The sequence below is a fragment of the Rhodococcus sp. MH15 genome (assembly GCF_019266045.1).
GTDB lineage: Bacteria > Actinomycetota > Actinomycetes > Mycobacteriales > Mycobacteriaceae > Rhodococcus_F > Rhodococcus_F qingshengii.
On sequence record NZ_LPNP01000080.1, the window covers coordinates 340,389 to 397,335 of the forward strand.

Annotated in this window: 55 protein-coding genes and 1 pseudogene (2 of these 56 only partly in view); 20 read left to right on the forward strand and 36 right to left on the reverse strand. The window is 61.5% G+C overall.

Features of this window, described 5'->3' with window-relative positions; genetic code table 11:
• On the reverse strand, positions 1-681 hold the 5' portion of the coding sequence (locus tag ATN37_RS24400) for a TetR/AcrR family transcriptional regulator (RefSeq protein WP_218695714.1). 24 nt of this gene lie to the left of the window's left edge; only the first 681 of its 705 coding nucleotides appear in the window; it begins with the start codon at positions 679-681; the stop codon falls past the left edge of the window.
• Positions 682-854: 173 nt separating this feature from the next.
• On the opposite strand from ATN37_RS24400, the gene ATN37_RS24405 reads away from it, so the two are divergent.
• Positions 855-1,628 (forward strand): DUF4190 domain-containing protein, encoded by a 774-nt coding sequence (locus ATN37_RS24405; protein WP_218695715.1) that lies wholly within the window; start codon positions 855-857, stop codon positions 1,626-1,628.
• Between the two features lie 13 nt (positions 1,629-1,641).
• Here ATN37_RS24405 and ATN37_RS24410 read toward each other — a convergent pair whose 3' ends face one another.
• The 4 genes from ATN37_RS24410 to ATN37_RS24425 all read right to left on the reverse strand — a co-directional run bounded on the left by ATN37_RS24410 (position 1,642) and on the right by ATN37_RS24425 (position 5,453).
• Positions 1,642-2,190: an SMI1/KNR4 family protein gene (locus ATN37_RS24410; protein ID WP_228401412.1), complete on the reverse strand. Its 549-nt coding sequence runs from the start codon at positions 2,188-2,190 to the stop codon at positions 1,642-1,644.
• A 99-nt stretch (positions 2,191-2,289) separates the two neighbouring features.
• A complete protein-coding gene (locus ATN37_RS24415; RefSeq protein ID WP_218695716.1) occupies positions 2,290-3,651 on the reverse strand; it encodes an HNH endonuclease signature motif containing protein in 1,362 nt (453 codons plus the stop codon).
• Positions 3,652-3,770: 119 nt separating this feature from the next.
• On the reverse strand, positions 3,771-4,682 hold the full coding sequence (locus ATN37_RS24420) for a cation transporter (protein ID WP_116057607.1): 912 nt from the start codon (positions 4,680-4,682) through the stop codon (positions 3,771-3,773).
• Positions 4,683-4,754: 72 nt separating this feature from the next.
• A complete protein-coding gene (locus ATN37_RS24425; RefSeq protein WP_007735269.1) occupies positions 4,755-5,453 on the reverse strand; it encodes a haloacid dehalogenase type II in 699 nt (232 codons plus the stop codon).
• A 110-nt stretch (positions 5,454-5,563) separates the two neighbouring features.
• On the opposite strand from ATN37_RS24425, the gene ATN37_RS24430 reads away from it, so the two are divergent.
• The 3 genes from ATN37_RS24430 to ATN37_RS32785 all read left to right on the forward strand — a co-directional run bounded on the left by ATN37_RS24430 (position 5,564) and on the right by ATN37_RS32785 (position 11,797).
• Complete coding sequence (locus tag ATN37_RS24430; RefSeq protein ID WP_042449890.1) at positions 5,564-6,901, forward strand: amylo-alpha-1,6-glucosidase; 1,338 nt, start codon at positions 5,564-5,566, stop codon at positions 6,899-6,901.
• A gap of 107 nt (positions 6,902-7,008) precedes the next feature.
• A complete protein-coding gene (locus ATN37_RS24435; RefSeq protein ID WP_371714689.1) occupies positions 7,009-7,704 on the forward strand; it encodes a glycoside hydrolase family 25 protein in 696 nt (231 codons plus the stop codon).
• Between the two features lie 2,659 nt (positions 7,705-10,363).
• On the forward strand, positions 10,364-11,797 hold the full coding sequence (locus ATN37_RS32785; RefSeq protein WP_256933518.1) for an isopeptide-forming domain-containing fimbrial protein: 1,434 nt from the start codon (positions 10,364-10,366) through the stop codon (positions 11,795-11,797).
• Here the strand turns inward: ATN37_RS32785 and ATN37_RS32790 are convergent.
• From ATN37_RS32790 to ATN37_RS24460, 5 genes and pseudogenes are all read right to left on the reverse strand, one after another.
• Positions 11,722-11,880 (reverse strand): annotated as a pseudogene (locus ATN37_RS32790) (HNH endonuclease); the annotation flags it as partial. The gene ATN37_RS32785 and the pseudogene ATN37_RS32790 overlap by 76 nt on opposite strands.
• Positions 11,881-11,999: 119 nt before the next feature.
• Positions 12,000-12,428, reverse strand: coding sequence for a hypothetical protein (locus ATN37_RS24445; protein WP_225320164.1), 429 nt, complete (start codon positions 12,426-12,428; stop codon positions 12,000-12,002).
• 21 nt (positions 12,429-12,449) lie between these two features.
• Entirely contained in the window at positions 12,450-13,118 is a 669-nt protein-coding gene (locus tag ATN37_RS24450) for a FadR/GntR family transcriptional regulator (protein ID WP_007729798.1), read from the reverse strand.
• Positions 13,119-13,220: 102 nt separating this feature from the next.
• Complete coding sequence (locus tag ATN37_RS24455) at positions 13,221-14,426, reverse strand: MFS transporter (protein WP_042447245.1); 1,206 nt, start codon at positions 14,424-14,426, stop codon at positions 13,221-13,223.
• Between the two features lie 122 nt (positions 14,427-14,548).
• A complete protein-coding gene (locus ATN37_RS24460; RefSeq protein ID WP_007729795.1) occupies positions 14,549-15,520 on the reverse strand; it encodes a YafY family protein in 972 nt (323 codons plus the stop codon).
• Between the two features lie 102 nt (positions 15,521-15,622).
• Here ATN37_RS24460 and ATN37_RS24465 point away from each other — a divergent pair, with 102 nt between their 5' ends.
• Complete coding sequence (locus ATN37_RS24465) at positions 15,623-16,090, forward strand: VOC family protein (protein ID WP_007729793.1); 468 nt, start codon at positions 15,623-15,625, stop codon at positions 16,088-16,090.
• A gap of 247 nt (positions 16,091-16,337) precedes the next feature.
• Here ATN37_RS24465 and ATN37_RS33235 read toward each other — a convergent pair whose 3' ends face one another.
• The 11 genes from ATN37_RS33235 to ATN37_RS24520 form a co-directional block, all read right to left on the reverse strand.
• Positions 16,338-16,943: a GNAT family N-acetyltransferase gene (locus ATN37_RS33235; protein WP_374103525.1), complete on the reverse strand. Its 606-nt coding sequence runs from the start codon at positions 16,941-16,943 to the stop codon at positions 16,338-16,340.
• 532 nt (positions 16,944-17,475) lie between these two features.
• Positions 17,476-18,723, reverse strand: coding sequence for a zinc metallochaperone AztD (gene aztD, locus ATN37_RS24475; RefSeq protein ID WP_007729787.1), 1,248 nt, complete (start codon positions 18,721-18,723; stop codon positions 17,476-17,478).
• A gap of 62 nt (positions 18,724-18,785) precedes the next feature.
• Positions 18,786-20,030 (reverse strand): benzoate/H(+) symporter BenE family transporter, encoded by a 1,245-nt coding sequence (locus tag ATN37_RS24480; RefSeq protein ID WP_218695718.1) that lies wholly within the window; start codon positions 20,028-20,030, stop codon positions 18,786-18,788.
• Positions 20,031-20,034: 4 nt separating this feature from the next.
• A complete protein-coding gene (locus tag ATN37_RS24485) occupies positions 20,035-22,737 on the reverse strand; it encodes a helix-turn-helix transcriptional regulator (RefSeq protein WP_063315589.1) in 2,703 nt (900 codons plus the stop codon).
• Positions 22,734-24,119, reverse strand: a complete 1,386-nt coding sequence (locus ATN37_RS24490; protein ID WP_047271892.1) for an aromatic acid/H+ symport family MFS transporter — start codon at positions 24,117-24,119, stop codon at positions 22,734-22,736. Before ATN37_RS24490 ends, ATN37_RS24485 begins: the two co-directional genes overlap by 4 nt.
• Before the next feature lie 44 nt (positions 24,120-24,163).
• Complete coding sequence (locus ATN37_RS24495) at positions 24,164-24,946, reverse strand: 1,6-dihydroxycyclohexa-2,4-diene-1-carboxylate dehydrogenase (protein ID WP_007729779.1); 783 nt, start codon at positions 24,944-24,946, stop codon at positions 24,164-24,166.
• Complete coding sequence (gene benC / locus ATN37_RS24500; RefSeq protein WP_063315590.1) at positions 24,943-26,496, reverse strand: benzoate 1,2-dioxygenase electron transfer component BenC; 1,554 nt, start codon at positions 26,494-26,496, stop codon at positions 24,943-24,945. Before benC ends, ATN37_RS24495 begins: the two co-directional genes overlap by 4 nt.
• A gap of 31 nt (positions 26,497-26,527) precedes the next feature.
• Complete coding sequence (benB, locus tag ATN37_RS24505) at positions 26,528-27,037, reverse strand: benzoate 1,2-dioxygenase small subunit (protein ID WP_003939939.1); 510 nt, start codon at positions 27,035-27,037, stop codon at positions 26,528-26,530.
• 11 nt (positions 27,038-27,048) lie between these two features.
• Positions 27,049-28,446, reverse strand: a complete 1,398-nt coding sequence (benA, locus tag ATN37_RS24510) for a benzoate 1,2-dioxygenase large subunit (RefSeq protein WP_042447174.1) — start codon at positions 28,444-28,446, stop codon at positions 27,049-27,051.
• A 260-nt stretch (positions 28,447-28,706) separates the two neighbouring features.
• A complete protein-coding gene (locus tag ATN37_RS24515; protein ID WP_003939685.1) occupies positions 28,707-30,335 on the reverse strand; it encodes a 4-hydroxyphenylacetate 3-hydroxylase family protein in 1,629 nt (542 codons plus the stop codon).
• 11 nt (positions 30,336-30,346) lie between these two features.
• A complete protein-coding gene (locus ATN37_RS24520; protein ID WP_218695719.1) occupies positions 30,347-30,916 on the reverse strand; it encodes a flavin reductase family protein in 570 nt (189 codons plus the stop codon).
• Between the two features lie 273 nt (positions 30,917-31,189).
• On the opposite strand from ATN37_RS24520, the gene ATN37_RS24525 reads away from it, so the two are divergent.
• Positions 31,190-32,128 carry an AraC family transcriptional regulator gene (locus tag ATN37_RS24525; RefSeq protein ID WP_042447172.1) on the forward strand — a complete coding sequence of 313 codons (939 nt, stop codon included), beginning with the start codon at positions 31,190-31,192 and terminating at the stop codon, positions 32,126-32,128.
• Here the strand turns inward: ATN37_RS24525 and ATN37_RS24530 are convergent.
• Positions 32,125-32,895, reverse strand: a complete 771-nt coding sequence (locus ATN37_RS24530; RefSeq protein ID WP_003939932.1) for an IclR family transcriptional regulator — start codon at positions 32,893-32,895, stop codon at positions 32,125-32,127. The genes ATN37_RS24525 and ATN37_RS24530 overlap by 4 nt on opposite strands.
• Positions 32,896-33,094: 199 nt before the next feature.
• Here ATN37_RS24530 and catA point away from each other — a divergent pair, with 199 nt between their 5' ends.
• The 6 genes from catA to ATN37_RS24560 all read left to right on the forward strand — a co-directional run bounded on the left by catA (position 33,095) and on the right by ATN37_RS24560 (position 38,335).
• The gene (catA, locus tag ATN37_RS24535; RefSeq protein ID WP_003940427.1) at positions 33,095-33,934 is read left to right on the forward strand and encodes a catechol 1,2-dioxygenase; all 840 of its coding nucleotides are present in this window, start codon (positions 33,095-33,097) and stop codon (positions 33,932-33,934) included.
• Positions 33,935-33,963: 29 nt separating this feature from the next.
• Positions 33,964-35,085: a muconate/chloromuconate family cycloisomerase gene (locus ATN37_RS24540; RefSeq protein WP_081558522.1), complete on the forward strand. Its 1,122-nt coding sequence runs from the start codon at positions 33,964-33,966 to the stop codon at positions 35,083-35,085.
• Positions 35,086-35,098: 13 nt separating this feature from the next.
• On the forward strand, positions 35,099-35,380 hold the full coding sequence (gene catC / locus ATN37_RS24545) for a muconolactone Delta-isomerase (RefSeq protein WP_003940264.1): 282 nt from the start codon (positions 35,099-35,101) through the stop codon (positions 35,378-35,380).
• Positions 35,381-35,386: 6 nt separating this feature from the next.
• Entirely contained in the window at positions 35,387-36,334 is a 948-nt protein-coding gene (locus tag ATN37_RS24550) for a helix-turn-helix domain-containing protein (RefSeq protein WP_003940292.1), read from the forward strand.
• A 154-nt stretch (positions 36,335-36,488) separates the two neighbouring features.
• Positions 36,489-37,952: a benzaldehyde dehydrogenase gene (locus tag ATN37_RS24555; protein WP_065351504.1), complete on the forward strand. Its 1,464-nt coding sequence runs from the start codon at positions 36,489-36,491 to the stop codon at positions 37,950-37,952.
• Between the two features lie 17 nt (positions 37,953-37,969).
• Positions 37,970-38,335, forward strand: a complete 366-nt coding sequence (locus ATN37_RS24560; protein ID WP_003939951.1) for a hypothetical protein — start codon at positions 37,970-37,972, stop codon at positions 38,333-38,335.
• A gap of 21 nt (positions 38,336-38,356) precedes the next feature.
• Here the strand turns inward: ATN37_RS24560 and ATN37_RS24565 are convergent, their stop codons facing one another.
• On the reverse strand, positions 38,357-38,986 hold the full coding sequence (locus tag ATN37_RS24565) for a response regulator transcription factor (RefSeq protein WP_058038293.1): 630 nt from the start codon (positions 38,984-38,986) through the stop codon (positions 38,357-38,359).
• A complete protein-coding gene (locus ATN37_RS24570; protein WP_081558521.1) occupies positions 38,983-40,152 on the reverse strand; it encodes a sensor histidine kinase in 1,170 nt (389 codons plus the stop codon). Before ATN37_RS24570 ends, ATN37_RS24565 begins: the two co-directional genes overlap by 4 nt.
• Positions 40,153-40,336: 184 nt before the next feature.
• Between ATN37_RS24570 and ATN37_RS24575 the strand changes: the two genes are divergently transcribed.
• Both ATN37_RS24575 and ATN37_RS24580 read left to right on the forward strand, forming a co-directional pair.
• On the forward strand, positions 40,337-40,927 hold the full coding sequence (locus ATN37_RS24575) for a heme-binding protein (protein WP_003940245.1): 591 nt from the start codon (positions 40,337-40,339) through the stop codon (positions 40,925-40,927).
• Between the two features lie 246 nt (positions 40,928-41,173).
• Positions 41,174-42,124 (forward strand): alpha/beta hydrolase family protein, encoded by a 951-nt coding sequence (locus ATN37_RS24580; RefSeq protein ID WP_003940156.1) that lies wholly within the window; start codon positions 41,174-41,176, stop codon positions 42,122-42,124.
• Between the two features lie 58 nt (positions 42,125-42,182).
• Here the strand turns inward: ATN37_RS24580 and ATN37_RS24585 are convergent, their stop codons facing one another.
• The 3 genes from ATN37_RS24585 to ATN37_RS24595 form a co-directional block, all read right to left on the reverse strand.
• Entirely contained in the window at positions 42,183-43,298 is a 1,116-nt protein-coding gene (locus ATN37_RS24585; RefSeq protein ID WP_054188464.1) for an NDMA-dependent alcohol dehydrogenase, read from the reverse strand.
• A gap of 79 nt (positions 43,299-43,377) precedes the next feature.
• Entirely contained in the window at positions 43,378-45,018 is a 1,641-nt protein-coding gene (locus ATN37_RS24590) for a CdaR family transcriptional regulator (protein WP_030536470.1), read from the reverse strand.
• A 164-nt stretch (positions 45,019-45,182) separates the two neighbouring features.
• Positions 45,183-46,592, reverse strand: a complete 1,410-nt coding sequence (locus tag ATN37_RS24595) for an AarF/ABC1/UbiB kinase family protein (RefSeq protein ID WP_019745620.1) — start codon at positions 46,590-46,592, stop codon at positions 45,183-45,185.
• A 132-nt stretch (positions 46,593-46,724) separates the two neighbouring features.
• Here ATN37_RS24595 and ATN37_RS24600 point away from each other — a divergent pair, with 132 nt between their 5' ends.
• From ATN37_RS24600 to ATN37_RS24620, 5 genes are read left to right on the forward strand one after another with little or no spacing between them, the layout of a single operon-like run.
• Positions 46,725-47,144 carry a MerR family transcriptional regulator gene (locus tag ATN37_RS24600; RefSeq protein ID WP_081558520.1) on the forward strand — a complete coding sequence of 140 codons (420 nt, stop codon included), beginning with the start codon at positions 46,725-46,727 and terminating at the stop codon, positions 47,142-47,144.
• Between the two features lie 46 nt (positions 47,145-47,190).
• Positions 47,191-48,567, forward strand: coding sequence for an MFS transporter (locus ATN37_RS24605; protein WP_218695720.1), 1,377 nt, complete (start codon positions 47,191-47,193; stop codon positions 48,565-48,567).
• Positions 48,564-49,583, forward strand: coding sequence for an ABC transporter substrate-binding protein (locus ATN37_RS24610; protein ID WP_218695721.1), 1,020 nt, complete (start codon positions 48,564-48,566; stop codon positions 49,581-49,583). Before ATN37_RS24605 ends, ATN37_RS24610 begins: the two co-directional genes overlap by 4 nt.
• 21 nt (positions 49,584-49,604) lie before the next feature.
• On the forward strand, positions 49,605-50,324 hold the full coding sequence (locus ATN37_RS24615; protein WP_165639010.1) for a 2OG-Fe(II) oxygenase: 720 nt from the start codon (positions 49,605-49,607) through the stop codon (positions 50,322-50,324).
• Positions 50,314-50,607, forward strand: a complete 294-nt coding sequence (locus ATN37_RS24620) for an Ada metal-binding domain-containing protein (RefSeq protein ID WP_007729748.1) — start codon at positions 50,314-50,316, stop codon at positions 50,605-50,607. The genes ATN37_RS24615 and ATN37_RS24620 overlap by 11 nt, the downstream gene beginning before the upstream one ends.
• Here the strand turns inward: ATN37_RS24620 and ATN37_RS24625 are convergent.
• The 3 genes from ATN37_RS24625 to ATN37_RS24635 are packed head-to-tail and all read right to left on the reverse strand — an operon-like array spanning position 50,570 to position 51,868.
• On the reverse strand, positions 50,570-50,998 hold the full coding sequence (locus ATN37_RS24625; protein ID WP_118607011.1) for a VOC family protein: 429 nt from the start codon (positions 50,996-50,998) through the stop codon (positions 50,570-50,572). The two genes, ATN37_RS24620 and ATN37_RS24625, sit on opposite strands and share 38 nt — an antisense overlap.
• Positions 50,999-51,038: 40 nt before the next feature.
• The gene (locus tag ATN37_RS24630; RefSeq protein WP_003940319.1) at positions 51,039-51,521 is read right to left on the reverse strand and encodes an SRPBCC family protein; all 483 of its coding nucleotides are present in this window, start codon (positions 51,519-51,521) and stop codon (positions 51,039-51,041) included.
• A gap of 2 nt (positions 51,522-51,523) precedes the next feature.
• Positions 51,524-51,868, reverse strand: a complete 345-nt coding sequence (locus ATN37_RS24635) for a helix-turn-helix transcriptional regulator (RefSeq protein WP_003939956.1) — start codon at positions 51,866-51,868, stop codon at positions 51,524-51,526.
• 94 nt (positions 51,869-51,962) lie between these two features.
• On the opposite strand from ATN37_RS24635, the gene ATN37_RS24640 reads away from it, so the two are divergent.
• On the forward strand, positions 51,963-52,619 hold the full coding sequence (locus ATN37_RS24640; protein WP_218695722.1) for an alpha-ketoglutarate-dependent dioxygenase AlkB: 657 nt from the start codon (positions 51,963-51,965) through the stop codon (positions 52,617-52,619).
• A 5-nt stretch (positions 52,620-52,624) separates the two neighbouring features.
• Here ATN37_RS24640 and ATN37_RS24645 read toward each other — a convergent pair whose 3' ends face one another.
• The 6 genes from ATN37_RS24645 to ATN37_RS24670 form a co-directional block, all read right to left on the reverse strand.
• Positions 52,625-52,771, reverse strand: a complete 147-nt coding sequence (locus tag ATN37_RS24645) for a hypothetical protein (RefSeq protein ID WP_218695723.1) — start codon at positions 52,769-52,771, stop codon at positions 52,625-52,627.
• 183 nt (positions 52,772-52,954) lie between these two features.
• On the reverse strand, positions 52,955-54,190 hold the full coding sequence (locus ATN37_RS24650; RefSeq protein ID WP_218695724.1) for an MFS transporter: 1,236 nt from the start codon (positions 54,188-54,190) through the stop codon (positions 52,955-52,957).
• 49 nt (positions 54,191-54,239) lie between these two features.
• On the reverse strand, positions 54,240-54,953 hold the full coding sequence (locus ATN37_RS24655; protein ID WP_218695725.1) for a FadR/GntR family transcriptional regulator: 714 nt from the start codon (positions 54,951-54,953) through the stop codon (positions 54,240-54,242).
• Between the two features lie 219 nt (positions 54,954-55,172).
• Positions 55,173-56,291 carry a hypothetical protein gene (locus ATN37_RS24660; RefSeq protein ID WP_218695726.1) on the reverse strand — a complete coding sequence of 373 codons (1,119 nt, stop codon included), beginning with the start codon at positions 56,289-56,291 and terminating at the stop codon, positions 55,173-55,175.
• 111 nt (positions 56,292-56,402) lie between these two features.
• Entirely contained in the window at positions 56,403-56,651 is a 249-nt protein-coding gene (locus ATN37_RS24665) for a hypothetical protein (protein ID WP_063315602.1), read from the reverse strand.
• On the reverse strand, positions 56,651-56,947 hold the 3' end of the coding sequence (locus ATN37_RS24670) for an NAD(P)-dependent oxidoreductase (protein WP_063315603.1). Its footprint extends 546 nt past the window's final position; the window shows 297 of its 843 coding nt (coding positions 547-843); the start codon falls outside the window, past its right edge — the gene reads right to left on this strand; the stop codon is at positions 56,651-56,653. The genes ATN37_RS24665 and ATN37_RS24670 overlap by 1 nt, the downstream gene beginning before the upstream one ends.

Below are 56,947 nucleotides of genomic sequence, written 5' to 3' on the forward strand. Positions count from 1 at the left end.
TTCGGTTGCATCGGACAGCTTGCGAAGCCACTCTCGTAGTAGGCCGACTTCGTTGGCGGAGAGAGAAGTTGAATCTGCGGCGGCCAGTTGGGCGTCGAGAGTAGATGCAACTCTGTTGAGTGTGGTTTCCGGGTGGGCGCCGGATTCGTCGATGATGGACGCGAAGATTCCGTCGCGAACTCGCTGTGACAGCGTCGGATCGGGGTACTGTTCCGGCCTGACGACGAGCATCAGAGCGACGCCCGCATTGGCGGACATCACCATCTGCGTAGCCACGTCGACCGATACGGTCAGAACACCTGCCGCAGCGCATCGTTCGAGAACGGATCGAAGTAGCGCCTGGGCCTGCAGGGCGGTGTCGGCGCTCTGGGCGGAAGGTGAGTGCATCAAGCGGTAGTGAGCCGGATGCGCGAGCGCGAAGGCGGTGTGCGCATCCCAGCCGGCCCGTAGATCGGCAACGGGGTCATCGGAAGGTGTCGCAGCCCGTTTGCCTTCGAGGTATTCGAAGAAGCCCGCCTCGACGACGGCTGCGAGCAGACCGTCCTTGTCGCCGAACTGACGGTAGAGCGCGGGGGCGCCGACGCCGGCCATCTCGCACACGGCGCGGGTGGATATGTCGCCGTTGGGGGAGGTGTTGAGCAGCTCGGTTGCCGCGGCCAGAATCTTTGCTCTCGAACCCATGGAAACAACGCTAACACAAATATGTAATCGTTGCTATCGCCGGTTTGGTCGTGCGAACGAACTACAGACACAGGCGCCAGAACTTGATCAGATGAGTGAGCCGGTCCGGCCACGGTTCTGTGTGGAGTGAGCTAGAGCCGTTCTGTTCTCACACTCTGAACGAAGGAATCCTGGTGATCGACTCGGAAACTACTGTTGCGCAGAATAATTCGCATTCCGGTTATCTGGGGTGGATTCTGCGGGTCATCAGTGTCGTGGCGTGCGCTGCGGTTGCAACGGTCGTTGTCTCGCTGACGCTCGGGCCGCCATTCGCGCGGGCCTGGGCACAGTGGGTTGCTCGTCATCTAGGTGGGGACTTCGAGACGGGAGTCGTTGTCGGATTTGTGACTGGGCTTCTGGGCACCGCTGTGACTTTGTTTGCAGCGCTGATGAGTTCGTTGGCGTGGCGGCGACGCGGTGGCCCGGCATTGTCGCTTGGTGTCGGTGCCATTGCCATGCTTGCCGTTATTCCTGGCGCAGTGAATTTGAGTATCGCGGTCGGTGCAGCAGGATCCGGTGTGAGGGCGGCGGGGAGGATCCTCGACGTCGACGGGCCGGCGTTTCGTGGAGCCTGGATAGCCGGATCTGTGGCGGGGCTGTTGCTGTATATGGCCGCGGCGCTGCTGTTAGGGAGGAGCCTTCGTTCGACGTTCGGGCCTGTCAGGCAGGTGGCGGCGCCGCTCCCTGGGGTGGTCGGCGGCACGAATGCCTTGGCCATCGTCGCACTTGTACTTGGAATCTTCGGTGGAGTTCTTGCTATTCCAGTGGGGCATGTGTCGTTGAACCAGATTCGCCGTTCCGGCGAAAGTGGGCGCGGATTGGCAGTGGCCGGACTCGTTCTCGGCTATCTGTCCCTGGTCGTCGTCGTAGGTTTCGTATTCGTGGCTGTGTCCGCGGCCTATCGATAATTTGGGTCGCGCGTCAGAGTTGGGTGGGCTGGAGTGGCTCGATGTCGGAGGTGCGAGGTCCGAACAGGCCCATAGCCCGGGTGCGAATGGACGGTAGTGCTTCGTGGATGCTCCCGCCGAGGCGGTGGAGAGAGTTGAACGAGCGTGATTCCCAAACCGGAAACTCTCCGTCGGTGTCGCGTGATGCTGTGTCCCACAGGAGGGCGTCACCGTTTTCGCTCCATCCGAAAACCTGCAGCGAGTCGGGGAGTGACCAATCGCCGTCGGGTTCGATCATCCAATCGAACTCGTCATCCTGTCCTTCTCTGTAGACCGAATGAAGATGGGCGGTGAGGTTGCGGGCGCGCCCTTGCCAGCCGTCGGCAAATCCGGGAAGGACGGGCGGATAGATGAGCCAGAGTCCGAAGGTCCGCGCCCAACCTGCGTGCCTGATGAATGCGCGATATGAATCGGGGAAGCCCTGCCGGTCGGGAAATCGATAGGAATCCATAAGGGCAAAATCGATATGCGCGAGCGTCGGTCGGCCGTCTACCGTCAGCGCGTTGGTTCCCTGTGCAAACACACGCTCAACGCTAGCAATAGGGGACACCGTGCCGCCCTTTCCGGCTATCGAAGCACGCCGGAATGGGTCACCGAGGCGTGTGCTCGGTGACCTCCGGGTTCAGAGTCGTGTGGTGGAGCGGCGGGGTTTCCGGTCGGGGTCGATGCCCGGTGGTGGGATGAACCAGGGCAGGTGATCGGTGCCCATTCGGATTTCCCATTTGCCGGTGAATCCGGGTTTTCGGTGCATCAGGGTGTGGTGGGTTCGGCAGAGTAGGACCAGGTTGTCCATGACGGTTGGTCCTCCTTTGGCCCAGTGTTTGATGTGGTGGGCGTCGGTCCAGGCGGGGACGCAGTCGCAGCCGGGGAAGGCGCATCCTTTGTCGCGGGCGATCAGGGCGGTTCGTTGTGCTGCGGTGACAAGCCTTTTGAGTGGGGTGACGTCGAGTGGGGCACCGTTTTCGTCGAGGAGGACGCTGGAGAGCATGCAGTCGCAGGCGATCATGCGGGTGCGGCCGACGCTCAGTGGTCCCATCCAGGGCATGTGGCCGACATCGAGATCTTGTTTGTCGAGATCTTGGAAGTCGAGATCGAGCATGCCGGGATCGTCGTCCTCGGAGGGGACAGGTGTTGAGCCATCACTCGTTGTGGCGCATTCACGGTGGTAGGCCAGGTCTTTGGCGTTGATGTGCACGTTCAGGTGTGGGCGTTGGCCGCCGTCGATGCCGGTGGCAGCGTTGTCGAGGTAGCGCCGGATGAGTTCTGCCATGGCGTCTGCGTTGCGTGTGGCGGCGGGTCGTTTGTCGGGTGTGCCGTCTTCGGCGGGGGTGGGCATGGAGAGGTTGGAGAGGGCGGAGAGAAGCATTTCGCCGGTCACTCCGTCGAAATCGCCTCGGACGGCGACTCTTCCGTTGAGGGTGGGGGAGATGCGCAGTTCGTTGCGGTCGGTGTCTTCGCTTGGTGGTGGGTCGTCGGATTCGAACATGTGCTCGAGGACGCTGATGGCGTAGCGCAGTTTGACGGTGGTTGCTTCGGTTCCGGATGCTGCGGCGAGGAGTGTGTCGCGGCAGTACGGTAGTGCGGCGTCGGGCATTGCCTTGGGTGGGGATTCGCAGAACGCCACGATCAGTGCTGCGTGCTCGAAAGTGAGGTCACCGGCATCGAATTGGTCTTCGATCTCGGGAAACGACCGTAGCGCTTTGCCCAGGGCTGCGATTCTTCTGCCGGTGGAGATCTGCAGCATGGTGTGGTTCGCGAGCCATTGTCCGGTGCCGCGGTAGCAGAGTACTTGTTCGTCCGGGTTCAACGTCAGGGTGTCGACGGCGGCCACTCGAATGGCTTCCAGGCGAAGGATTTCCGCTGACGCGGTGATGGCGATCTCGCGGACGTCGCTGGGGTGAAGCCGCCACAATCGTCCGCGCACACCCACAGCGGAGTTGTTGACCACGTCGGTGACGGCATCGTCGGTGATGTTGATCGTCATGAGAACCCCCCGTTCCACCTCCCATCATACTCGAACATACTTTCGAGTCAAGGGCTTTTTCGAGAAGGTGAGGTGGGCCCGGCCGTCGTGATTCTGTTGTTCGAGAGCAGATTCCGTCGCTAGAGCATCAGCGCCGGATCTGTAGTCAGTTCGATGTTCAGCCACGGTTCGTAGGGGAGATCGGCGAGGCTGGTGGCGAACGAGCGTCGTACTGCGTCTTCACCGTCGATGTCCCAGCTGTGTGGCGCGACCATGAACGTCGCTTCGACATACAGCTTGCGACCCACCTTGCTCATGGTGAGAGTCGGTTCGTCCAAACCGAATTCGTCGCGGACGACGGCGATGGCATCGTGCACGCGGGCCTGAACGTTTTCGCCGGGAGCACCTTCGAGGAGTTCGATCAGTGCGGTTCGCAGAAGTGCGTACGGTTGCGGGACCAGCATCGCGCAGCCGAGGAGGACCAAGACGGAGTCGACATATCGGTCGGCGTCGGAGAAATCGTTGCGGCCCAGGATCATTGCGACGACAGCACCGACTGCGACCAGCGCGCTGAAGGCAGCCGACGCTCCCCATTGCCTGGCTTCGGCGACGAGCAGATCAGATGTGCGGTCGACTTGTCCGACGTAGCGCCAGATGATGATCGACACCACTGCGCTGACAGCGCCGTATGCCACCAGAGACCCCGCGGTGACGTCGGCTCCGCCCGCGAGGATGACACGAACTGCCTCGACTGCGGCGTAGGCGAGCGTCGCCAGTAGTGCCATGCCCTGGACAGCGATGACGACCGGGATCAATGCCTCCTTTCCGAACGGGAAGCGTGCGGTGGGGCCCGAGTCGGCTATCCGCGAGACCCGCAGTGAGATCGCCGTCAACACCATTCCGATGAGGGCGTACACACCGTCGAGCAGGATCACCTGGGACTGCGAGATCCAGCCCCAGAATGCGGCGAGCACAGCCAACGCCGTTGCGACCACGAGCGAGTACCGCAGGGCCTTGCGTTCGCGGGTAGCGCTGTCTTCCTTGGTGCCCATGAATTCCAAACCGCCTGTCCGTTTCGATATTCCTTCACGTAGGAATACCAGCAACGACGCGCAGGCACGGGATCAGTGGACCAATTGCGCTGCCAGATCGAGAAAGTCCTCGGCGTTGATGTCGAACTCGTCGGAGAAGGACACATCGGGATTGCCCCTGGCTCCGAATTCGAGTGGTCGAGCTATGAAGGCTGTGCGGAATCCGAGAGCTTTGGCCGCCCGGATGTCATATTTGTGACTGGCAACCATCATGATCTCGGCCGGGTCGTACCCGAGATATCGAGCGGCCAGGTGGTAGATCTTCGGATCTGGTTTGAAGACGCCGGCCATTTCGGCAGTGAAGACGGCATGCCATGGCAGATTTCCGTGCCGGGAGATGCTGACTGCGGCATTCACGTCGGCGTTGGACAAGGCAGCGATTGTGTACTGCTGGCGCAGGGTTGTCAGGCCGGCGACAGTGTCGGGCCACGGGTCCAGGAATTTCCAGGCGGTGGTGAGTTCTTCCTGTTCGGCATCGGAAAGTTCGATGCTCTCGCGGGCCAACAGCTTGCGCAGAGCCTCGCGGTACACCGAATGTACTGTCACCCATTCGCCTGTGGAGTCGTCGGCCTCGGAGGTGTTCGCGAAGTACTCAGCGCGCCAGAGATTGACGAATCTTGGCCAGTCCACGTCGGCGTCGGTGATTCGACGGGCCTCTCGGCACAGTGTGCTGTGAAAATCGGTCGCTGTGCCCTGGACGTCGAACAGCAGTGCTTTGATCTTCTCGCGCACTAGGCCTCCACTCCGAGATCACCTGACGGACTTCCTTCATTATTGCGGCTGCGGCGCCGGATTCGTGCTCGGTGAGCGCAAAGGCTCGACGCGTCGCAAAATAGACATCTATGGCAGACCGCGGATTTACCCCAACTCAGCTCGCCGCCCGAGCTGCCTACTTGCTGCGCGGAAACGACCTGGGCACGATGACCAGCGCTGCCCCGAAGCTGTATCCCCACATGTGGAGCTGGGACGCCGCGTTCGTGGCGGTAGGTCTGGCGCCGCTCAGCGTCGAACGGGCGGTAGTAGAGCTCGATACCTTGCTCTCGGCTCAGTGGAAGAACGGAATGATTCCGCACATCGTGTTCGCGAACGGTGTCGACGGCTACTTCCCCGGCCCGACGCGGTGGGATGTCAATGCGTTGGCAGCGCATGCTCCTTTGGGTACCGCTACATCGGGAATCACCCAACCCCCCGTTCACGCGATCGCGGTGCAGCGGATTCTCGATCATTCGCGTCGGCACGGACGTACGACGCGTGCGGTCGCGGAAGAGTTCCTCGACCGGCGCTGGAGTGATCTGGTTCGGTGGCACCGGTGGTTGGCGGAGGCCCGCGATCTCGACGGCAACGGCCGTATCGCGCTCTATCACGGGTGGGAATCTGGGATGGACAACTCTCCGCGTTGGGATCTGGCGTACGCGAATGTTGTTGCGGGACAAGTGCCTGCGTATCAGCGTGCTGATCTCGCTGTGGTGACGGACCTGTCTCAGCGGCCCACGGATAACGAATACGACCGCTACCTTTGGCTTCTCGAAGAGATGAAGGCCGTGCGGTACGAGGATTCTCAACTCGCCACTGCCATGAGTTTTGCCGTCGAGGACGTGTTTGTCAGTGCGGTTTTCTCGATGGCATGCGACGTCTTGGCAACTATCGGTGAGGAGCATTCGCGGCCGAACTCCGACGTCCGTGATCTGCGCGGTTGGGCAGATCGATTCCGGCAGGGCGTGATTGCTACCACCGATGAACGATCAGGTGCAGCAAAGGATTTCGATCTTCGCACCGGGCGATGGGTTCATACCGAAACCATCGCGATGTTTGCGCCGTTGCTGTGCGGCGGCCTGAGCCGCGATGCCGAGCGCGCTCTGTTGCGCACTTTCGAGGGGCCCAAATTCTGTGGTCACCCGGACATGCGGTTTGCTGTCCCACCGTCGACGTCTCCGGTTTCCGGCGATTTCCGCCCGCGGGAGTATTGGCGTGGCCCGGTGTGGCCGGTGATCACGTGGTTGTTCTCGTGGGCGTTCGCGCGTCGGGGGTGGGCCGAGAGATCGCACGTGTTGCGTTCGGAGGGTTTGCGGCAGGCCAGCGATGGCAGTTTTGCCGAATACTACGAGCCTTTCACCGGTGAGCCGCTGGGCAGTATGCAACAGTCGTGGACCGCTGCGGCTGTTCTCGATTGGCTCGGTTGAGTGAACATTCCTTGAATTAGGGGACAAAACGGACTAGTCGACCTTAGTCTCGGGAAATGGTCGAGCGACGGATCGTCAGGACACTGGGCAAGCTCACCCCGATCGCGATGGCAGCTGCCATCGCGATCACGGCACCTGGCCTCGCCGCTGCCGACGCTCCCCGTGGCCCGGACGTCTCTTCGTGGCAACACGTGGACGGAACCGGAATCGACTGGTTCCAGGTCAAGGCGTCAGGGCACGAGTTCGCGATGGTCAAGGCCACCGAGTCGCTCAACTACGTCAATCCGTACTTCATCCAGGATTGCCTGGTCATGCGTGCTGCCGGCGTCTCGCGCGGGGCCTACCACTACGCAGACGTTCGCCAGTCCCCCGAAGCCCAGGCCGCCTTCTATTCGGCGATCGTCCTGGGTATCAACGGACCTGGTGACCTCCCGCCCGTTCTAGATCTCGAGGACGCGAAGGGACTGCCCGCCGGGCAGGTCATCGACTGGACGCATCGCTACTTGAATACAGTCCAGACACTCACCGGGCGGCAGCCCATCATTTACACGTATCCCAACTTCTGGCGTACTCAGATGGCCAACACCACCGAGTTCAACCACTACCCGCTGTGGATCGCCGATTACAACGGGCAGAACGCACCGGGGCCGCTACCCGGCGGTTGGTCCAACTGGACTTTCTGGCAGTACACCAGCACCGGACGCATCCCCGGAATCACCGGAAACACAGATATCAACGTCTACAGCGGAGCCCAGGGCGATTTCGATCGCTACGCCAACAGTGTGGGGTTCGGCAGCAGCTAGTTTGCGGCGGGGCCCTTGGCTCCGTGGTGCCCGGTTCGGGCCCTTTCGCCCTCGATGCATTTGCCTCGAGGCACGCGGAAGGGCCCTTTTTGGCACTCTTGTGACGCTTGGCTGGTTAGTCCGGTTGTTGCTCGTCAGTTACGAGAATTCTGCCGGGCGGTAGCCACGGTCGCTGAACTTTCGACTAGCTGAGCAGGATCGGAAAATAGCTATGGCAGAAAATGAGCAGAACTGCTCTGCCTGAAAAGCTACAAAACGGACTTGAAGTTGGGTTTGAATCGAAGGCGGCCGCCCGGTTTCGGGCGAAGTTGGTGCCTCGCAATCCAATTATCGGAGCCTCGGGATGCTTCGTTACCGGCAGCCGTCGCTGAGTGTGGTCTGGATCAATTCGATCAATTTCGACGGGCTCGCACGCGTGATCGGACTCCATGCAGGACGGGGTTTCCGAACGTCGTTCGAGGGTCTGTGGCGCATCCAACAGGCCTTATCCATATTGGTCATTTGTCCAGATTCCATATCTTCCTCGAGGTTGGTCGTCACCCGATCTGGTCAGCGGAAACGTTGAATGTCATCGCGTTCGCCGCGGTGCCGCACTCCGAGGGCTGAATTGTCCGCTCGGACAACACTGCTCCTCGAAGCTTGTCCGATCTACGAACAAAAACGTCGATCGGTCTGCTTTGTCCGACTTTCGATGGGCAAGCTCCCGGTTATCTGTTATCTTGTTCCTGATAACTGGAAGGTTGCTCTCGATTTGCGCGGATTTCGAGGGCCAAGGTCCTGTTCAGGGCGGCTCTTCCAACACGCAGGTGTTTCCGAAGAGGAGCTCGAATGACAGGACCGGCAACAGCGTCCGGTGTGAGGTCGATCAGCCGAAAACAGGCGCATCGACCCGAACCAACCGATCAACCGGGAGTTCGCGCCAGCGCTCTCGCATCTCCGTCCATCGAACATCGATCAGGCACATCCTGGGGAGTAAGAAATGCCTAACGACATACCGCCGACAAGGTCGGCCATATTCACCGCAGGGCTCCCGCCCTGGGTGCGAGCGTGGACGGTGGTATGGACCGCCATCGCGATGATTCTCGGTATCTCCGGCGCGACGGCAGTGGTTGCGTCAGCGCAGCCGGCCGCGACGCTCGGCGGCCCCGTTCAGGCTCAGGCGCCGGCTCGCGCCGCTGTTCTTCCGGATGAACAGCCTGCAAAAGGCTGCGCATTCAGCGCCCCCGGCACCGGTCCGTTCTCGCAGAACATCTGCTGGATCGATATGTCGACGCTCGATGCGGCAACGGCTGCTTCTGCGGCCGGGCAGTCGATGGAAATTCAGCTCACCGACGGTTACAAGATCAACTTCAAGGCTTTCCTCACTGACTCGGTTGCAGGAAAGAATCACCAGGGGATCGAGACGAAGGCATTTCCCACGTTGCACTATGCAGCGTTGGGAACTTCCGCGTACACGGGTGTGCCGACGACGATCAAGCCGGCGATCTACCAAACCTCAGCCACCGCTGGTCAGTCCGGTGGAACAGTCTCGCTGAAGAACATCGTGATGACGGGGCCGAATGGCGCCGTCAACAACTACGGGCTTGTAGCAGCCGACGCCGAGTCGACAGACGCGAATATCAATACTACGAACGACCGTGAATTCCTCACTTTCAATTCGGACAAGCCTCTACGGCAGATCGCACGTACCGTCGGTGACGACAGTGATCCTGCCTACCCCGGAATTCGGGCCTGTGACGGTGGGCTGACGGGTATGCCAGCCAATACCGTCCGATGCGATTCGTGGAACAACGTCAATGGCCAGGGGCGCACGCCCGGAACGCTGGTCGTTGCATCGACTGCTCCGACAAGTTTCGCAGCCACTTTCGGAAATACCGTTCAGGCGACCTCGCGTCAGGGCCTGGCGTTCGGTGTGCTGCTGTCGAAGGTCAAGATCGACAAGGACCTCACGCGCGTCACCCCCGGTGACGATTTCACTATCGGCATGAGCACCGGACACCACGCTGATGCAGGCGCCGCTGCAGCAACCGAGATCAAGAGCACCACGACCGGTGCGACTGATACGACGGCATCGACTGGCTGGCGGACGCTCCTCGCAGATACCACGCCCACCCCTGTCACGTTCTGGGAGAAGCCAACTACCTCGGCGACCAAGACCGCGAACTATGCGACATCGTGGGATTGCCAGGTAAACGGCGTGACCCAGGCCCTCAGGGTCGGTGACGTTGCGCAGGCAGCACTTACACCGGGTGACAACGTGTATTGCAAGGTCAAGAACACCCCGGTTCTCGTGAAGAAGTCGTCGTCACCACCTACCGGTGAGACGGTCAATATCGGCCAATCAATCACCTACACTCTGAATTTCGAGAATCCGGGCACTGCGCCGGCAACGATCGACTACACGGACTACCTCGCCGACGTCATTGATGACGGAACAGTTGCGGTCGGTGCTGAAACCGGCGGACTCACCGCCGCATTGAACGGCGCCGACAAGATCAAGGTCGGCGGCACCTTGCCGGCCGGCGGCAAGGGGACAGTCACATACACCGTCACTGTCAAAGACGGCGGCAACAAAGTTCTGAACAACTATCTGGTTCCGGGGACTACAACTCCCCCCACAACATGTGATCCTGCAACCAATCTCTGCACGACGCATCCCATGCCTGGTTTCACGCTGACCAAGACGGCTGATCCGGTTTCCGGTTCGACGGTTCAGGCCGGCGACACCATTACGTACACCGTCACCGGTGCCAACACCGGCAGGACGGCCCTGACTCCCGCGACGATCACCGATGATCTGAGTGCGGTTCTCAACAATGCTGCTGTCATTCCGGGCTCGCTGAAGGCGACCATCGACGGTGCTCCTGTTGCTGCTCCGACTCTTTCGGGCAGCACTTTGTCGTGGTCCGCGAATCTCCCGGCCGGTAAGTCTGTTGTTCTGACATACCAGGTGAAGGTCAATGCCGGCGTTGCCGCGGGAACGGTTCTGAACAACAAAGTCACCGGTACTGCGAAGCCGCCGACCGGTCCGGACATCACTCCTCCTCCGGTGGAAACGAATCACTCGGTTCCAGGTTTTACGCTGGCGAAGACTGCCGATCCGATTTCCGGTTCGACGGTTCAGGCCGGCGAGTCGATCAAGTACACCGTCACCGGCACCAACACCGGCAAGACGAAGCTTGATCCGGTACAGATCAATGACGATCTGGGTGCGGTTCTCAATAATGCTGCTGTCGTTCCTGGTTCGCTGAAGGCGACCATTGACGGAGCTTCCGTGGCTGTTCCGACTTTGTCGGGTACGACGCTCTCGTGGACTGGCGTTCTCGAAGCCGGCAAGTCGGTTGTCCTGACCTACGAGGTGAAGGTCAACGACGGTGTCGCTGCGGGTACGGTCTTGAACAACAAGGTCACGGGTACTGCGAAGCCGCCGACCGGTCCGGATATCACTCCGCCGCCGGTTGAGACGAATCACTCGGTTCCCGGTTTCACTGTCGCGAAGACTGCGGATCCTGCGTCGGGTACCGGCGTCAATGCTGGTCAGACGATCACGTATACGGTGACCGGTACGAACACCGGTAAGACGACGCTCAATCCTGTTGTGTTGACTGATGATTTATCGAAGGTTCTCGACAACGCGACGTTGGTGGACGGTTCGCTGAAGGCGACTGTCGACGGTGCTGCTGCCGCTGCTCCGACGCTCTCGGGGACGGCGCTCTCGTGGACTGGTGTTCTGGAGCCGGGTAAGTCTGTTGTTTTGACTTATCAGGTGAAGGTCAATGCCGGTGTTGCCGGTGGCACGTTGATCAACAACAAGGTCACCGGTACTGCGAAGCCGCCGACGGGTCCGGAGATCACTCCTCCGCCCGTGACGACGGAGCATCCGGTTCTGTCTCCGAAGATTGCTGTGGTGAAGTCTTCTGATCCGGTGTCGGGTTCGAATGTTGTTGCCGGTCAGGACATCAAGTACACGCTTTCGTTCTCGAACACCGGTAACGGTGCGGGTGAGGTGGCGTNGGCGGCCACTCGAATGGCTTCCAGGCGAAGGATTTCCGCTGACGCGGTGATGGCGATCTCGCGGACGTCGCTGGGGTGAAGCCGCCACAATCGTCCGCGCACACCCACGGCGGAGTTGTTGACCACGTCGGTGACGGCATCTTCGGTGATGTTGATCGTCATGAGAACCCCCCGTTCCGCCTTCCATCATACTCGAACATGCTTTCGAGTCAAGGGCTGTTTCGAGAAGGTGAGGTGGGCCCGGTCGTCGTGATTCTGTTGTTCGAGAACAGGTTCCGTCATTACTCGACTCGTTGGAGGAAGGGGCGAGGCCAGGCGCCGAGTGCGAGAACGGCGAGGATCGTCTGGACTAGTCCGGTGGTGAAGAAGATGCCCTGCAGCGGCGACCAGGCGAGAACGATGGCGATCTCGACGAAGATCCAGATCATCATGGTCAGGCCGGCGGCCGCGTGCAGGCCCCACGTCAGACGGAACCTGTTGTGCTGAGCGAAGAGCGCGGCGGCCTGGATGCCTCCGACGACAACGCCGAGGAGGATTCCGGGCCAGAAATATGAAGGGAAGACGGTTCCCTCGATCCACTCAGGAGGCAGGCCCATCCCGCCGCCGATCGTCAGGCCCGCCATTCCTACGAGCGCAGAGAGCAGGTTTAGCCACGCGATGGCGGACAGACCGATCCGGAGACCCCGTGGAGGGAGCGATGTGGACGTCATGCCTGACAACGATAGAGAGGGTCAGTCGAGCCCGTCCATGTTCCTGCGCGTTGCCGCGCTGGCAGCGTCGGCATCACCCGCGACGATGGCTTCTACTAGATCTCGGTGGGCAGCGCCTTCGTCGTCGATCGATTCGGGGTCTCGCGCCGCGACGTCGGTGATCACGTCCAGGGCCGAGTTGCGGAGCGTTTCGATGAATGAATCGAACACCATCGACAACACGCTGTTGTGCGCAGCATTCACCACGGCGCGATGTAGTTCCATGTCAGCGTCGACAAATTCTGTTGGTGTCGAGGCATTTTCACGGGCTTCGAGTGCTGCGTGTAACAGATCGACGTCGGCCGAAGTTCGGCGCATGGCAGCCAGGCGGCCCGCTTCCACTTCCAGGAGTCTGCGTACTTCGTAGACTTCGCGGCGGTCCGAGCGTTTGAGTTCTCGCTCGAGTTCTGTGACCGGTGTCGAGGACATGACGTAGGTGCCGGACCCTTGATGCGAGTAGAGCTGGCCTGACGCAATCAGTGCGCGAACGGCCTCTCTGCCGGTCGAACGCCCGACTCCGAGGAGTGTGCTCAGATCCTGTTCGTTCGGGATTTTGGTCCCGACCGGCCACTCGCCGTCGCCGATGAGGCGCGCAAGTTCGTCCGCGGCTTTCTGTACCAGCGACTGCTGCTTGATCTGGCGCACTGCCATGTGACTGCTCCTGACTGACTCGGTGAACCGCAATGGAGCGGCTCACCGAGTAATACTTCATGTCCTCCGATGAATCTTCAGACTACGGGGCCGTCTATCGGTTTATCGAAGGGCGATGACGTCCAGTTCGCGCTCCGTCTCGTCTTCCGGGTCGAGTCGTCGATCGCGCAAGGTGAATGCGATGACGGCGCCGACGAACAGCACTGCAGTTGTCGCCCCGATCGCCATGCGCGGTCCGAAGTGATCTGCCAGGTAGCCGAACAGCGGAGATGCGATGCCCCCCACGGACATCGCGAGTCCGAGCGTCACCCCACTTGCTGTGCCGGGGCGATTCGGTAGGTAGTCCTGCGCCAATGTCACCTGTGGCGCGAAGGGCAGGAACATAGCAAATCCGAGACAGACGATTCCCAATTCGGCAACTGCGACGTGCGGGGCGGCAGCGAGCAGTGCCAGTGAAGGTACCGCAAGCAGGTAGCCGAGTCGGATGGATGCGCGTCGACCACGACGGTCCGCGAGGACTCCTCCCAGTAGCGTTCCGGCCGCTCCTGCCAATGTGAAGGAGGACAACACGATTGCAGCGCTCGAGGACGATCCGTTCAGTGCGTTGAGCACGAACGGTGAGACCAACGACAGAGTGGTCACGTACGGAATTGACCAACAGACCGTTACCAGCACGAGTCGTGTGAACGAGCGCCAATCGTCTGACACGGGACCGTTCGCTGCCAGTTGCGCACTCAACGACTGGGCTGACTCGGCCGCACCCGTGTTGGCCGATCGCGACTGGGCGACCATCCACCAAATAGCCGCCACCACTGCAGGAACTGCGAGTAGATAGCCGCCGGACAAACCGAGTGAGCCAACCACGAGCGTGACAAACGGTGGCGCCAGCGAGGCGCCCAACGTACCGCCCACGGAGAACACGCTCATGGCTTTCTGTGAATGACCTCCAGCCGCGCGTGCCAAATTTGTGGCGGGAGGATGGTATGCGGCGATGCCGATGCCGGCCACGGCAATTGCCAGCCAAGTGACGATGTAGGTGGTGCTCATCGCTGCCACGACAATGCCTGCTGCGGCCGTCACAAAACCTGTGGGTACCAGCCAGTTTCGGCTCTTTCGATCGACCAGCATGCCGAATGCAGGTTGCACGACACTGGATAGTCCGGTCGCGGCGAGCGTGATTCCGGCGACCGCGGAATAGGAATATCCGCGTTCGAGCATCATGAACGGCAACAGCGCAGGCACAGCCCCCTGGTACAGATCGTTCACGACGTGTGTGCCGGTGAGAAATGCAACTTGCCCCTTCTTCATCTCCTTGGGCATCCCTTCGTTCAGGTCTTCAAGTCCTCAGGTCCTCTGAGGACTTGAAAGCTATCACGAACCCGCGGGCGCACGGTTGCGTTGGAGACCTGGATCTCATTCGAGACGACTGACTAACTCTCAGCAGTCGCGGCGTTGCGGGCGGCGAGTTGCGCGAAAGCGTGGGTAAGTTCTGCCGGGCCGACGACATCGATGTCGGTGTCGAATCGGTTGAAGGAGGCTGCCAGCGCCGTCCAAGACCATGATCCGGCTTCGAGACTGCACTGCTCGGGGCCAAGATCTTCGACGATGCCTTCCCCGACAAAGGGAAGAACATAACTGGCTGGTCGATGGAGAACGACCTTGCCATGGCACGGCCAATTGTTGATATGTTCCGATCCTTTGAAGCGCGCGGACACGTATTCGCTGACGTCGCCGCCGGGGATTTCCTTCGGCGTGAACCGGGGACCGTTCGGGGTGCGTGGGGTGATGCGATCGGCGCGGAAGATTCGCCAGTCGTCTCGCGCGAGATCCCACGCGACGAGATACCAGCGACGCTTGGAGGTCACCAGATGATGCGGCTCCACTCGGCGCGGGGGTGTTATTTCGCTGTTGTTTGAGTGGTCGTTCGAGTAATCGAAGCGGAACACCTCGCGACCGCGGACTGCAGCGGAAATCGCTACGAGCACCTCTGGGGACACGGAGTCTGCGTCGCCGGAACCGGCCGAAATCGTGGTGAACGTGAGCGCGTCGAGGCGATGGCGCAGACGCGAAGGCATCACTTGCCGCACAGTGGTCAACGCTCGAACCGCATCCTCTTCGATACCGACGCCGGTCAGCGTCGCCGCCTGCAGCGCAACTGCCAGTGCGATGACCTGATCGTCGTCGAACAGCAGGGGTGGCAGCTCGCTGCCGGCGTCGAGTCGGTATCCGCCGTCCGGGCCCATGGTCGCCGCAATGCGGTAACCCATCTCCCTGAGCCGGTCGATATCGCGGCGGACCGTGCGATGGCTGATGTCGAGCCGCTCGGCGAGTAGAGCGCCCGGCCAGTCGCGTCTCGTCTGCAAGAGGGACAGCAGATTCAAGAGTCGAGTGGTGGTCGCCATGCGGTGAGACTACGACGAGTCTAGGACGAAAACAGTCCTATACGGCTGTGAGAGTCGACGTCGTCAGGGAAAACCCGAGCGACGTTCGCACCAGGAGCAGACATGAGCATCAAGACAACGACCCACCTCAACTTCCGCGGAGACGCCCGCGCGGCTCTGGAGTTCTACCAGTCCGTCTTCGGTGGCCAGGTCACGATCGCAACCTACGGCGACTTCGGGATGCCCAAGGAGGTGCCCGGCGCTGAGAACGTCGTGTTCGGCCAGGTGGAGACAGAGGACGGCTTCTGTGTGATGGCATACGACATCCCTGGACAGTCGGGCGGCTCGGCCGGCAACGCAGGCTCGACACACCGCGAGAACGGCACCACGATCACTGACCAACCGTTCTTCGTCTCGGTTCGCGGTGAAACCCTCGAAGAGGTGCAGAACTACTGGGCCAAACTCTCTGCTGGTGCATCGATCATCGAGGGTCTTGCCGCCGCGGCGTGGAGCCCCGGTTTCGGCATGCTCACCGATGCGTTCGGGGTGACGTGGATCCTCGACGTCGCTGCCGGCGAAAACCCGGCCTAGCTACTCCCCGTGCTGTGGCGCGCGTTCCGAGTCACCGCGTCGCAGCACCTTCGTCATTGCGGCATCGAGTCCTGTGTCGCCGAGGCAGTCACAGTGCCTTTGTCGTGAACAGCAGGTCCCCGTGGATTTCGTGAGGCTCCGCATGGTCGGTCGCCACGAATACGAGTTTTTCCAGCACACGGCGAGAAGCGCCGTTCCAGTCACGGACCGTGGCCCACAGACGTCGATAGCCTGATGCCTGCGCCCATTAATTTACCGCCCATGAGGCCTCAGTCGCATATCCCTGACACCATGCCCTACGGAGAAATTCGAATGCCAGTTCAGGCTCTCCGTCAGGTCCGTGCTCAGTCTCGATCAGGCCGCAGTAGCCGATGACGTCATGGGATCCTTTACGCTCCACCGCCAGTAGACCGGGTTGGTGTGAGCGACTGCGAATCTGGTCCTCGATGTCTCCGATGGAGGGTCGACCATCGGAATCGATCCGACGATGCGGTGGGACACGAGGATCGCGCTCACCCCAGAGCTCCCGCAAGACAACGGCATCGGGCACACGGAACGGTCGCAGAAGCAGTCGGTCGGTCTCTAGCGAATTCTCCCGTTCGGACTGTGAAAGGGCGTCCATGTCATGGACTCTATCGGTGCGGATCACCTGCGGGCCGCGACGTACCAAATCGCGATGATCAACAAGGTTGCGGCCGAGGAGTATGCGAGGAAACCTCCCATATCGAGCCAGTTGGCCTCCCCGAACGGGCCCGGCTGTATCGGTGACGTCTCGACTGCACGACTGCCTCGCCGTGAAAGGTGGATCCACCACACCACAGAGTTGCCGAGGCCCCATGTCAGCAGTAGCCATCGGAGTGCCCTGTCGGCAGAGGGACGGTCATAGCTGCTTTGGCGCATGATCGAGTGTCCACCCTCCGGTAGGAAAACCACGCGTTTTCGGTTATTGCAGATTCGGCGGTCGACATCGTGGACCTCGACCGTCACGGACCGAGGTCCGACCCCGGACACGACGAAGCCGCCGGACACCTGCAGGTGTCCAGCGGCTCCAGCGCGTCGGTGCCCGTCTTGCGCCTCTCGGCAAGTGGCCACTCGAAGTGGCAATTCTGGGGTGGTACCCGGGGCAAAGAACCGAACACCGACACCATCTCCAACGAACCTCCACACGGAGTTATTCCATGCTGACTTGTGCCGCGGTCAATCGTGGTCCTGCTCATCGCTCAGCTCCAGCAGAGCTGGCGACAACGGCTTCGATTCTCTGAGGTGCGCGTCGTAGCACCTCGGGGATTGCCTGGGTATGAGATTCCCTGGTCAGTAGGCGAAGCACGAGAACGGCTCAGGCCCTCATCTCGGTGTGAGATGGGGGCCTGAGGTGAGGATCTGAATCAGCCGGTGACACCGGTCAATTCGTTGGGGGCGTGATCGAGAGTGGTCTCGGTCAGGATGCTGCCGTCCTCGAGGTCGACTGCGATCAGCTTCTTCGACGCTGGGTCGGTGACGTAAGCGGTGTGATCTTCTACGAAGAGCGCGGGCCTGGGCTCTTGCCATTTGGTGGGCTCGGTCCATGCGTCTATGACGGCGATCTTCTTGGTGACGACGCCGGTGTTCGGGTCGATGACGTGGATGGCGCCGTCGGTGCCGAGCACCAGTGCCTCTCCGTGTGGTCCGCGGCCGAGTGAGCGGAAGGTGTAGCTGGTGCCGAGGTCGACGAGCTTGAGTTCGGACGTCGTCGTGTTGGTCAGCGAGACCCGTTGCGGACGTTCGAGTTCGGCGTCCTTGTCGGTCTTGTAATCACCCAGCACGATGTCCGACTCCTCCGAGCCTGCCTGATTTCCGATGCGGCCGTATGCATCCGGACTCTGGACCTTGGTGATCGCTCCGTTCTTGTACACGAGCAACCCGTCCTGGCAGCCCAGCACGATGGCTTCGCCGGCAGCGACTGCTTCGCCGTGGACACCGGGGCACTGTTCGTTGCGCAGGATTTCCTTGCGGTCGGCATCGAGGATGGCAATGCCGTTGCGGGACTCCGAATTTCCGATGGTCGTCAACAGGCTGCCGTCGGCAAGTGCGACCGCAACGCCGTGATGGGGTTCTGGCGTGGTGTACGTCTCGACGCGGGGTTGGCGTTTTGCCAACTGCGCCGGATCGAAGATCTCGACGAGTCCCGAGCCGTCGTTGAAGAGAACGGTTTTTCCGGCATGGCGTACGACGTGTCCGGGCTCGTTGGCTGCGAACTCGACCTCGGACATCGCGGGATCGGCTGTGTAGTAATGAGAATGATCACCGTGAGCCGAAGACCACGTGCCGGTGTCGAGCACCTTGAATGCTTCGCCGGCAGAGATCATGACGTGGCGACCGTCGCCGGCCGGGTTGAGTCGGGTGAAGCCGTCGATCTCGGTCTCGCCGACCACGTCGAGGGAAGTTGCATCCAGCACCAGGACGCCGCCGTCGTACGACACGGCGAGACGTGGTGTTGCCGAGGCCTGTTCGGTTGGTGCGGCCGACGTCGTGGTCGTGGTTTCGGACTGGGCGGAGTCCTTGTTGTCGGACGAGCAACCCGTAACGAGGGCGAGTGAGAGGCCTACTGATGTGGCAAGGGTGAGGCGCCGCGACATGCGGGTGTTGAGGTGCATGGGTATAGATCTACTGCTTAATGTAAATGATTGTCAAAGTCGAGTATGCGAATATTCGCATGTCAGGTGTAGTCGGCTCGCTCGAGCATGCGCGAGGCGATGACCCCGAAGACGAGTCCCCAGAAAGCGGCTCCGATATTGAGTAGTTCGATGTCGGAGATCGTCACGAGGAACGCGATCAAAGCGCCGAAGGTGAATTTCCCGCCGAATGCGGTCACGAAGGCTCCCTGTAAGGCCTTGAGCATGGCCAGACCACCCAGAGTGACGATGAATGCCGTCGGAGTTCCCAACATCATCGCGACGAAAGTCGGGGCGAACAGTCCGAAGACGACGGCGAGTAAGCCGCAGAAGATTCCGGCGGTGTATTGGCGTGTCCGCTCTCCCGACGCCGTGAGCAATGCGTTCGTCGGCCCGGTAAGGCACGTCGAGACACAACCCACCGCCGCGTTCACGAGAGAGAACACACCGCAGGCAACCGTTGCCGCCCCGATCGGCGGTTGATGACCCGCTGCGCGGAGGACTGCGATTCCTTGGCCGTTCTGGACGACGACGACTGTGATCGCCAGCGGTACAACCAGTTCGATCATGGCCTGCCAAGACCAGGTTGGCGTGGTCAGTATCGGATGCGCCAGCCACTCGTGCGCGTCGCCGGCGGAGTTGAATCTTCCGGCCGCGAGTATCACGACCACGCCGACGATCAACGCGCCGAGAACGGGCGGAACGAATCTTCCCAGCTTGGTGAACATGCTCAGAGCGACAAAGGTGGCGATCATCGGCAGAGCGATCACCGCGTCGTGGGCGGGCGCTTCGACCAAATCCGTTCCGAAATGAAGGAAAACGCCTGCCACCATTGCCATTACGATGGGCAAGGGTAATGCGGCCATGATCGGTGTGACCCACCCTGTCAATCCCAACATCAAGATCAGGGCGCCGGTCGCGAAGAACGCTCCGAGCACTTGCTCCCACGGCAGATGCTCCAACGACGCTCCGACGACAACGGTTCCGGGAATCGTCCAGAAGAAGGCCAGCGGCTGCCGGTACAGCCAGGAAGCCGTGATGGTGAGAATGCCGTTGACGAAGAAGGCACCGAAAAGCCAAGAGGCCAATTGGGCTTGACTCAGTCCACCCGCCAACCCCGCAGCGAGAATGACCGCCACCGGCCCGGTGGCCGAGAAGACGATGCCGATGATTCCGTTGGCAATGGACGTTCCGCCGAAGTCGCGCAAGACCCGCTTCGGGCCGTAGAGCGGTTGCGGGAGTGGCTCGGTGACGACGCGAACGGGCGCGGTCGTCGAAGTGTCCGGCATGTTCTCAGTTCTCCTGATGCGGATCCGAAAGCCCTCGGTCGCGGAACAAAGCCGCGAGTTCGCTCCGTGATCGCAGTCCGAGTTTCGCGTACGCGCGCGTGAGGTGATATTGAATGGTCTTGACGGAGAGGAACAATTCGCCGGCAGCTTCCTTGTTGGACTTGCCCGCTGCGACAAGGTCGGCGACGGCTCGTTCTTGCGGGGTCAGGTCGGTGATTCCCTTCTCCGTCCGCGAGAGGTTCAACCCGCCCGCGCGGAGTTCGCGCTCGCAGCGCTCGACGTAAGTAGCGGCGCCCAACGAGTGATACAGCTCGCGGGCGGCGCGGAGGACGACGTCGGCCTCCGCGCGTTTCCCGGCCCGGCGGAGAGTTTGGCCGTAGGCAAAATTGATTCGGGCTCGGTCGTAGGGGAGCGGCAGCGTCTCGATGCCGAGTAGTGCAGCATCGAAACTTTCTCTTGCCGAGTCGAGTTCGCCCCGTGCGCCGTGGATCCGGCCGCGAACGTAGCCGAGACGTGCCGCAGCTGAGCGGTGCTCCCGACGTCGTGCGGTCTGCTCGTGTGGTTGCAGAAAGGCGTCGGCATCATCAGCTCGCCCGACCATGACCAATGCATTGGCGTAGAGATCGACCCACGGCCAGAAGCCCGGCTCGTCGAGCCATTGTTGCGCCTTGCTCGAGGTGAGCGGAGCCAGCGCCACCAGAACTTCGGCGTAGTCGGCGGCGGCCTCGGCAACCTGGGCCCTGGCGAGAAGTGCAGGAACATACATGATTTCGTAGGCGTGAATGCCGGCGTACGCACGTCGCACATGGTCACGGGCCAGTTCCCAGTTGCCGCGCAGAGCGTGAATCTGTGCTCCCGACCAGTGGACCAACGGCCGGATGATCTCGATCTCGAACCGATCCACCTCGGCACCGGCGCCCTCGACGGTCGAGAGCGCTTCGTCCCAGGCGCCGAGAGCGAATTGAGTGCGGGCGAGCCAGGCCTGTGCCCACAGTGAGATTCTTGCCGAACCACTGGAAAACTCTGTGGACACCGCGCTTTCGAGGTCGCGTCTGGCGGACTCCGGGTGGTCCAACGCAAGCTCGAGCCATCCGCGTCCCATCTGGAAGCGCTGTGCTTGGGCTCCGGGGCGGACACGATCGGAGAGTTCGGCGTATGCCGCGAGCGCATTCTCGGTTCTTCCGGTAGCACCGAGCCCGAGACCCTTGATCGCTTCGGACTCCACTGCTGCGGGATCAGAAGGGCCCACCAATTCGACTGCGCGGTCAACCCACTCGACGAGCGCCGTGCCATCGAGCCGAGCCAGAGAATGCAGGACCATTCGTTGGGCGATCATCGCAGCGATGCCTGGCTCACGATCCACGCTGCAGCTGTCCCACGCTCTGGTCAGAAGATCGGCGGCCTCGGTCGGTCGCCCTCTATGGATGGCGAGGTAGCCGAGGACGGCGTCGCGGAGAGGCCCGCGCGAAATACTCTCGATCTCCGGCACGAAGACCATGGCGCGGGGGATGTCACCCGATCCGGTCAGCGCGTCGACTCCGCGGAGCAGTCGGTCCTCGTGTTCGGTTCGGGCCGTGGTGAGACGGCTTGCCGTGACCATGGCGTCGGCGACTTCCGACCACGCGCCGTCGGATGCTCGTAGTGATGCGTACGCAACGAGTTCGGCGGCGAGGTCCTCGTCATGGGTGGTGCTGGCAGCGGCAAGGTGGAAAAGCCGTTCACCTTCTCCCCAAGCGATCTCGGCTGCGCGTGTGTGCAGCAGATGCAAGTGCGCGGGTCCCAACGCCCCGCGCACTGCGGCCGTGACCATCGTGCTGCTCAGTGACACCTCGGTGCTGCCGTGCTGCTCGTGGACAGAAAGGAGGCCGCTGGCGAAGGCGCTGTCCAAGGCGCCGACCACGTCGTCGATTTCGGCCAGCTGAGCAAGATGCGACAACGTCGTGCTGCGCCCGACAACTGCTGCGGCTTCGATCAACGTTAGTGCTCCCGCCGAACACGTAGCGAGGGCGGCGGCGATCGATACTGCACGATGGCGAGGGACGGGCAAAGTTCGGTGCCACTGGGTCCAATAGGTAGGTGGCAGCTCGTCGAGAAGCGAGACGATGTCGAGTGTGTTGCCCGCGGTGAAGTCCTGAAGGGCAAGCGCGACGCCGGAGCTGAGGTCGATTCCGCTTCGCATGCGCGCGATGTCGATGATGACGGGTGCGTCGATCGGGCTGATGTGCAATCGCGTCGACCAGTGCAGGTCGAGAATCTGCCTGACATCCTCGCGCAGGAACGGCGTTTCCTCGGCGACGAGGACGAACAGCAGTGGTGCCGTTCGGCCTCGATGGAGGGCGGAGGTGATTGCCTGAAGCGAGCTGACATCGCTGTGATGGGCATCGTCGACGACGATCAGGGTCAGTTGCTCCGCTGCGTCGACGATCTCGTGTGCAACGGCGACCGGGTCCGAGTTGGAAACCGGACGTTCGAGTAGTTGATCGATCACTCCGAAGGCAGTGTTCGATTCCCACTCCAGCCCACGAGCGCGGCGGAGCGTATGAGCGGAAGAGATTTCGGCGAACCGGTCGACGAGAGTGGACTTACCGCTACCGGCATCGCCCTCGACCAGCACGAGAGTCGGCACTCCTGTCTCTGCCGCGGCCAAGGCTCGGCCGAGAACGGCGAGCTCGCGTTCTCGGCCGAGCAACAGGTCACGAAGTGTCACCCGACTACCGTAACGCCGGGCTCACCACGGGTTTCCTTTTCGGCACGGTCTCCATCGGATCGAAGTGCAGTGGCACCCAGGTCGGGTGCTTGCTTCGGCACGAAGAAGGTGACGATGGCGCCAATCACCGCGATGCCGGCGAAGACGTAGAACGCCGATTCGGAACTGATTCCGGCGCTGATCAAACTTCCGCCGATCAGTGGCCCGAATATCCCGCCCAGACGTCCGAATCCGGCGCACCACGCGACACCTGCGGCCCGAGCGGCCGTCGAATAGTAGTTGGACACGAATCCGTAGATCAGAACCTGAGTACCTATGGTTCCGACACCCGCGATGGCAACGGAGGCGAGGAGTACGGGAAGCGGGAACCCGAATGTGAACAGGAGCAGGGCGAGTGCGGCCAGGCCGAAGGTGGTTGCGACAACCCGCTGTGGACCGGTGACGTCCGCGATCTTGGAGGCGAGAAGTCCACCGATGATGGCACCGCCGTTGAGTACCAACAGGAACGAGAGCGAACCCTTCGCGTTGTATCCCGCGTTTTCCATGATCTTGGGCAGCCAGGTGTTCAGTCCGTAGGTCAGGAGGAGGCCGGCGAAGCTCATGAGGCCGAGAAGCGCGGTGCCCCAGACATATTGTCTGCTCGCCAACGCTCGGAAGCCGACCTTCTCAGCTACGGCGTCGTTGGGTCGATCTGTACCGGCAGGCAATGGAATTCCGGTTTTCGAGGAAATGGCGCGAGCTTCGTCGACACGTCCGCGAGCAATCAGCCACGCGGGAGACTCGGGCAGTTTGAACCAGGCGAGTGGGAACAGGAACACCAATGGCAGGGCGCCGACGAGGAACAGTCCGCGCCATCCGATGGAATCACGGAGAACGATCGCCAGGACGGAAGCCATGACGCCACCGGCCGGGACACCGCTGTAGACGATGGCGTTGAACAGATTGCGGCGTCCCGGCGGCGCGAACTCGGCAATCATGGCTCCGGCGGTGGCGACAAGCCCACCGACTCCGATGCCGGTGAAGAACCGCAGCAGACCGAAGGTGGTGATGCTGGTGGCGAACGCTGCCAGTGCCATTCCGACCGAGAACCAGATGATGTTGACCAGCATCATCTTTCGGCGACCGAAGTGATCGCCGATAGCTCCACACGTCAGTGCGCCGACCATCACTCCGACGAGTGCATACGAACCCAACGCGCCGGCCTGAGATGCGGTCAAGGTGCCGATATGGCTGGGGTCGTCCATGAGTACGGGCAGGATCGTGCCGTACACGACCAGGTCGTATCCGTCGAACAGAATGGCAATGGCGGCGATGGTGACCACCCACAACACTGACGAGCGATGGCGGGCACTGGCCCAGGAACCACGTTCGATCGAGGACATGGCGAATCTCCGTTCGAGAGATCAGGAATCGGGGGAGGCTGGATTCAGCCGAGGTCGCCACCGGCGACGGGCAGAACCGTTCCGGTGACATACGAAGCCTCTTCGGAGGCAAGGAAAGTGATAGCAGCAGCCTGTTCGTCCAGGGTGCCGTAACGCTTGAGTAGCGACGAGTCGACGGTCTGGTCGACGATCTGCTGGTACCAGGCCTTCTCCTCGTCGGTCTCGGCACCCGGCCCGCGTGCCACGACGCGTGGTGGCGCCTCGGTTCCGCCGGGAGCGGTTGCCACGACGCGTATTCCGTACTGTGCGACTTCCATCGCCAGTGCAGCGGTGATCGCGCTGACCCCGCCCTTGGCCGCCGCGTAAGGAACACGGTTGACACCGCGGGTGGCGACCGAGGAGACGTTGACGATGGTGCCGCTCGCCTGCTCGATCAGATGGGGCAGTACGGCGCGACACGTCCAGAGCGTGGGGAACAGTGATCGTGTGACCTCGGCTTGTATCTGCTGCGGCGTGTAGTGCTCGTAGGGTTTGGCCCAGATGGTCCCACCGACGTTGTTGATCAGGACGTCGATGCGTCCGAAGCGCTCCAATGCGGAATCTATTGCATTCTGGGCACCTTCGAACGTCTCGAGGTCCGCGGTCACCGAATGGGAACGCTCCAGCGGTGTCGCGATGTCGTGAACCAGTTCAGCTCGATCCACAAGCGCGACGGAACCACCTTCTGCGGAGACTCTTTCGGCAACGCTGCGCCCGATCCCCTGAGCCGCTCCGGTGACGACCACGACCCGGTCGTCGAACCGGCCGGCGAAGAATCTCGTGCTCACGACGCCACACTTTCCCGAGCGTCGGTGATTGCGCGGTGCATCGTCGACTTGGCGTGTTCGCTGTGCTGGACGATCAGATCACGGGCCGCGGCGCGATCATTCTGCTCGAATGCACTCACGATACGTGAGTGATCCTCCGCGACATGTTCGTCCACCCAATCGGCGGTGCGGAGCACTCGGTTCATCAGTTGTGTGACCTCGAGACGGTGGTATGCCTGCAGCAGCACTTCGTTTCCGGTGCAGCGGAAGAGGAAGTCGTGGAACAGGGCATTGGTTTCGGTGAATGCCGCTGCGTCCGTGAAGTGATCGCGGTCGATGGAAGCAGCCGAGTTCTCCGCCAGAATGCGGTACTCCGTCAACTGTGCCGGAGTGAGGCGGCCGATCGTGAGTTCCATTGCTCCGAGTTCGAGGGCCATCCGAGCGTCGAACTGTGCGTCCGACTCCGTGACCGGCAGATGTTCTTCACCGATCTCGTACGTGCCGGCAGCTGATTCTTCGGCCGAGGCTGCCGGTGAATCAGCCGGTGCTGCCGCATTGTTGAACTTTTCGAAGTAGAAGTTCGTGGGTGTGATCGATACGTCCTTGAAGTGCAGACGTACGGCTTCGACCATCGGCGGCGGGCCGCACAGGTAGACGTCTACGTTGCCGTCGTCGAGGTGATCGGGCTCGATCAAGCCCGTGACATAGCCCTTGTTCGGTGCTGTGCTGTCGGGATCGGATACGCAGTAGTCGAAGGTGAACTGGGGTAGAGACTTCGCGTAGTCGTGCAGTTTGTCGAGTTCGACGAGATCGGTGTTGGAGCTGACGCCGTAGACCAGATGGACGGGCCGAGTGGAGCTTTCGGTACGCATCTTCTCCAGTATGGAGAGCAGCGGGGCCAAGCCGGTTCCACCGGCAAGCAGTAGGGCTCTCCGTTGACCTGACCGGAGGAAGAAGCTACCCATCGGTCCGGTCAATTCGAGAGTGTCGCCTACCTGCGCACGCTGACTGAGATACTCGGACATCAGACCACCCGGGGTGATCTTGACCAGGAACGACGCCGACGCGACCTCAGGGCCGGAGCTGAACGAGTACGACCGCGTCGCTTCGGTTCCGGGAACGAGGATGTTCACGTACTGACCGGGGAGGAAGACCAGATCTGCGCGGTTGTCGACTGCGACGGTGAAACCCACCGTGGAATCCGAATGGCGAATGATCTCGGTGATGGTGGACGTGTACGAACCGGCAGTGGTCTTGGCGACCGCCGACGTGGTGGGAATCTGCAGCACGAGATCAGATTCCGGCACCATCTGGCACGGAAGGCAGTATCCCTGCTCGGCCTCGTCGTCCGTCAGGGCCTCCTCGATGTAGTCGCCGGCGTCGAAAGTACCTGACTCACAGAGTGATTTGCAGGTGCCACATGCTCCGTCGCGGCAGTCGAGCGGAATGTTGATTCGTGCGCGGTACGATGCGTCCGCGACGGTCTCGTCGGTGTTGCATTCGACGAAGCGGGTGATGCCGTCTTCGAAACTCAGGGCTACTTGAAAGGTCGGCGCAGCTTGAATGCTCATGGGAAACAGCTCGATTCGAAGGGAAGTCGTGTCAGAAGTGGTAGATGTCGACCACGTGATGGATGTAGTCGTTCTTGAGGACTACCTTCTTCTTCATGATCAACGGCTGCTCGCCCGAGAAGTCGATCGTGTAGTGCGAGGTGCCGAAGTAGGTGTCGACTGTGTTGTAGCGGAAGTACAGCGTGAACCAATTGAAGCGGACGTCGACGACGAAGCCGCGTTCTTCGATCACTTCCACGTTGGTGATGTTGTGACCGGTGCGGGGCTCGGGAAGGCTTGTCGCGCTGGAACGGTCAGTCCTGATTCGGAACACGCGGTCCTCGATACCGCCGCGATTCGGGTAGTAGATCAGGGAGATCTCTGCGGCCGGGTCCGTGGTCAGCTCGCCGTCGTCCGCCCATGCGGGCATCCAGTACTCGGAATCGGGGTGGTAGCACTCGATCCACTTCTCGAACTCGCGATCGTCCAGATAGCGAGCCTCACGGTAGAGAAACTGCTGCACTGTTTCGAGGGCGACGGCATTGGTGGTGGTGACAGTCATGGTGATCGTCCTCAGATGGTCCGGTTGGAAGCGGCTTGCTCGGCATCTACGGCCGCAAGCATGGCGTCGCGCCAGTACCCGTGCTGAATGGGATACAAGCCTTCGTCCTCGGTCTTGGCTCCGCTCGAGAGCACGCGATTCATGCCGAGATCCTTCGCGACGTCGTTCGGACCGGGAATCTGGTGTGTGACGCCACGGCTGAGGTCGTTCCACGGGGCGCCGGCTGCCTGGTAGGTCTTCTGGCAGGAACGGAACTCTTCGAGATCGTCCGGGGTGGCCATACCGCTGGCATTGAAGAAGTCCTCGTACTGACGGATGCGGTTGCTGCGCGCTTCGGCGCTCTCTCCCTTGGGCGCGATGCAGTAGATGGTGACTTCGGTCTGGTCCACGGAGATCGGACGGAAGTGCCGGATCTGGCTGCTGAATTGATCCATGAGGTAGACGTTCGGATACAGGCAGAGGTTTCTCGACGCACCGACCATGAATTCGGCCTTCTTGGAACCGAACTGAGCCTCCAGTTCTGCTTTGCGTTCGAACAGGGGTCGGTCCTCGGGATTGCCCCACCACATCCAGAGCAGGAGGTGGCCGTAGTCGTAGGAGAAGTATCCACCGCCCTGCTTCCCCCAGGTGCCGGCGTCCATGGCTTTGGTCTCGTTGGACGATTCACCGGCGGTGCGGCGAGCGGTGGTAGCGGCGTAGTTCCAGTGCGTCGAAGACACGTGGTAGCCGTCGGCACCGTTCTCGGTCTGCAACTTCCAGTTGCCGTCGTAGGTGTAGGTGGATGCACCGCGCAGAACTTCGAGTCCGTCAGGTGACTGATCGACGATCATGTCGATGACCTTCGTGGTGTCACCGAGGTGCTCTTCGAGTGGCAGCACGTCGGGGTTGAGGCTGCCGAAGAGGAAGCCGCGATAGTTCTCGAACCGCGCCACCCGGGTCAGGTCGTGTGAGCCGTCTTTGTTGAACTGCTCCGGATAGCCACCGGTGCGAGCGTCCTTGGCCTTGAGGAGTTTTCCGCTGTTGTTGAAGGTCCAGCCGTGGAACGGGCAGGTGAAGGTGGTTCGGTTGTCGGTCTTACGGCGACAGAGCATCGCACCGCGGTGGCTGCATGCGTTGATCAGCGCACCCAATTCGCCGTCCTTGTTGCGGGTGATCACGATGGGCTGACGGCCCATGTAGGTGGTGAAGTAGTCGCCGACGTTCGGGATCTGGCTCTCGTGCGCGAGGTAGATCCAATTGCCTTCGAAGATGTGCGTCATCTCGAGTTCGAACAGTTGCTCGTCCGTGAAGACGCTGCGCCGCACCTGGTAGCGGCCGGTCTCCGGGTCCTCGACGAGCGCGTCGTCGAGGGCGGCGCGGATGTTCGCGAACTGGTCGGTGCCGCGGGCAGCATCCAACATATCCGTCATGGGTGTCCTCCAGATAAGAGTGGGCGCCTACCGAGAAAGCCGAGGGCTGTCGGACCAAATCGGTGGGACCCGCTTTCCGGACGGGGCTGCGTCCGGTACTGAATTCACCTTGACATCGTGTGTCTCGGGTCACACTAGGCAATTGCCTAGTCCTGACCAAGGGTGCAGTGTTCGTCGAATTCTGCTGATGGGCCATGCCTGCTGAAGACGACGAGCAGGGCGGACTCGACATCGCGAGTCCGCCCTACCTGCCGAGGGGATTACCGGTTCTTGAAGAACGAGACGTCGTCGTTGCCGATGAGGTCAGGGACCGTCCAGCCGTCGAGGTCGTATTCACTCAAGCACTGCTCGGCCAGTCCCTTCATGGAACTTGCGTGTCCACGATTCTGGGCTGCGAACAGCAGTTCGGCTTTGACGTTCTCGTGATTGCCGGAGTAGTTGCGCTCGTAGAGTTCGTGTCGGCCGCCGAACTCGGTCCCGATCGAATCCCACAGCGCCTTCATGACTTTCACGCGGTCGACGGCGGTGATGCCGTCGGAACCGCGAACGTACTTGTCGAGGTACGGACGCACGTCCGGGCTCTTGAAGTCGAGTGAACTCGAAGGCAGGTAGATCAAGCCCGACGCGACGTCCTGTTCGATGATCTCCTTGATCCGCGGGTACCCCTGGATCATGAACATTCGATAGGTGAGGCCGTACTCGAGCTTCGGGATCACCGAATCGCCGACCCACTGTTCGGGATCGCGTGCCATCGATTCGGTCAACGACCAGAAGAGGTTTCGCCACCCGATCACCTCACCGACACGGGTCTGGACTCCGCGGAAGCCGCCGGCGCCGGTGGCTTCGAGTGCCTTCATCAACAGTCCGGCGATGAAGTCGAGCTTGACGGCCAGGCGAGTGCAGCCCTGAAAGGTGAAGCGCGGCAGGAAGCCTGATTGAGGGAAGAATGCGTTGATCCGGTCGACGTCGCCGTACATGAAGACGTTTTCCCACGGAACCAACACCTTGTCGAAGACGAAGATGGTGTCGTTCTCGTCCATGCGACTCGACAGCGGATAATCGAACGGACTGCCCATCACCGCAGCATGTTCGGTGTACGAGGTGCGGCAGATCAGCTTCACACCCGGCGCGTCCATCGGTACCGTGCAGATCAGGGCGAACTGCTTCTTCTTGATCGGCAGACCGTAGTGAGCGATGAAGTTGTAGTTCGTGATCGCCGATCCGGTGGCGACCACTTTGGCGCCGCTGACGATCAAACCTGCGTCGGTTTCCTTCTCCACCTTCATGAAGACGTCACCGACCTCGTCCGGTGGAAGTTGGCGATCCACCGGGGGATTGATGATCGCGTGGTTCCAGTACAGAACTTTCTCCTGCGATTCGCGGTACCAGCGTTCGGCGTTGTCCTGGAACGGTGCGTACAACTCCTTGTTGGCGTGGAGGGTGCCCAGGAAACTCGCCTTGTAGTCGGGGGAACGGCCCATCCAGCCGTAGGTCATACGAGCCCACGTCGCTATGGCATCGCGTTCCTTGAGCAGATCGGCCGACGACGTCGGAGTGCGGAAGAACGGCATGGTGACACCGCCGTTGCCCGTGTCCGTCGGAACGGTCAAGGCGTCCACGTGCTCGCCCGTATGCAGAGCGTCGTACAGCCTCGCGGTCATGCGGATCGGATTCCGGAACGCGGGGTGCGTCGTGACGTCCTTGACGCGATCACCGTGAAGCCAGATCTCGCGGCCGTCCTGCAGGCTCGAGATGTACTCGTCACCGGTCATCGGTCGGGTGGCGAAGTTCTTCGTACGGTTGGCTTCGCAGTCGGCGGCCGGATTGACCTGTGGCGCTCCGGAATCTGCGGGATCGACGCCGGTGGGAGGAATTTCGGTGGTCGTCATGGCAAAGCCTTTCAGATCGTTTGGGGTGCGGGCTGAAGATGAATCGGGGTGAACGAAGTGGTGGCGTCGAACCAGCCGCTGTGGGGGTCGTCCTGACTTCCGTTCCAGACTGTGGTCGACGAGGTAGCGCCTAGATCGTGAAAAGTGCTTCGGTAGAACAGAAGCGGATCCTTGCCACTCGACTGAGCGTCGACGATCTCGCCGATGAAGATGATGTGGTCACCGCCGTCGTACTCCCTCCACGGGACGCACGAGATGGTTGCTGCGGCGCCGTCGAGCAGGGGAGCGGTCGGTCCGTCGATCCACCTCGGTTCGGTGCGCTGCGGTCGGCCGGCAAAATGCATGGCCGTGTCCACTTGGTCGGAGGCAAGGATGTTGACCGCAAACGGCGCGTTGCCGAGGTAGCCGCACGCCTTGGAATTGCGAGTCATCGTGATCTGGCACAGCCGTGGTTCCAGGGAAATGGCCGTGAATGCGGTGACCGTGGCTCCGTGTGGTTGACCGTCGGCATTGGTACAGGTGATGACGGTGACGCCGCTCGCGAATTGACCGAAGATTCCTCGAAGCTGATTTTGTTCCATGACCGGACCTCCTTGTCGGATGGCGGTTGAGTGAGAGTGCCGCGAAGTGCGGGAGGGAAGTAGTGGGCGACTCGCGCCGGGAGTGAAGACGAACGTACGGCGGGCGCAGGCTTCGGTCGATCCGTACAGCGCGGTGGCTATCCGGATTGCGCACCCGATCGCGGCCCGTACCCGTTTTCTCTTGGAAGTGACCGGGGACACAGTGTTCAATGATGTTCAGCGCCCTTGCTCGGCAATGTGGCTGGTCACGGGTTTGGAAGGTGAAGAAGGACGATGGTCGACTCCATGATCGGTACTGCTCCCCGCGACTGGGACGAGGCGTGTCATGCGGTTTCGGACGCCTATTTTCCGCACACGCTGACGCCGTTGTCTCGGCATGCGGCCAGTGGAGTCGGGGTGTGCACCACCGAGTTGGGACCGCTGAGGATCGCTCATATTCGGTGGGGAGCTGACGTCGCCGTCGAATCCGATCATCCCGGTGCCTATGGGGTGAACATCCCGCTCTCGGGCGAGCTCGAGTCGGTGTTCGCGGGCTCGCACGTGCTCTCGACGCAGGGTGTTGCGACGGTATGTCCACCCGACATCACGACGAGAATTACGCGGTGGAGTGCGGACTGCGAGATCGTCGGAGTCCGGATGGACCGTCAGTACCTCGACCGTGAGATGGAAAAGGTTCTCGGTCGACCCGGAATGCACTTGCCTGATCAGGTGGATCTTCGGGGCGACGACGGAGCCAGATGGCTGAAATTTGTTCGCTCACTGTCGGATCAGATACTCGGCCCGGTCGGCGTGCTGCACAACGAACTGGTGGCAGGTCAGCTCTCCGGCGCCGTGGTCACGGCATTCGTCCTTGCCGCAATGCCCGAAAGCGAGGACGCGGTGCGACACGCCAGGCCGCGCATCGTCAAGCGGGTGCTCGACGAGATGCACGACGACCCGGCCCGCGTGTGGACCGCAGCCGAGATGGCGGAGGTGGCGGGCGTCAGCGTACGGAGATTGCAGGAGGGATTTCGGCAGTACGTGGGCCGGAGTCCGTCGGAATGCCTGCTCGACATCCGTCTCGCGCGGGTCCATGCAGATCTGGTGGATGCCGACGACTCGACGACGGTCACCGATGTCGCTGTGAGATGGGGTTTCACGCACACCGGACGGTTCGCGTCGTCCTTTCGGCGTAAGTACGGATTGCTGCCTTCCGAGGTGTTGAGGCGCTAGCTTCGGTACCCCATGTCCGCGCTGAGTTGGTTCGCCTTCTCGACGAGGAAAGGCGCGACGTCGGCGCGGAAAGCTTCCGGGGATGTTCGTCCGGCCGAGGTCGAACACGCTGTCACTCCGACGACGCTTCCACCGGCGTCGCGGACGGGAGCAGCGAGGGAAATCAGGCCGTCTTCCAGTTCCTCCGATGTGAGCGCGTATCCCTGCTCGCGCACCACCCGGAGGGCGGTATGGAATGCGCCTTCGTCGGTGATCGTGGTGGGCGTGAGGGCGTCGAACGTGGAGTTCGCGATGACGTTGTCGACGATTTCGGTTGGCGCCCAAGCTAGCAGGGCTCGACCCATGGAGGTCGCATATGCAGGCACTCTGGTGCCGACGCTGACGTTGATGCTCATGATCCGCCGGACGGGTACACGCGCGGCGTAGACCACGTCGACACCGTCGAGCACCCCGAGCGACGCCGACTCGTGGGTGTGTTCTGCGATCTCCAACAGACGAGGGAGCGCCGCCTCCGTCAAGGCATGTGATGCCGAGAAGTGCTGCCCGATGCTCAGAACGCGTGGGGTGAGCGACCACCGACTGTTGTTGCCGGTGACGTATCCGAGCTTCTGCAGCGTGAGGAGGATGCGCCGGACCGCTGGGCGGGAGAGACCCGTTTCGGCGGCAAGATCGGCGAGCGACGGGTTGGGGTTCTTCTCGTCGAAGGCCGTCAGCACAGCAAATCCACGCTCGATGCTCTGGATGTAATCGCGATCGTTCTCGCTCACGGAATGGCCTTTCATCTGCGGGTATGCCCGATCGGCGCCTTCGAAGGTTGACAAACCTTGTGACTGGGCGCACAGTACAAGCGTACGCACAGCGTAACAGATGTACGCACAGCGTACAACCCAAACTTGGGGAGCCGACGCAGCCCAGCAGTACGGCACCCACCCGGTAACAGCCACATACGGCCCCGAGGAGGACCACATGACCACTTCCGAGAGCCCCACCGCAGTAGGTTCGGGTACTGCCGCCACCGACAAGTTCCTTCAGGAACGAGTCAGCGCGGACACCCCGCCCGAACGCGTCTCGGCCATCGCCAAGGACGTGCTCGAGGCACTCGCAGGCGTCATCGACAAGCACGGCATCACCTACCCCGAGTACCGCGTCCTCAAGCAGTGGCTCATCGACATCGGCCAGTTCGGCGAGTGGCCCCTGTGGCTGGACGTCTTCCTCGAGCACAACGTCGAGGAGGTTGCGTACCGCGGCCAGCACGGCACCAAGGGAAGCATCGAGGGCCCGTACTACGTTGCCGATGCCAAGACGTTGCCTGCCAAGTGTGAACTTCCGATGCGTGACAACGAGGTTGGATCGAAGCTGGTCTTCGAGGGCCAGGTTCGCGATCTCGACGGCAAGGGGTTGGGCGGTGCAACCGTCGAACTCTGGCACGCGGACGACGAAGGCTACTACTCCCATTTCGCGCCGCACATCCCCGACGGCAATCTCCGCGGAACGATCGTCGCCGACGACGAGGGACGCTTCGAGATCACCACGATTCAGCCTGCGCCGTACCAGATCCCGACCGACGGCCCCACCGGCTGGTTCATCGAGAAGGCCGGCTGGCACCCGTGGCGTCCGGCTCACCTGCACCTCATGGTGAAGGCTCCCGGTAAGCGCACCATCACCACCCAGCTCTATTTCAAGGATGGAGAGTGGATCGAGAACGACGTGGCAACGGCGACGAAGCCCGAACTGATTCTCGATCCGAAGCCAGGTGCCGACGGAACCAACCGGGTCACATACGACTTCGTGCTCGATCCGGCCTGATCCACAACTGCTCTGAAGAAAGTGATTTGATGACAGACCTGTCGATCGTCTCCATCGAGACGACCATCCTCGACGTTCCGCTGGTTCGCCCCCACAAGTTCGCCACCACGTCGATGACGGCGCAGCCGTTGTTGCTGGTCGCGATTCGCACCTCCGACGGGGTGATCGGATACGGCGAAGGAGTCGTTCCGGGCGGGCCGTGGTGGGGTGGCGAATCGGTGGAGACGATGCAGGTCATCATCGAGAAGTACATCGCTCCCGTGGTGGTCGGCAGGCGCGTGGATCACATCACCGCGATCATGGCCGACATCGAAAAAGTTGTTGCCAATGCACGATTCGCGAAGGCCGCCGTCGACGTGGCGTTGCACGACGCCTGGGCGCGTAGCCTGGGAGTCCCCGTGCACACGCTCCTCGGCGGGGCTTTCCGCGAGAGTGTCGACGTCACGTGGGCACTGGGTGCTGCGCCGGCGGACGAGATCATCGAAGAAGCTCACGAAAAGCTCGAATCCCGGCTCAATTTCAGCTTCAAACTGAAAATGGGAGCACTCGATCCGGCGGTCGACGTCGCGCGCATCGTCAGCATCGCGCAGGCGCTGGAAGGCCACGCCGGAGTCCGTGTCGACGTCAACGCACGGTGGGATCGCTTCACTGCCCTGCGGTACTTGCCGCAACTCGCCGAGGGTGGAGTCGAACTGATCGAACAACCCACTCCGGCAGACCAAATCGAGGTCCTCGCCGAACTCAGTAGGCTTCTACCGATTCCGATCATGGCCGACGAGAGTGTGCAGACCCCACACGACGCTCTGGAAATCGCCCGCCGGAGCGCCGCCGATGTCATCGCCCTCAAGACCACCAAATGTGGTGGCCTCCAGCACAGCCGCGACATCGTCGCGATTGCCAAGGCCGCCGGTATCGCGTGCCACGGTGCGACGTCCATCGAAGGCCCGATCGGCACGGCCGCTTCGTTGCACTTCGCGTGCGCCGAGCCCGGAATCAACTTCGGAACAGAGCTTTTCGGCCCACTGCTCTTCAGTGAAGAGTTGCTTCAGGAACCCCTGAAGTATTCCGAGGGTCAGTTGCACCTCCCCGCCGGACCTGGCCTGGGAGTCGAACTGAACATGGACGCCGTCAAGACCTGGACCAGGAACTAGAGGATAGAAGAACATGGCACTCTTTCACGTTCGGATGGACGTCGATATTCCGCGCGACCTGGATCCGGAGGTACGCGCCGATACCGTCGCAACGGAGAAGGCGTACTCGCAAGACCTTCAGCGACAGGGAAAGTGGGTGCATCTGTGGCGAATTGTGGGACAGTTCAGCAACATCAGCATCTTCGATGTCGAGTCGGCTGACGAACTCCATGAGATTCTCTGGAACCTGCCCCTGTTCCCGTACATGACCATCGAGGTCATGCCGTTGACGCAGCACGGATCTTCGATCAAGTAGCCCGCCGTGTCTGCCGTGTCTGCCACGCCTCCGAGCCTGCCGGAATCTGTGCAGCAGTGGCACTGCGAGATGTCGGAGACCTTCGGTGGCCTGTGCCCCGAGAGTTCCGTCGATGCCGCGCCTGTCGGTACGGTCAGCGGTGTAAGTCTCGGGGACGTAGGCGCTTTCGACATCTCCGGTTCACCGCAGATACTGCGGCGGAGCGCACGCGCAGCAAAGCGACACGGTAGTGATCTGCTCAAGATCTGCACGGTCCGAACCGGGAGCGCGATACTGCGCCAATCGGACCGCGAGTTGACGGCCCCGCCCGGCGCGATGATTCTCTACGACGTCGAGCATTCGTACGCGCTGCGTTTCGACGGTCACTGGTCGTGCACCGTCATGACCCTACCGCGCAGTGCGGTGAGTCTGACCGAGCGAGAACTGAATTGCGCGCTCGAGCGCACCCACGACGGTCGGCGTGGGTCCGGTGCATTGCTGGAAAATTTCATCTCGGGCGCTGTTGCATCCCAGGTCGACGGCAGCGCAGCCGGGCTTCTCGGAGATGCTGGAGTCAATCTCGCTTCGGCAGTTCTGATGCAAGGATCTGCGCCCGCGACACCCGGACGTTCGACGCGAGAGGAGATCTTGCGATATGCGCTTCGGAATCTCGACTCACCAGACCTCTCGGTCGCGTCGATCGCCGGTGCGTTGCACCTGTCGCCGCGAACCGTTCAGCGTCACTTCGGTGACGGGGATCTGACCCTCAGTGCGCTGATTCGCCGCGAACGGTTGATCCGCGTACGCCGCGATCTCACCGACGTCTCACTGCGGGGTCATTCGATCTCCATCCTGGCCGCACGATGGTGTTTCCATGACGCACCAGCGTTTTCGCGTGCGTTCAAAGCGGAATTCGGTGCGGCGCCGTCGGAAGTACGTAACTCGCCTGATCCGAACGCCCGCGAACGTCACTGATCTGTCGCATCCGAACAACAAACGTGTCCGATCACGACAACTGGGAGCCCGAATACCGGGGCAGAGTGTGTTTCAGATCGCTTTTTCAGGCTCGCGAAGAGCTCAGGTCCACGAACAGCGAGGACCGCAGCGAAAGCTACGAATCGAGGAACGCATGACGAATCTGCTCGCTCATCAGCAATGGCACGGAAAGATTTTCGACGGCCAATGGATCGACGGAGGCGGTGACACCGTCGAGTCGCTCGAACCGGCTACCGGCGAGGTGCTCGGTGTGATCGGCACGGCGACTGCTGCGGATATCGATCGAGCGGCACACATCGCGTCGGCCGCGCAGCCGGCGTGGGCGGCGACGATCGGGCAGGCTCGCGCTTCGGTGATCCGTAAGGCAGCGCAGATTTTGGAAGCCGAGCGAGCCGAGGTGGAGCGCTGGTTGATCCGTGAAGGTGGTTCCGTACCAGGGAAAGCCGCATTCGAAGTTGATCTTGTCATCTCCGAACTGTGGGAAGCCTCGGCACTGCCGACACAGCCGTTCGGGCACCTTCTGCCCGCCAGCCAAGAGGGGCGCACGAGCATCGGTCGCCGGGTGCCCCTGGGTGTGGTCGGCGTGATCAGCCCGTGGAATTTCCCGCTTCTCCTCGCCATGCGCGCTGTCGCCCCCGCCTTGGCGCTCGGAAATGGCGTCGTTCTCAAGCCGGATGTTCAAACCGCGATCAGCGGGGGTGCGGTCATCGCGGAATTGTTCACGTCCGCAGGTCTTCCCGAAGGCCTCCTGCATGTGCTCGCCGGTGACGCGGAACCTGGTCAGGCATTGTGCGAGAGCCCGAGCATCGCGATGGTGTCCTTCACGGGTTCGACCGCCGTCGGCCGTCAGGTCGGGGCAACTGCCGGTCGCACGCTCAAGCGTGTCTCGCTCGAACTGGGTGGGAACAATGCGCTGATCGTCCTCGACGACGCAGACCTGGATGCCGCGAGCTCGGCGGGCGCGTGGGGTTCGTTCCTGCATCAGGGGCAGGTCTGCATGACCGCAGGCCGCCACATCGTGTTGGAATCGGTCGCCGATCAGTACCTGGACCTGCTGGCCAAGCGCGCAGCGGTCCTGCCGGTCGGGGATCCCAATACAGGCGACGTCGCTCTCGGACCGCTCATCAACGCGCGGCAGATTGCGAACGTCGATCGAATCGTCCAGGGCACCAAGGCGGCCGGCGCCGAAATCCGCGCCGGTGGAACATACGAAGGGCTCTTCTATCAGCCGACCGTCCTGGCCGGAGTCACCTCGGACATGCCCGCGTTCCGTGAAGAAATCTTCGGGCCCGTGGCGCCCGTCGTGATCGTCAAGGACGAAGACGAGGCAGTCAGGTCGGCCAATGACAGCGAATACGGTCTGGTTGCTGCCATTCAAACAGGATCGGTCGAACGCGGCGAGCGGATCGCGGACCGACTGCGTACCGGCATCGTGCACATCAACGATCAGACTTTGAACAACGATGCCTATGCACCATTCGGTGGCACGGGTGCCTCCGGAAACGGCGCGAGATTCGGAACTCAAAGCAGTTGGGACGAATTCACCACCTGGCAGTGGCGAACCAGCCGGCCAGCGGCGCAGACCTTCCCCTTCTGAAGTCGAAAGGTACTCCTATGCACACCATCTCGGCTCACGATCTTCCCATCGTGTTGCAGGACGGCGAATTCGAATTGCGGATGCGAGAAGAAGGCGACATGATCGTCAACTTCGTTAAAATTCCTGCTGGTGCAGACTTCGCCGAACCGTTCGCACAATTGGAAGGCGGGCGCTGTCAATGTCCGCACTACGGATACGTCTTGAAAGGAAGGATCTACACAGATTCCGAAGCAGGTCGGCAAACCTACGATGCCGGCGACGTGTTCTACTGGGCACCCGGTCACGTTCCCGGAGCGATCGACGACTCGGAGTATGTCGACTTTGCTCCCAAGGCCGAATTCCTCGAACTGATCGACGGAGTGCGTAAGGCGATGGGCGGCTGAGCTGTTCGGCCGCCACCGAGGTCAGCGTATTCCGTCGCGACGGAGTGCGACGGACACTGCGGCAGAGCGGGTATCGACACCGAGTTTGGCGTAGATGTGCCCGAGGTGTGTTTTCACCGTCGCTTCGCTGATGAAGAGTGCTTTACCCAGCTCGCGGTTGGTCATCCCCTCGGCGAGCAGGCTGAGCAGTTCGGACTCACGGGCGGTGAGCGCTTCCTGCGGGCGCTGCATCTGCTGGACGAGTCGAGAGGCCACGGCGGGGGAGAGGACGCTGCGCCCGGCGACCGCGCCGCGCACCGCGCCGAAGATCTCGTCAGGAGTCGAGTCCTTGAGTAGGTAACCGATGGCACCGGCGTCCACGGCCCGCACGACGTCGGCGTCGGTGTCATACGTCGTGAAAACCAGTACGGGAACATCGACACCGTCGCTTCGCAGGCGTTTGATCGCTTCTGCACCGTGCATGCCGGTGCCCATGTCTAGATCCATCATCACCAGATCCGGTGAGGCCGACGGTATCGCCGTGGCCGCCTCCTCGCCGGACGATGCTTCGCCTACTACTTCGACGTCCGGCTGAGTGTTCAGCAGCGCTCTCAGCCCGGCTCGCACGACCAGATGATCGTCGACGAGGAACACGCGAATGGTGGTGGTCACCGGATCCTCCGTTCGAGAGGGAACTGGGCCGCGACGACGGTGCCGTCTCCCGGTGCACTTTCCACGGTGAACGATCCGCCGAGCTGTGCGACGCGGCTTCGCATCGCACGCAGGCCGTATCCACCGTACCGAGAATGGTCGGCGAGCTTTCCCGGATCGAAGCCGACGCCGTCGTCGAAGATGTCTACGGAGACGGAGTGGTCGAGATACGTGATCGTCACGCCCGCCGTTTCGGCGCGAGCGTGGCGGGCGATGTTGGAGGACGCGCTCGAGACCACTCGCACGACGGCATGAGCTACGTCCGAGGGCAAGATGACGGCTTCACCGACGGTGCGGATCCGAACGGCCGCGACGAACTGGCGGGCGGCGGCCACGACCAAGGCGTCGAAGTCGCCCGTACCGCCCTTGGTCGGCGCCAGATCGTGGACGAGGTCGCGACTCTGCATCAAGCTCGTTCGGATGTTCTCTGCTGCGGCATCGACATCGGCTCGAGACGGCGAACCCGTTGTATTCCACGTTTGTTCGGCTGCCTCGAGCCGTAGAAGGGCGCTCGCCAGTCCCTGGGTAACGGTGTCGTGGATTTCGCGCGCGAGGCGCTCTCGCTCAGCGGCAACGCCGGCAGCGCGTTCGGTATCTGCCAATGCAGATTGCGCTTCTGCTACCTGACGCAGAAGCCGAAGGCGTTCTCGGGCATCTCGTTCCATCTGCCCGTACGCGGCCGCGACCAGTGCCGCGGTGCACAGCGGCCCGAGAAGTGTCACCAATTCGGCACGACCGGTGACCCGGTAGAACGCGATACCGGCGAGGACGCCCAGGATCCCGACGAGGGAGTAGGCGATCTTGCTCGGATACAGACGAATGCAGAGGAAGAGAACGGGAAACGCACACCACGCGAAACTCGGGGCAAGCCAGACCAGCGCTGCCCATGCGCTCAGTACCGGCCACATCCACAGCCGTTGGCGAACCACATCTCGCGAGGACACCGTGGCCATGACGGCGTAGAGCAGGGCGAGGACCACGGCCAGGACGAGTACAACCCCGAACCGACCGCTGGTCCCGTGGACTGTGACGTACCGAACTCCCGATGTAGACAGCAGTACGAAGAACGACGCGTGGATCGCATACGCCAACGGGCCGCGTAGGCCGCGTTCGGCGTCGGCGTTCATGGCTCCGTTACTCATCCCTCGAATGTTACGGAGGGCACCAGGCCGTCGTATCAACCATTCGGATGATATCCGGGTAGCCGTAGGGGGCACGGTTCGTCACCCGAGCGCCCGATGTGCGCACCCGCCCCCGGACGCGACGCTGTAGTGGACGGTTTCGAACCATTCGATTGAAAGTGTGCCCGACATGAACCACCGCATTTACACACGACTTCCCCGTACGCTCGCTGTCGCCGTTCCGGTTGTCGCAATCCTTGCCAGCGCCGCATGCTCGACCACCGACACACCGGTGGCGAATGCATCGAGCACGACGTCGATTACTGCCACGCAGCAGCCTGCCGCGACCGGTGATTCGGCGATTGTCACTCAGAATCGACTCAGTGCCGACGCAGCAGTGAAGGCTGCTGGTGCGGCCCTGGCGAAATGCCGCGCCGACGGTCTCGGCTTCGTCACCGTCTCCGTCGTAGACCGCGCGGGAAATGTCATCGCCATGGTGCGCGGCGACAACGCAGCCCAGCACACGGTGGAAGCCTCACGCGAGAAGGCATACACCTCTGCAGCTTTCGGAGCCGACACCAGTGACCTCTCGCAGCGTACCAAAGGCGAAGGATCAACCATCGCCGACCTTCCCGGCACTCTCTTCCTTGCAGGTGGAGTCACATTGAAGGCTGGAGCCGGGTCGATCGCCGGTATCGGTGTCGGTGGCGCTCCAGACGGAATGCAGGACCAAGCGTGTGCTGCCGCAGGTCGTGATGCGATCGCTTCGTCACTCGGCTGAGTGAGCGCATTCAGCGTGCTTCGTGAATTGTGCTTTTCGCCACCTGGATTCGCTCGGCACGACAGTTGTCCGATTGTTGCGATGACCTCGACTTTGTAACACCGGAGCCCCCGGAAAGGGACAAACACGTCGACAGTGGAACCGACGATGCACTTACCGAAGCGAGTTTCTTGATGCGCAGTTTCGGGGAAAGACACAACCTTGCAGAGAATCAGATTCACGTTGCCCGAACGCAATACACGGCGGGTGCGGGTGCTCGTAGCGGCGTTGTTGTCGATATTCCTGCTCGGCGGTATGTTCGGTCCGACCGCCGCGAGTGCTACTCCGGCGCGCTCGGCGCCATGGGGTGGGTACGACGAGTTGTGGGTCCCGTCTTCGATGGGAAACATCAAGGTTCAGGTGCAGTGGGCCGCGCGCGGTGGCAACGCCGCGTTGTACCTGCTCGACGGTCTTCGCGCGCAAAACGACAGAAATGCTTGGAGTTTCGAAACGAACGCACTCGATCAGTACCGCAATGACAACATCACGTTGGTGATGCCGGTCGGCGGTGAGTCGAGTTTCTACACGGATTGGTACGCGCCGTCCAATTTCAACGCTCAGCCGATAACGTACAGGTGGGAAACGTTCCTCACCCGCGAGCTTCCGGACTTCCTTGCAGGGTATGGCGTTTCACCAACCAACAATGCGATCATCGGGTTGTCGATGGGCGGCAGTGCCGCGTTGAACCTGGCGGGGCATCATCGGGATCAGTTCAAGTTCGCCGGCTCGCTGTCCGGCTACATCAATATCTCGGGTCCGGGTATGCGTGAAGCGATCCGCGTAGCCATGTTCGACGCCGGCCGGTACAACGTCGATTCGATGTGGGGCCCGCCGTGGTCATCCGGATGGCTTCGCAACGACCCGTTCGTCAACGCGGAATCGCTTCGCGGACTGTCGATGTACATTTCGTCGTCCAACGGCATCCCGGGACCGTACGATCATCCCTCTGCGCCGATCGATTACTTCCACACGGCGACGGGTATGGGGCTCGAGGCGCTCTCGTGGGTGCACGCGCGTGCATTCGAAATTCGCCTGAAATCCTTGGGAATCCCAGCGACGTACAGCTTTCCGCCCGCCGGAATTCACTCGTGGCCGTATTGGTCTGCTGAATTGTGGATGGCCAGAGGACAAATCCTCGACACCATGAACGCCTGGTGAAGCTGTAGTGAGGATCTCTCCGGACTTGCTCTCGATCGAAAGTCCGGAGAGAACTCGCTCAGAAGGCGATGATTCCACGGAGGTTGCGACCGGCATGCATGTCGGCGAAACCGTCGTTGATCTGGTCGAGGGTGTACCGGTTGGTGATCAGTCCTTCGAGTTCGAGCTTGCCGCTGGTGTAGAGATCGATCATCCAGGGAATGTCGGCGGTGGGATTGGATGCACCGAACAGGGATCCCTGAATTCTCTTCTGGTACAGCGTGAGTTCCATCAGGCTCACGGGAATTCCGACGTCCGTCATCTTCCCGAGGCCGGTGACCACGCAGGTTCCTGCCTTGCGGATCGACGAGAATGCCTGCGCGACATGTTCTCCGGTGGTCACGCCGACGGTGACGATGGCCGAATCCGCGCCCTGGCCGTTGGTGAACGAGCGCGCTATGTCGGTGGCTTCCTCCATGGTGGCCACGGCGTGGGTGGCGCCCAACTTCAATGCACTGTCGCGCTTGAACGCAACCGGATCCACCGCGATCACGTGGGCGGCGCCGGCATGCGAGGCGCCCTGCACCGCGTTGATTCCGATTCCGCCGACGCCCATGACGATGACAGTCTGCCCGGGATACACCTGAGCGGAGTTGACCGCGGCGCCCCAACCGGTTCCGACGCCGCAGCCGAGCAGACACAAAGCGTCGAGTGGCAGGTGCTTGTCGACTTTCACAGCCGAGAGAGTGCTGACCGTGGTGTATTCACTGAAGGTGGACAGGCCGCAGGTTTGTGCGACGGGCTGACCGTCGAGAGACATTCTGTAACTCGAGGTTTCGCCGGGTCTGCTGCCAGTCATGATGGCGGCGCCGTTGTCGCAGAGGTTCTGGATTCCGCTTGCACACCAACGGCAACGGCCGCAGGCGGCGAGGAACGAGAACACGACATGATCGCCCTCGGACCATCCTTCCGTGTTCGGCCCGACCTCGACGACGATTCCGGCGCCTTCGTGTCCGCCGCAGATGGGGTAGCGGCCGACTCCGTGGTCGCCGCTGGCGATGTGATCGTCCGAGTGGCACAGGCCTGAGGCGACCATTTTGACAGTGAGTTCGCCGCTGCGGGGTGAATCGAGTTCGAGATCGACCACCTCGTATGTGCCTGGTGCTTGGCGAATGACGGCTCCACGAGTGCGCAAGGTATCTCCTGAGGTAAGAGTTGTTCTTCGGCTTCCTCAGTTGTCTACTCGAGAGTTCAGGACGGGCTCGAGGCCTATCTCACTGATCGGACGTTTCGTATCTTTCAGACTCGTCCGGGGTGCGTCCCAAGATGGCGAGTTGCAGTTCGGTGAGCAGTCGCGTATCCGGCTCGTCCAACGAAATGCCCATGATCTGTTCAGCGCGCCGAATGCGGTAGCGCAGCGTGTTCGGATGTACTTTCAGAGACGAGGCGGCCTTCTTCACATCCCCGAAAGCTGTCAGGTAGGCCGTGAGCGTGAACTGCATGTCAGAGGTGTTCTTGTCGTCGTAGGAGACGAGTCTGTCGATACGAGGGTCCCGCAATCGCTCGTGATCAGCAACGAGGTCGAGTATCTCGCCCAGCAACACCGCGGTGCGTGACGCCGCGAGTGTGGTGACCTTCGAGGTTTCGTGATCATCGGTGGTATCGAGCACGCGGTCCACTTCTCGACGCGCCTCGGGTACGCCGTGCAATCGCGCGATCGGGACCGCGACGGCGGCGCGCACGCTGATGCCCGCACGGGCCTCGACTACTCCCACGGTGTCGTAAGCCCAGTCGCTGATCGCGACCTCGTGTTCGGCCTGAGGAAACAGCACGTAGATCCGGTTGTCGATGATCGTTGTGACCGCGTCGCTGCGGAATGCGCTGGCGCGCAGGCGCAAGGCGTTGGTGATTCGATCGAGATTCGATCCGGGCGCGAGTGATGTCGCAAATCCGATGACCGCAGACGGTCCGTCGGTGTTGATGCCGAAGGAGCCGGCCAGCGAGTGCATGTCGACTCCGCCGGAGCGAACGCCGAACAGCCTTTGCAATTGGGCATTCTCGCGGCTGGAGGCGTCCAAGGTTCGCATGAGAATGCGTGCGGCGACTGCCGCTGCACCCCGCAATACCGCTTGGGCGTCGTCGGAAAGAGGTTCAGAGGCGCGCTGCACCCAGATGCTGCCGAGATTGTGTTGGTGTGCAACAGAACCCGTCGGCGCTGACAGGTCCGGGCGGGTGATGCTCACAGCCAACCTGTGCGCGGCTCCGATGCTCGGCTCGGAGGGCAGACTGATGACCTCGTCCGATCGCCTGAGATGCTCGAACACGCCTCTGCGCTCTATCCATTCGGTGTATTCGATCGGCCACTCCCGGCCCAGTATGGAGAGCTGACGGAGTTCGTCTTCACCTTCGTGAGCAGCTGAATATGCGATGACATGGAGTGCCGTGTCGTCGATCGTCACGAGTCCGCCGGTCAATTCGGCGATCGTCTCCGAGAGCGCGAACAGATCCGAATCGCCACCGGCCACAGCTCCTGAGACGGCCCGCGAACGGTACATGCTCTGTGTCAGAAGTCGTTGTACGAGTGAATAGACGTGTCCGGAACTAGCCTGCGGATGTACCGCGGCCACTGCGATTCCGATGTTGCGTGCGGCGGTGAGAAGCGTCGTCGCCTCGCGCGCATTCTTGACGAGCAAGAGCTTCGGACGACGCCTCGCCGGCCTGCCTTCGAACTTTCGCAACCACTGCGTCAACGTCGATTCGGGAACCCCCACGGGGAGGTAAATGTCGGAGATCGCACCACGGCTGTCGGTGCCGTCGATATCGGAGGACTCGACGAGGGCGATCGAACGGATTTCGACATCGAGTCCGTCCGGGCTTTCCAGAAGCTCGATCACGGACTTGTCCGTGGAATGCATGAGGGCGCCGAGGGTGGTGCCGACACTCGGCCCGTTATTCCTCGGACCTGTCGACGCTTGCGGGAGGGCTACAGAAAGTGGCTGCACATTTGCTCCTCGGCCAGTGGGTCATTACAGGCTAACCCCGACAGACGAAATGCAGAATAAGGAAATAGGGGACAAATTTATTCGTCAGGCATGGTGATGCCGAGTTCCTGCACCTTTTCGGCGACTGCCTCTGGAAAAACGTTCTTGAACAGATAAAGGTCTTGTCCGATCACCCAACCAGGTGCCAAAGCCGTCGCATATCGTTCGAAGTATCCGAGCTGTTTACCGAAAAGAACCAATTCCTCGGGACTCGCAACGCCCCACTGCTTGCCCAACTGAATCAGTGCCATGATCAATTCACTGAGCTTGAGTTCACCCAGGTCACGGCCGAGAATCGGGGCCAGGGCCGTTGCGACCTGCATACCGAGCTGATCGTCGTCGACCTCGTAGTCGGTTGCATATCCCAAGGATCGAATTCCGCGGGCGACACGGGCGAAATCACCGTCGATGAGGGTCGCTCGGAACATGTCGGAAAGGATGGATCTCCAGGTCTCGGGAAGGACGCCGACGATGCCGAAGTCGAGCATCGCTATCCGGCCGTCGTCGAGGACCCACAGATTCCCGGCATGTACGTCTCCGTGGAACGGACCGTGAACGATGACTGATTCGAGCCAGACCTTCACTCCGCGTCGGATCAGCATGCGGGCTTCGTCGATACCGTCCGGACCGGCGACGAACCGATCGAGCGGAACGCCTCGCATGCGTTCCATGCAGATGACTCGGGGGCCGCAGTAGTCCCAGTACACCTCTGGTGTCGTGACTCCTTTGTTGTCGCCGAACGCACTGATGTTGTTCCGGAAAGTGGTTTGCCGGTCGGCCTCGACCGCGCTGTTCAATTCCGTCATCGTGGCGTTGTGCAGATCGCGAATGATGGCGGTGGCATTGGCAATTCGAAGGAACTCGACAAATTTCTCGAGGATGTTCGCGCCCCAGTACGCCGCCCGCAGGTCGATCAGCATCCGCGCATAGATGTCCGGACGCTGGATCTTGATGACGGCCTCGCGGCCATCGTGCAGAACGCACGCGTGTACCTGCGCTACCGACGCGGCCGCGAGAGGTACGTCGTCGAATTTCGCGAACAGGTCGTCTACGGAGTATCCGAGGTCTTCGTGCACGACGCTTCTGGCCTGCTCGGCAGGAAATGACGGAACGTCGTCGAGGCAACGTAGGCATGCATTGGCGACGGGGGCGGGGAACAGGCCTGACGACGACGCGACCAGTTGCCCGAGCTTGACGAAGGTGGGACCCAGCGCGATGAAGCCGTCGACCATCCCGTCGGAGGCGGCGTCAGCCCACGTGCGTCCACGCTTGCGGAAAGGCCACACGATCAGTGCCAGCATGATCGACGTGGACAACACGACGGCGATGATCGCGGAACGCCACAACTGGGCGAGGCCGAAGCGTTCGAGGTCCGGCATGTGGACTTCGAGGGCAGTGGCGGGCACTCCTGACGAGTACGGCCCGACAGGTCGCGTTGGATCCAGCACAGCTCTCCCTCGTTCAACGAGCGCATCCAGCATTTTGCCGTGAGATCACTTACGCGACCCCTTCCGTTAGTCAGTATGCCAAGTCACACATAACTGCCGGAACCGCCTACGCGTTCAGCCTACGATCGGTGAATGCGTGAGCACTTGATCCCGATCGGCGAGGTTGCAAAATCGTTCGGAATTGCGGCGTCGACCTTGCGTTATTACGAGGACGAAGGACTGCTGTCCGCGCGGTCGCGAACTGGCGGTAAACGCTGGTACGGGCAGCGTGAGCTGCGCCGGCTGGCATTGATCCGGATGTACGCCGAGACGGGAATGTCCTTGGAGCAGGTGCGGTCCTTCATCGAAACCGACACCACGTCCGAGCAGTTCTTCACAGTTCTCGCAGATCAAGTGTCGACGCTCGAGGCACAGATCTCCGCAGCCAACCGAGCGAAACTGATACTCGAGCATCACCTGACGTGTCGGCAAGAGCGTCCGATGCAGTGCCCGTGGTTGCTCGAGCAGCTCGACATTCGTGTCGAAGCGGCGCTTGACTTCAAGTTGACTTGAACCTTCATAGTTAGGGCGCACTTACCGCCCTACCCGGAGGTTGACCATGTCGGCACGACGATGGCTGCCGCTCATCGCCGCATGCATCGGAACTTTCCTGTTACTGACGTACGCCACGATCACAACGATCGCGGTGCCGGCCATCGCAGTCGGTTTGGACGGCAGTACGGGCGCGATGTCATGGGTCGTCGACGCCTACACGCTGGCTCTTGCCGCGCTTCTTGTGGGCATGGGCGCACTCGGCGATGCGTGGGGACGCAAACGCCTCTACATCTGCGGACTGGTCGTGTTCCTGGTTGCAACGGCCGTGTGCGCGATTGCTCCGGACGTCACGGTTCTGGTCGTTGCTCGCGGCGCGCAAGGAATTGCCGGTGCGGCGATGTTCGCGACACTCCTGCCTCTTCTCGGCGACGCATATTCGGGCCGCGATCGGCACGTGGCATTTGCCGCGTGGGGTGCCGTCGCTGGATTGGCGGCGGGAATCGGCAATGTTGCAGGAGGGCTGCTGACGCAGTTCTTCGACTGGCGTGCGGTCTTCTATTCCGGAATCCCCGTGGCCGCAGTGGCGCTCGCAATGGCTGTGTTCTGTTTCGCCGACAGTGAGCGCGGCGACGACAACATCGACTGGGCCGGAATCGTTTTGTTCACCCTCGCTGCCGTTGCCGCGGTTCTCGGCGTGACGTGGGGCGGCGACATCGGGTGGGCTTCGTCGTCGACAGCTCTTGCCTTCCTGATCGCAATCGGTGCGCTGACGGCGTTTGTGTTCTGGCAGCGTCGAGGCAGCAGTCCGATGCTCGATCCGGCATTGTTCCGATCCCTGAAATTCGACGGCGTCCTCGTCGCTGCTTTCGGGTACTACCTCGCGGCCTACGGCCCGCTCGTAGTCCTTTCACTGTGGCTGCAGAACGGGCTGGAACTGTCGGCATCGGCGGCCGCACTCGTGCTCTCGATTCAACCGCTCGCTTTTGTCTTCGTATCGGCCTTGTGTGGATCACGGCTTCAGCGCGTCGACCTTCGACTGTCGCTCGGATTCGGGACGATCCTTTGCGGAATCGGTTGCGTGGCCATGCTGTACGTTCTCGCCGAGCCGGTCTGGCCCGCACTGATCGCCGGGCTGATTCTGACCGGTGTCGGTTCGGCGATGGTGTCGCCGGTGCTGCCGGGTGCCGCGATGTCGGACGCCCCGGCAGAGCGCGCCGGGACGGCTTCGGCAACAGCCAACTCGTCTCGTCAACTCGGGCTTGCCGTCGGAATTGCGTTGTGCGGCTCGCTCTTCGTCGGTCCGGACGAGTTCGCCTTGCTGTGGCCGTTGGTCTTCTGTGCCGGCGTCGGAATGCTCACGGGTTTGGTGTCGATCCTTCTCTTTTCTCGTTCGTCAACTCCTGAAACAGTTCAATCAATCGCCGAAAGGGCACACACATGACCACGCTGTTCACTCCACGACCGCACCGGCGTATCGAGATGGACTGGAATCGCCGCAGGTTCCTCGGCGCTGCAGCAGGATTGGCTGCTGCGCTGGCAGCGGCCGGTTGCTCGCGTTCGGACGCAGACGCCGGGGGCGAAGGCGACGCAGGCTGGTCCTTCACCGATGATCGCGACAATCTGATCGAATTGGATTCACCACCAAGGACATTTGTCACCTACACCGGTATCGCGGGTGCTCTGTGGGATTACGGACTGGTGCCTGTCGGAGTTTTCGGGGCACTGACACGATCGCCGGGATCAACGGACACCAGCATCTCCGGCAATTTGGATTTCGCGAAGACCGACATGGTCGGGCAGCTCTGGGGACAAGTGGAACTCGAGAAGATCGCTTCGCTGGAGCCGGACGTCGTCATAGTCCCTCAGCTGCGTGGTTCGGCACTACTCGACGAGGCGAACTTGGATGCGGTGAAAGGCTTGTCGACAGTACTGTTCGTGGAAACGGCAGCAGGAACCATCGACCGAACCGTGCAAGAGATCGTGGAACTCGCCGTGGAACTCGGGGCGGACCAGGATATGGAGGCTCAGCGAAAAGACTACGACGCTGCGCGTGCACGGATCTCCGAAGTTGCTTCTTCGCTGAATAATTCACAGGTTTTGTTCGCGTCCGCAGATCCGGACACGATTCGTGTCAGTCGTTCGGGATTCCCGATCCTTGCAGATCTGGCGGGATTGGGCCTTGCCGTCGTCGATCCGGCCGCGGGATCGTCGGTCTACGTCGAGAAACTGGCTTGGGAGATGGCGGACCACTATCCGGCCGACATGATCTTCCTCGACGATCGCCCGTCCAGTTTGCAACTGGATACGCTCGGCGCCAATCCTGCGTGGTCCAACTTGTCCGCGGTGAAGGAGGGGAAGATCGGCACCTGGAATCCGGAACCCGTGCTCAGTTATGCCGGGATCGCCCGTACGTACAACAATCTGGCTGACCAGCTGCTGGCATTCTCACATTCCTGACCGCCGCGTCGTCTACGACGTATGGACCTCTTCACCGATCTGTCTGCTCGAGTTGATTCCCTCGATTGGCCTGCGCTGATCGAGGGAATCGACTCCAGTGGGTGTGCCCAGACGGCGCCGATACTCGACGAGTCGGAGTGTCGCGAAATTGCTTCCTGGTACTCGGAGGTCGACCGGTTCCGGAGCACCGTCGACATGGCTCGATACCGCTTCGGTCAAGGGGAGTACCGGTACTTCGGTGATCCCGTACCGGAGCCGATCACGGCTATGCGATCCGCCTTCTACCGACACCTCCTGCCCGTGGCGCGGGAGTGGGCGTTCAAGCTGGGTGAGGGTGCACCGTGGCCGGATTCTTTCGAAGAATGGATCGATCAGTGTCACGACGCCGGTCAGAATCGCCCTACCCCGATCCTTCTGTCCTACGGACCTGGTGACTGGAATGCATTGCATCGGGACTTGTACGGAGAGTTGGTGTTTCCCTTGCAAGTCGTGATCGGGCTCGACAGACCTCGCATCGACCACGTCGGCGGCGAGTTCTTGCTCGTGGAACAGCGGCCGCGCGCCCAGTCGAAAGGGACGGTGACAGTTCTCGAGCAAGGTCACGCGTTGATCTTCACCACGCGGGATCGACCGGTGCAGAGTTCTCGTGGGTGGTCGAGAGCCCCTGTGCGACATGGTGTCAGCGTGGTGCACTCGGGTACGCGTCGAACATTGGGATTGGTGCTTCACGATGCCGAGTAAGACGTACATTCTCCGCGACGCTCGCAACAAACCCTACGAGAGTTCGACGCCCGGTGTGCTTGGCGGGCACCGGAAAACGAAGATCTACGGGCGACTCGACTGTCGAGGGGCCGCGCAGGCAATCGCGCGTGGCGGGTATGTCGCCAGTCGGGTGTTCTTCGCGGACGAGCCGACCGCGATTGCGGCCGGCTATCGCCCCTGTGCCGTCTGCATGCCCGAAGGTTACGCAGCCTGGAAGGCAGTTGCTACGCGCCGAAGCGGTCGCGGTACTCCTTCGGAATGAGCGGCTTGTCGCCGCGGACCTTCAGCTGCTGGACAGCCCAGGTATTACCGTCCGGGTCGGCGAATCCGAAGAAGGTGCCCCCGTCACGCTCGTCGAAGACGGTGACCTCACTGGCATCGACGCCGCGGTCGATGAGCTCCTGGCGAGCCGCTGCAGCGTCGGCCACGACCAACTGCAATCCCTTCAACGAACCAGGGGTCATCTCGGTCTGCGACGGCAGGTTCCCGATGACGATCGAGCAGCCCGAACCACGCGGAGTGAGCTGGGCGACCGTCATGTGTTCGTTGACGGTGTGGTGGTCGAGATCGAAACCGACCTTGTCACGGTAGAACTCGATGGAGCGGTCGAGGTCACTGACGGGAACGATGACTACTTCGAGGGTCCAGTCCATGAAACTGCCTTTCACTGAGGAGGTTCGGGCAAACAGGTGGTCAGAGTTGCGCGACGATCTTGTCCAGGCGTTCGTAACCTTCGGTGACGCCGAGCTCCATATTGCTCTCGATCATTCCGTCTCGCGCTTCGAGGCTCGGATATACGGAATGGCCGGAGAGGCGGGTGCGTCCGTTGCCCAGATCCTCGAACGTGATTGATTCGATGCTGACGACGTCGGGAAATCCCTCGTATTCGAAGGTCTGGATGGCAAAGTCGTTCTCGCGAACGACGTGAAATACACCGTTGAACCGGAACTCTTCGCCCTCGGGGTTGCGATGGACGTACTTGTATCGACCGCCGCTCACGAACTCGTATTCGTCGATCTCCATCTCGTATCCGTTGGGGCCGAGCCACTGCTTGACCAGATCGGGATTCGAATGAGCTGCGAAGACGGCACTGACGGGTGCGTCGAATTCGCGGGTGATGTCGATGTACGGCACGCCCTCAGGAGCCGTGATGGTGACGGGATTGGTGGTAGCCATGGCTAAGTCTCCTTCTGTGTGGTGCTGAGTAGGTGATCGAGCTTGCGGAACTGTTGTTCGTGGATCAGTCGATAGCGGTCGATCCAGGCGGTCAAAGCCTCGAGAGTTGCGGCGTTGAGATGTACCGGCCGCCTCTGGGCTTCGCGGCTGCGAGTGACCAAACCCGCGGCTTCGAGTACCTGAATATGTTTGGAGATGGCCTGTTTCGTGATCTCGAACGGCTCGGCCAACTCGTTGACCGTTTGGGGGCCGGTGCTCAGGCGGGCGATGATCCGCCGTCGTACCGGGTCGGCAAGCGCCATGAACGCTTTGTCGAGACGCTCGTCTGCCCCTGGATCCACGATCACTTGTCAACCATCTCCTTTATCAACCAACCTGTTGATTACGATACGAGCCCATGCCGAGGGTGTCAATGCTTCGAAACCGATTAGCGTGGAAACCATGAACGCTCTGATTCCTCGGCCACGATTGGAAGTGGCGCCGGGGGCGATCCTCGTTCCGGATTGGCTCAGCGTCGAACAGCAACGCTTCTTGGTGGCCGAGTGCCGACGGTGGGCGACCGCACCCGTACCGATGCGCTCCGCTGTTGTCCCTGGTGGGCACAAGATGTCGGTGCAAACAGTCTGTCTCGGTTGGCATTGGCAGCCGTACAAGTACACGCGCACCGCCGACGACGTGAGCGGTGCGCCTGTCGCAGCGGTGCCTGACTGGCTCGTCGATCTCGGCCGGGCCGCAGTTGCCGCTGCCTATGATGATCCGACTGCGGGGGAGCGGTACACGCCGGACACCGCGCTGATCAATTTCTACGACGAGGGCGCTCGGATGGGCATGCACCAGGACAAGGACGAGCGCTGCGACGCTCCCGTCGTCTCACTGAGTGTCGGGCAGAGTTGTGTCTTTCGATTCGGGAATTCCGAGAACCGGAACAAGCCGTACACCGATGTCGAACTCCATTCGGGTGATCTCTTCGTCTTCGGTGGAGAGTCTCGGTTCGCATATCACGGAGTGCCGAAAGTTATTGCGGGAAGTGCAAGTCCCGACATAGGTCTGCCGTCCGGACGGTTGAACATCACGCTGCGCGATACCGGAATGTCGTGACTGTCTCACCCCTGCTGTGCCACTGGTGCAGCAGGGGTGAAGTCTGCGCTCGAAGGTCCGTCCCCGACCATCTCGATCAACTCGGTCGACGGTGGAGTTGGCAGCGTGCGCCAGCGCTCTCGTTCGAGGTTGTGGGGTTGTGTCTCGTTCATGCCCTCATTATCGACTTCCGGCTCCGATCCACCAGTCGGGGATGGGCCGGGTGCAATTCGGTAGGCCGTTGAGCGCCCCGCTGTCTCGTCGACATCCTCGGACCTCAGCACGTCGACGACAGTTCGGGTCGCGGCACGGGTCTGGGGAGGTTGGTGGGTGGATTCGAGGCGACCGTGGTTCGCTTATCCCAGTGTCTTGTTGCGGCCGGCGAGGGAGCCGAAGACGAGTTGCACGGCCAGCAGCACCAGCAACGCGATCAGCGGAGTCGTCCAGGAATCGACGGCGTCGTGCAGTGCACCGAAAACGAGGGGACCGGTGGCGGCCAGAAGGTATCCGACGGACTGTGCCATACCCGAGAGTGCCGCTGCTTGACCGTGATTGACAGTGCGTATTGCGAAGAAGGACAAGGCAATGACAATCGATCCGCCGATGCCGATGCCGAGGAATGCATTCCACAGCAGGGCCCAGGAGGGGAGGAGGAGTTGGCCGAGAACTGCCACTGCGGCGACCGACACCAGCCCGAGGACGGCTCCTCTCTGATCCTTGGGCAGTTTGTGCAGGAGCACTGCTGTGAGGAGGCTGCCGACGATCGAGAATATTTGCATGATGCCTTGATGCAGTCCGGCGGTAGCCGCGGTAGTGCCGTGTGATTCTTCAATGGTGGGCCACCATGTCAGAACGGTGTAGAAGAAGAGAGATTGGACGCCCATGAATATTGTGATCTGCCACCCGAGTGCTGAGCGCCAGGGGGAGCGATGGCCGCCTGGATGGGGATCCAAAGCCGCAGCGTGATCGTGTTTCGGAAGCGTGCGTCGGCGAAGTTGGGGAAGGAACACCCCAAATCCTATGAGAGCCATAGCAGCCCAGATTCCGAATGCGATCCGCCAACCGTGATCGGTGAGACCGGCGATCGGCACGGCAAGTCCGGATGCGGTTGCGGCGACGGCTGCAGAGACCGCCGAGAAGATGCCGGTCAAACGGCCGGCTTCGGTCGGGAAGTCTCGTTTGAGGAGCGCCGGCAGTAGAACGTTCATTGTTGCGATGGTCATGCCGAGCGATACGGTACCGATCCACAGCGCAGGCATCCACGGAACAGAGCGGATCACGATCGCTAAGGCGAGCATGCCGAGTGCTGCTGCGAGTGTCCGTTCCACTCCCCACCGAGCTGCGATGACCGGGGCAACGGGGGAGAACACTGCGAAGCACAGCAGTGGAAGGCTGATCAGCGCTGATGCTGTTGTCGACGAGATATCGAGATCGGTGCGTACCTCACCGAGTAGCGGGCCGACGACTGTGATTGAGGCTCGAAGATTGGCTGCGATGAGAAGAATGCCAGCGATAACGAGTCCTCGGCGCATTATCGGTATCGCGCTCGGGGCAGACGCCACGTTTTCGGTGTCGGAGATGACGTTAGCCATAGGTGTGCCCTTCTGAGATTGTCTGTGCGCTGAACCTCTTGTGTGTCAGCTACTTCGGCATGTTTTGCAGAAAGAGGGATCGGCTGTGGTCCATCAGTCGGACCACTGCGGCGGCTGCGCCGTCCGGATCGCGGTCACGGATGGCCGCAAGCAGCTGCCGGTGTGGGTCGTCGTCGGTCCAAGGCCCGATGAATAGCTGTCGAGTCTCCTTGTCGGACTTACCTTGTGGGATGCTCATGGTGTCAGAGCGATCGAGACTGCGGTAGATGTCCGCTATCAGTTGGTTCCCGCTCGCTGCGAACATCTCCAGGTGGAAGTCGAGGTCGTACTCGACGGATTTGGCGACGTCGGGCTCAGCGTCTCGGCGATCCAAAGCCCGAGTCATGCGGTCGATGTCTTCGGGCAGGGCTCGTTCGGCAGCGAGTCGTGCGGCGTAGAGCTCCAAAGCTTCACGGGCTTCGAAGATTTCGAGCACGTTCTCCGCCGCTGCACGTCTTTGAAGTGCAATTTCGAGTTCTGAGCTCGCGCAGACGTAGGTTCCGTCTCCCGGGCGTGCTTCGAGGAGGCCGGCATGGACGAGGCCGCGAATGGCCTCCCGGACTGTATTGCGGCTCGCGCCGGTCATTTCGACAAGTTGATGCTCGCCGGGGATCTTCTCCCCTAATTCCCAGTTGCCAGAAGTGATCTGGGACCGCAGTTGTTCCGCGATCTGCACTGAAAGTGGGATGTTGCGTGCGGTGGGTGCGATACGGGAACCCGGCATGAGTCAAATGTAGGACATTTGGCGATTTGTGGATAGGTTTACCTTTGTGATCTAGGGCACTCGGGTTCGGATCGGCCTGGGCGGGGTACCGCCCTTCCGCATGTCTGCGTGCACGTGAGTGCTCCTGCCGACCGCGCACGGGGTAGTTGACTCGACTCGGAGGGCAACTGCGATCGATTCCTCACGGAAGCTCATGCCTAGCAGACCCTCACGTGCGGGTCATTGCTGCGATTCCAGCGTCCATGCGGGCTGGTCGGTCACTTCCGGGCCGTCGTGCAGCACCCAAGCACACGGCTCGGAAATGTAGGTGGCAGCATCGGTGAACCAGTATGTTTCGTCGGGTGCCCAGCCCGCGATGACGCTCGCCGTCTCGGTATCGACCTTGACCGCGGTTCCTGCTGCCGCGAGGTATCCCGTCACGGTAAGGTGCACTCCCTCAAATCTTTCCGCGACCTGCACCCAGTCGGGGATGACCCACCTGCCTGATCGGCCGGTAGTCCGATACCAAACCTGCCGCGTTTCTGCGGTGACCTCGAGCGGGAACCGTCTGCACAGCTCCGACCAGGCTTGCGCGCTGTCGATCTCGTAGATGCGTGCGCCAGTCGGTGGCCGCAATGCTCGGACGACGACCCGTTCCCATCCCATGCTGTCTTCGACGAACCACAAGCCCGCCGGAGTCCCGTCGAACAGCGCCCTCGTCGAACCCTGAGTGGGTGGATTCGACCACCAATAACCTGACCAGTTCGCCGCGGGGTCCACCGGGCGGTCACGTTCAGCTCTCGCTTCCGATTCCAGGGTGCTCGTGCGCCACTCGCTGAGGAGTTGTTGCGCAGCAGGCACTTCGTCTGTGTCCGGAGATTCCTCACCTCTGCTCAGAATCGACCATTGGTCGGATGAGGCGAGCGAGGTTGACCACCACCGCGCGCATTCGGAGCCGGCGATGTGCTCGGCGACGCGTCGAAGCTCATCTCGCATAACTTCGGTGGCGACGAGGACGTCTTCTCCGTCGGGATCCTGCCAGTAACGCGCCGCATCGACCGCTTCTGCGAGGGCGGAGCGTAGATCGACGGCGGTGACGTCGGGGAGCGATATTTCCGTGAGGCTGCGCGCCACGCCCTCCGCGGTGACTATGGTCTGCCGGGCCTCTTCGGCGCCCGGGCCGAACAACACTCGGGAGGTTCCTTGTCCGACGTCGAGGTGATACGCCGCCCGGTGAGCGTTGATGCGGAACATGTCGTCGCCTGGCTCGGGACGCAGGGCGCGTTCGGCGTCGATCGCATACGCGAGCAGCATCCGGCGTCCGCGCGGGCCCGACAGCAAAATATCCGCAGTGAGCATCTGTTCTCCCGTTTTCTGGTTCAGATGACGGTAGCCGAGGTCAGCGAGATGGAGAGCCTTCTCCCGTGATGTCAGAGCTCCTGGCCCTTTAGTCGCGCACGACTTAGATCGTCACAAACTGCATTCGGCGGCGAAGGCGGACGGAAGGGAGCCCCAGGCTGCTGCCAGTCGCGTGAACGCCGCTTCTTTGGTGTGCGCGATCACTGCCGTCTTTGTGCAGCCGTGGTTTTCGTCGATCAGAGCTCTCTGTTCGCCTGTGGTGACTGCGAAATAGGTCGTATTGATTGCTGAGGCTGAACAATAGGGAGGGCTGAAAATGTTGGGAGACAGGTGTTTTGGCGAGAGTGATCCGTGTGCCATCAGTACAGTCTCGACCGGAACCAGTGATCGAGGCTGATCATGTCGATCTGGTGCATGTCGAGACTCAGCTGGGCAGCAGCTTTCACCGCGTCGGCGCGGGGGATAGAGTTCTGGGGCAGAGTCCAGTTGGTCTCCCGCGCATGTTGCTCGAGAAGGTCGATGACTGTCCGCGGGACAGGCTCGTTGACGTGAAGTGTTGAGCCGTAGCGAAATTGCTGTTCTACCGACAACTCGTAGATGGATCGGGCGAGTAGGTCTACGTCGACTACCGACAGGACAGCGCTACCGCCGTCGAT

Excerpts from the sequence above, each read along its gene's own strand:
- ATN37_RS24610 (WP_218695721.1), top strand. The coding sequence starts at position 48,564 with ATGACCACGCTGTTCACTCCACGACCGCACCGGCGTATCGAGATGGAC.
- ATN37_RS24655 (WP_218695725.1), bottom strand. The coding sequence starts at position 54,953 with ATGCCGGGTTCCCGTATCGCACCCACCGCACGCAACATCCCACTTTCA.
- ATN37_RS24640 (WP_218695722.1), top strand. The coding sequence starts at position 51,963 with ATGAACGCTCTGATTCCTCGGCCACGATTGGAAGTGGCGCCGGGGGCG.
- catC (WP_003940264.1), top strand. The coding sequence starts at position 35,099 with ATGGCACTCTTTCACGTTCGGATGGACGTCGATATTCCGCGCGACCTG.
- ATN37_RS33235 (WP_374103525.1), bottom strand. The coding sequence starts at position 16,943 with ATGGCTACTGCTGACATGGGGCCTCGGCAACTCTGTGGTGTGGTGGAT.
- ATN37_RS24590 (WP_030536470.1), bottom strand. The coding sequence starts at position 45,018 with ATGCATTCCACGGACAAGTCCGTGATCGAGCTTCTGGAAAGCCCGGAC.
- ATN37_RS24555 (WP_065351504.1), top strand. The coding sequence starts at position 36,489 with ATGACGAATCTGCTCGCTCATCAGCAATGGCACGGAAAGATTTTCGAC.
- ATN37_RS24605 (WP_218695720.1), top strand. The coding sequence starts at position 47,191 with ATGTCGGCACGACGATGGCTGCCGCTCATCGCCGCATGCATCGGAACT.
- ATN37_RS24420 (WP_116057607.1), bottom strand. The coding sequence starts at position 4,682 with ATGGGCACCAAGGAAGACAGCGCTACCCGCGAACGCAAGGCCCTGCGG.
- ATN37_RS24515 (WP_003939685.1), bottom strand. The coding sequence starts at position 30,335 with ATGACGACCACCGAAATTCCTCCCACCGGCGTCGATCCCGCAGATTCC.
- ATN37_RS24540 (WP_081558522.1), top strand. The coding sequence starts at position 33,964 with ATGACAGACCTGTCGATCGTCTCCATCGAGACGACCATCCTCGACGTT.
- ATN37_RS24465 (WP_007729793.1), top strand. The coding sequence starts at position 15,623 with ATGAGCATCAAGACAACGACCCACCTCAACTTCCGCGGAGACGCCCGC.
- ATN37_RS24665 (WP_063315602.1), bottom strand. The coding sequence starts at position 56,651 with ATGGCACACGGATCACTCTCGCCAAAACACCTGTCTCCCAACATTTTC.
- ATN37_RS24415 (WP_218695716.1), bottom strand. The coding sequence starts at position 3,651 with ATGACGATCAACATCACCGACGATGCCGTCACCGACGTGGTCAACAAC.
- benB (WP_003939939.1), bottom strand. The coding sequence starts at position 27,037 with ATGACTGTCACCACCACCAATGCCGTCGCCCTCGAAACAGTGCAGCAG.
- ATN37_RS24525 (WP_042447172.1), top strand. The coding sequence starts at position 31,190 with ATGGTCGACTCCATGATCGGTACTGCTCCCCGCGACTGGGACGAGGCG.
- ATN37_RS24480 (WP_218695718.1), bottom strand. The coding sequence starts at position 20,030 with ATGCCGGACACTTCGACGACCGCGCCCGTTCGCGTCGTCACCGAGCCA.
- ATN37_RS24575 (WP_003940245.1), top strand. The coding sequence starts at position 40,337 with ATGAACCACCGCATTTACACACGACTTCCCCGTACGCTCGCTGTCGCC.
- ATN37_RS24570 (WP_081558521.1), bottom strand. The coding sequence starts at position 40,152 with ATGAACGCCGACGCCGAACGCGGCCTACGCGGCCCGTTGGCGTATGCG.
- benA (WP_042447174.1), bottom strand. The coding sequence starts at position 28,446 with ATGACGGATATGTTGGATGCTGCCCGCGGCACCGACCAGTTCGCGAAC.
- aztD (WP_007729787.1), bottom strand. The coding sequence starts at position 18,723 with ATGCACCTCAACACCCGCATGTCGCGGCGCCTCACCCTTGCCACATCA.
- ATN37_RS24620 (WP_007729748.1), top strand. The coding sequence starts at position 50,314 with ATGCCGAGTAAGACGTACATTCTCCGCGACGCTCGCAACAAACCCTAC.
- ATN37_RS24630 (WP_003940319.1), bottom strand. The coding sequence starts at position 51,521 with ATGGCTACCACCAATCCCGTCACCATCACGGCTCCTGAGGGCGTGCCG.
- ATN37_RS24435 (WP_371714689.1), top strand. The coding sequence starts at position 7,009 with ATGGCAGCTGCCATCGCGATCACGGCACCTGGCCTCGCCGCTGCCGAC.
- ATN37_RS24430 (WP_042449890.1), top strand. The coding sequence starts at position 5,564 with ATGGCAGACCGCGGATTTACCCCAACTCAGCTCGCCGCCCGAGCTGCC.
- ATN37_RS24520 (WP_218695719.1), bottom strand. The coding sequence starts at position 30,916 with ATGGAACAAAATCAGCTTCGAGGAATCTTCGGTCAATTCGCGAGCGGC.
- benC (WP_063315590.1), bottom strand. The coding sequence starts at position 26,496 with ATGAGCATTCAAGCTGCGCCGACCTTTCAAGTAGCCCTGAGTTTCGAA.
- ATN37_RS24615 (WP_165639010.1), top strand. The coding sequence starts at position 49,605 with ATGGACCTCTTCACCGATCTGTCTGCTCGAGTTGATTCCCTCGATTGG.
- ATN37_RS24455 (WP_042447245.1), bottom strand. The coding sequence starts at position 14,426 with ATGAAGAAGGGGCAAGTTGCATTTCTCACCGGCACACACGTCGTGAAC.
- catA (WP_003940427.1), top strand. The coding sequence starts at position 33,095 with ATGACCACTTCCGAGAGCCCCACCGCAGTAGGTTCGGGTACTGCCGCC.
- ATN37_RS24560 (WP_003939951.1), top strand. The coding sequence starts at position 37,970 with ATGCACACCATCTCGGCTCACGATCTTCCCATCGTGTTGCAGGACGGC.
- ATN37_RS24460 (WP_007729795.1), bottom strand. The coding sequence starts at position 15,520 with ATGGCGACCACCACTCGACTCTTGAATCTGCTGTCCCTCTTGCAGACG.
- ATN37_RS24600 (WP_081558520.1), top strand. The coding sequence starts at position 46,725 with ATGCGTGAGCACTTGATCCCGATCGGCGAGGTTGCAAAATCGTTCGGA.
- ATN37_RS24645 (WP_218695723.1), bottom strand. The coding sequence starts at position 52,771 with ATGAACGAGACACAACCCCACAACCTCGAACGAGAGCGCTGGCGCACG.
- ATN37_RS24660 (WP_218695726.1), bottom strand. The coding sequence starts at position 56,291 with ATGCTCACTGCGGATATTTTGCTGTCGGGCCCGCGCGGACGCCGGATG.
- ATN37_RS24650 (WP_218695724.1), bottom strand. The coding sequence starts at position 54,190 with ATGGCTAACGTCATCTCCGACACCGAAAACGTGGCGTCTGCCCCGAGC.
- ATN37_RS24625 (WP_118607011.1), bottom strand. The coding sequence starts at position 50,998 with ATGGACTGGACCCTCGAAGTAGTCATCGTTCCCGTCAGTGACCTCGAC.
- ATN37_RS24490 (WP_047271892.1), bottom strand. The coding sequence starts at position 24,119 with ATGTCCTCGATCGAACGTGGTTCCTGGGCCAGTGCCCGCCATCGCTCG.
- ATN37_RS24450 (WP_007729798.1), bottom strand. The coding sequence starts at position 13,118 with ATGGCAGTGCGCCAGATCAAGCAGCAGTCGCTGGTACAGAAAGCCGCG.
- ATN37_RS24445 (WP_225320164.1), bottom strand. The coding sequence starts at position 12,428 with ATGACGTCCACATCGCTCCCTCCACGGGGTCTCCGGATCGGTCTGTCC.